This is a genomic window from Nocardiopsis sp. TSRI0078, assembly GCF_001905145.1.
Lineage (GTDB): Bacteria > Actinomycetota > Actinomycetes > Streptosporangiales > Streptosporangiaceae > Nocardiopsis.
This window is the reverse complement of the sequence record NZ_LWLB01000034.1, coordinates 1-56,567: the sequence shown is the minus strand read 5'-3', so window position 1 is coordinate 56,567 and position 56,567 is coordinate 1. Positions and strand designations below refer to the sequence as shown.

Genomic DNA, 56,567 nt, shown 5'->3' with positions numbered 1-56,567 from the left:
AAGGTGTGAGGAGGTGCAGGCGAAGTTCTGCGGGGAGCGGCCGGCCGCCTGCAGCGCTGCGGTCGACTGCTCGACGACCTCCGTGGCGGAAACCTGGCCGTCGCTCGCCACGGCGGTGGCGTTGTCGGCGGCCGCGGTCTCCTCGGCGGCGTCGTCCTGGGCCGCGCCGCCCTCTTCGGCGGCGGTGTCGTCCTCGGCGGCGGTGTCGCCGGCCGGGGTTTCGTCGACCTGGACGTCCCACTGGACGTTGTCACCGTCGACCGAGGTCGTCGTGACGGTCACGCCGAGGCTCTCACCGCCGTGGGTGAGCTCGCAGCGGACCTCGGCGCCCACCTCCGCGGGCAGGTCCTCGGGGCAGGTGAACTCGTCCGGGGCCTGGCCGATCTGCTCGGCCAGCATCTCGCTCGACCGCTGGGCGACCTGATCGGCGTCCACGGAGCCGGGGCCGCCGAAGCTGAACGAGCATCCGGTGGCCAGGACCAGGGGCAGCGCGCCCAGAGCCACTCCGATGGCGGGCTTACGTCTTACCTGCCGCATCGCGGCCTCCTGAGTGTGCGGTGACATACCACGTGGACAGACTTCGGAGACGGTGCGAAGGTTCCGTGACCGAGTGCTTCGATATGCGGTTGCGGCCTCGTGCCCGGTTCGTTCACCCGGTGTTCGCGGTGAGGCCGCCCGGGTCGGCCCACGGCTTGCCCGGCACCTGGTGACGCGCTCCCCACCGACATCCCGACGGCGCCCGTGGGCCCCGTGAGGCTCCGGGCCGACGGTACGGACCCGCCCCGTCGGCCCGTGGACAGCGGAAGGGCCCGCCCCGGATCCACCGGGGCGGGCCCGACCGCCGAACGGGCTGGTCCTTCGGCTAGTTCTCCAGCATCTCGGTGACCAGGGCGGCGATCGGCGACCGCTCGGACCGGGTCAGGGTGACGTGCGCGAACAGGGGATGCCCCTTGAGCTTCTCGATCACCGCGACCACGCCGTCGTGGCGGCCCACGCGCAGGTTGTCGCGCTGGGCGATGTCGTGGGTGAGCACCACCCGCGAGTTCTCGCCCAGGCGGGACAGCACCGTGAGCAGCACGTTGCGTTCCAGGGACTGGGCCTCGTCCACGATCACGAACGCGTCGTGCAGCGAGCGGCCCCGGATGTGCGTGAGCGGCAGGACCTCCAGCATCCCCCGGTCCATGATCTCCTCGATGACGTCCTCGCTGGTCACCGCGGACAGGGTGTCGTGCACCGCCTGGCCCCAGGGGGTCATCTTGTCGTTCTCGGTCCCGGGCAGGTAGCCCAGTTCCTGGCCGCCGACCGCGTACAGCGGCCGGAACACCATCACCTTGCGGTACTGGCGGCGCTCCAGGACGGCCTCCAGGCCGGCGCACAGGGCCAGGGCCGACTTGCCGGTGCCCGCGCGCCCGCCTAGGGACACGATGCCCACCTCGGGGTCGGTGAGCAGGTCCAGGGCGATGCGCTGCTCGGCGCTGCGGCCGTGCAGGCCGAACACGTCGCGGTCACCGCGCACCAGCTTCACCGACTTGTCGGGCTGGACGCGGCCCAGCGCCTTGCCGCGCTCGGACACCAGCACCAGGCCGGTGTGGCAGGGGAAATCGCGGGCCTCCTCGATGTCGCTCTCGCCGCTCGTGAACAGCTCTCCGATCTGGTGGGCGGGCACGTCCAGTTCCGCCATGCCCGTCCAGCCGTGCTCGATGGCCAGCTCGGCGCGGTACTCGTCGGCGGCCAGGCCGATCGAGGACGCCTTGATCCGCATCGGCAGATCCTTGCTCACCAGAACGACGTCCGCGCCCTCCTCCTGGAGGTTGCGGGCCACCGTGAGGATCCGGGTGTCGTTGTCGCCGAGCCGGAAGCCCGCCGGCAGGATCCCCGGATCGCTGTGGTTGAGCTCCACACGCAGCGTTCCGCCCTGGTCGTTCACCGGTACCGGGACGTCCAGGCGGCCGTGGACGGCACGGAGGTCGTCGAGGCGGCGCAGCGCGTTGCGTGCGAAGTATCCGAGCTCCGGGTGGTGACGCTTGCTCTCCAGCTCGGTGATCACCACCACGGGGATGACGACCTCGTGCTCGGCGAACCGGCTCATGGCCTGAGGGTCGGCGAGCAGGACGCTGGTGTCGAGCACGTGGACGCGCCCACCCTCTCCTACCTCCGTGCGGGGGTCGGCGGGGGACTGGGTGTCACGGTGATCGGTAGAGGAACTAGCCACTCGTTCTCCCCTTGGGCACCACTGGGGCGCCCTACTGTCACGGGATCATGGAGGACCGGGACCTGGCCCGCGAGGGCCGGGTCCGGCCCTCCTCGTTGACGTTCCGCGAGGGCGGAGGAGATCAATGAGCCGGGGCCTCCCGAACGGGTGGGCGAACGCCACCCGCTACGTCCGACGCTACGCGTCCATGCTCCCGTTTCCAAGGGACCTCCCCCTCCGCGCGGTGAACTCCGCGTTAAGGGAGCGGTCGTCGGAAGGACCCGGGGATCAGGATCCGTAGCGGCGGTTGCGCGCGCCGTACGAGCGCAGTGCGCGCAGGAAGTCCACTCTGCGGAAGGCAGGCCAGAAGACCTCGCAGAAGTAGAACTCCGAGTGCACGCTCTGCCACAGCATGAAACCGGACAGGCGCTGCTCCCCCGACGTGCGGATGAGCAGGTCGGGGTCGGGCTGACCGCGCGTGTAGAGATGCCGTGCGATGTCCTCGATGTCCAGGCGCTCGGCCAGCTCCTGGATACCGGTGCCCTTGGCCGCCTCCTCGTGGAGGAGGGACCGAACCGCATCAGCGATCTCACGTCTACCTCCATACCCGACGGCGACGTTGACAACCAGCCCGGGGTTGCCGGATGTGGCCGCCTCCGCCTCCTTGAGCTCGCGGGCGGTGGAGGCGGGCAGCACGTCGAGCGCTCCGACGGGGCGCGTGTTCCACCCCTCCTCACGCAGCCGGGCGATGGTCTGCTCGATGATGCGCACCAGCGGACCCAGCTCGGACTCGTCGCGGGTGAGGTTGTCGGTGGACAGCATCCAGAGGGTGACCACCTGCACCCCCACCTCGTCGCACCAGCGCAGCAGCTCGAAGATCTTGTTCGCACCGGCCTGGTGGCCCTGCTCTGCCGCCTGGAGGCCGCTGCTCTTGGCCCAGCGCCGGTTGCCGTCCATGGCCACTCCGACGTGGCGGGGGATCTCCTGGCTGGTCAGCCTGCGTTCAAGACGCCGCTCGTACAGCCAGTACAGGGGGTCACGAAGCCCCATGGGCGAAACCTCTCAGAGCTGGATCAGGGACGGCACACCGTTGGAAAGGGTGTGCCGGCGGGGATACCTCCAGCGTAGTTCGCCCGCTGGGGCTACGTCACAGCCAGGGACTTGCGCACATGCTTGCGCCCCTGGTGGATACGGGACTTGACGGTGCCCAGGGCCAGGTTGAGCTCGGAGGCGATCTCGTTGTAGTCCATCTGGCACAGGTCGCGCAGGACCAGCGGGGCCACCAGGTTGGGGCGGTCCTTCTCCAGCTGGTCCAGGGCCTCCAGCAGGTCGATGCGGGAGCCGGCGATGACGCTGGTGGTGCGGGGGTCGCTCTGGTGGGGCATGCGCTCGGCCTCGGTGGGGAACTCGGCCGAACGGCGCTTCATCGAGCGGTAGGTCTGCCGGGCGGAGTTGGACACCACCGTGTACAGCCAGGTGGTGAACAGGGAGTCGCCCTTGAAGCTGTCGATCTTGCGGGCCACGCGCAGCAGCGCGTCCTGGCACGCCTCCTCGGCGTCCTGGCGGTAGGGCAGGAAGCGCGAGCACCGGCGCAGCACCTCGGGCTGGATCCGCCGGAGCAGGGCGTCCAGGGCGGCGGCGTCGCCGGCCTTGGCCCGGCGCGCGAGCTCCTCCAGCTCCTCGTCGACGCTGCCGGCCACCCGGCGCCGGGGCGTGGGGGTCGTCTCCTCGTGGTCTGCGTGGTCACTACTGCGCATGGCTGGTCTCTCCCTGACTGACGGCAGACGTCCGGCCGTCCGCTTCGGACGCGTGTGCGCCCGTCTGTTTCGAGGGTCACACGTGTATGGGACGCCTACGGTCCCCGTCCGGCTCCGCCCTCACGAAAATCACATTTCCTCGCGACCGTTCACGCGGCGCGGAACACGTCGGGTCTTCTCCAGTCTCCACGGCCGAGGGCCTCGGCACCATCCGGTGAGGGGATCATATAGACGGTAGGCAATGTGAAGGTACAGATGGTGTATTAGTGGGCAACGACCGCGTACTCACTCCTGACAGACCGAGGCGGAAATGAGCCAACCGGAGGCCTTCGGACGTTACCGCGTCATTCGGCGCCTTGGGTCCGGCTCCTTCGCCACGGTCTGGCTGGCGCAGGACGACCTGCTCAACTATCCGGTGGCCATCAAGGTACTCGCCGAGAACTGGGCGCACCAGATGGACATCCAGCACCGCTTCCTGGAGGAGGCGCGCATCCTGCGCCAGACCGACTCCACCTGGCTGGTGGCGGTGCACGACGTGGACGTGCTGCCCGACGGGCGGCCCTACATGGTGATGACCTACGCCGACCAGGGAAGCGTCGCAGACCTCGTCCAACGAGGTCAACTGCCCCTGGACGAGGCGCTGCGGCTGCTGACCGAGATCGGCCAGGGCATCACCGTGCTGCACAACCACGGCACGATCCACCGTGACATCAAGCCGTCCAACGTACTGCTCCAGTCGTCACCGGTGGGTCAGCGGGTGCTGGTGGCGGACCTGGGGTTCGCCAAGTCGATCGACGAGGCCTCGGGGTTCACGGCGGCGGCCGGGACACCCGGCTACATGTCCCCGGAGCAGAGCATTCCCGGCGGTGATCTGGACGTTCGCTCCGACGTGTACTCGCTGGGCGCGGTCGCCTACGAACTCATCACCGGCCGCCCGCCGTCGCGCCCGCCGGTGAGGATTCCCCCTGGCCGGATCCGGCCAGGCCTGCCCCCGGAACTCGACGAACTCATTCTGTCGGCACTTTCGGTGGACCGGGAAAGCCGTCCAGCGGACGCCAAAACCTTCACCGACCGGGTCAGGACCATTCGTATGGCGCCCGATCTGCCCAAGGCGGTGCCGTGGTGGCAGCGGTACCGGATGCCGTGGCAGCGGACGGCGGCTCTGCTGGTCTCCCTCGCCGCGCTGGTGGTCACCGTCACGGCCTCGGCCGGCAGCCCGGGGCTGTCCCTGGTCCCGGTGCGCTACGACGCCGACCAGCAGATCCGCGTACAGGTGCCGTCGGTGTGGGCCCGCGAGTTCCACACCGGCCGGGAGGCGCATCCGGCGTCGGGCGGGACCGGGGACGGGCTGCTGGTGGCCACCGACGCCGACGGGTGGTACTCCGCCGACGCTCGGTCCTACGGGGTGTACGCGACGGTGGTGCCGGGCGACCGCGACCTGGGCAGGACCGGCGGCGATCCGTGCGGGACCGAGCCGGAAAAGCGCGAGGTGGACACCGGCGCCTGGGAGGGCACGGTGTGGGAATGGCCCGAGTGCGGCGGCCACGGGTCGTTCAGCAGCGCCGCCGTACACCGGCCGGGCGTTTCGGGGACCGTGTACCTGGAGGTCCGCCAGCCGGGGTACCGGCCCGACCTGGTGAACGAGATCATCGGCGGTACGGCCGTGGGCTGAGGAGGCCTCACGGTCACCGCCTCCCTCTTCTCCCTTCGTCCTCCTTTTCCCGGCGGGGCCGATGAGTTCGCGCTCCCGCCGGAGTCCGTTCGTGGTGAGGCCCCTGTTCTGAAGGGGCGCGCACGAGGAGGAACAGCGACCATGGCGAGCACGCACACCCTGGAGAGACCCGACGGAACGCTGTACTACGAGGTCCGTGGCCAGGGGCCCGTCCTCGTACTCACGGGCGCGCCCATGGGCGCGGGGGAGTTCGCCCCCGTGGCCGACCTGCTCGCGCGGGACCGCACCGTGCTCACCCACGATCCCCGGGGCATCTCCCGCAGCCCCCTGAACGACCCGGAACAGGACTCCACCCCCGAGTTGCGCGCCGACGACGTCGCCGCGCTCCTGGACGCACTCGGCGCGGGCTCCGCCGACGTACTGGGCTCCAGCGGCGGGGCGGTGACCGCGCTGGCGCTGGCCCAGCGCCACCCCGGCCGGGTCCGCACGGCCGTCGCGCACGAGCCGCCCCTGATGGAACTGCTGCCCGACGCCGCCGAACAGCGCGCGGCGACGGAGGACGTCATCGCGACCTACCACCGGGAGGGCGTGGCCGCGGCCTGGGCCAGGTTCATGGCCGACGCCGGGTTCCCGACGGAGGAGGGCGGGGACGCCCCGGCCGAGGAGCCCTCGAAGCAGATGCTCGCCGACAGTGCCCGCTTCTTCGGCCACGAACTGCGGCACACCACCGGGTACGTGCCCGACGCCGCAGCCCTCCGCGACGGTCCGGCCCGGATCGTGGTCGGCGTCGGCGCGGACTCCGGGCCCCTGACCACCTCCCGCGCCTCCGCGGCGCTGGCCGACCTGCTCGGCACCGCGCCGGTCACCTTCCCCGGCGGCCACGGCGGCTTCACCGACGACCCCGAGGGCTTCGCCGCCGTGCTGCGCGACGTCCTGGAGCCCCGGCGCTGAGACGGCGGGCCACGGCGGGGCGGCCGTACACGGCGGGTGCTCCGTGTACGGCCGCCTCCGGGGCCCGGACCCCGTCTTCGGCGGCCGCCGGATCCCACCGTCCGCGGGCGCCGGGCTCGGTCCCGGCACGGGCCCTCAGCCCAGCAGCTGCTCCCGCAGGTCCTCGGGCGAGGTGACCGGGAGCTTGCAGACGAAGCCCTCGCACACGTAGGCGGTCGGCCGCCCGTCGACCCGCACGCGGTCGCGCAGCAGCGGTACCCCGCCGTCGTCGCGGCCGTCGCCCCGGGACAGCACGGTGCCCAGCGGCGCCCAGGCCAGCGCGGTGCGCACCAGTTCACCGGTCCGGGGGTCCTCGGGGTCCCCCACCACCGCGACGGCGCGCGGACCGGTCAGGAGCGCCTCGCCGGTGGCCAGGCTCCATCCGGCGAACCGGGGGGCCTTCTCCGCCAGCAGCGCCACCGGCGACAAAGCCTCCTCCGCGGCGGCGCGGTGGCGCTCGGAGCCGGTCAGCGCGGCGTGGGCGAGCAGGGCGGACGCCGCCGCCGACCGCCCGGACGGCGTGACGTTGTCGGTGGGGTCCTGCGGGCGGTTGAACAGCTTCTCGGCGTCGTCTGCGGTGTCGTAGAACCCGCCGGCCCCGTCTCCGAAGTGCTCCAGGACGGCGTCCAGCAGGCGTCCGGCCTCGTGGGCGTACCGCGGCTCCCCGGTCGCCCCGTGCAGGACGAGCAGCCCCTCCGCGACGTCGGCGTAGTCCTCCAGCACCCCGGCGCTGGTGCCCGGCCGGCCGTCCCGCGAGGTGCGGGCCAGGCGCCCGTCCCGCAGGTGCACGCGAAGGAGCAGGTCCGCGGCCCCGCGGGCGGCCTCCACCAGGTCGGGGCGCTCCAGCAGGATCCCGGCCTCGGCCAGGGCCGCGACCGCCAGGCCGTTCCACGCGGCCACGACCTTGTCGTCGCGGGCGGGGGCGACCCGCTCCTGGCGGGCGTTGAACAGCGCCTCGCGGACCCGCTCGTGGCGCCAGGGGTCGGAGGGCGGTTCGGGCAACTGGAGCACCGAGGACCCGTGCTCGAAGGTGCCCTCCTCCGTGACACGGAACACCTCGGCCGCGAAGGCCGCGTCCTCCCTGTCGAGGACCTCCCGCAGCTGGTCGGGGGTCCACACGTAGTAGGTGCCCTCCGCGCCCTCGCTGTCGGCGTCCAGCGCCGAGGCGAAACCGCCCTCGGGCGTGCGCAGGTCGCGCAGCATCCAGTCCGCGGTCTCCCCGGCCACCCGGCGCAGCAGGGCGTGCGTGTCGCCCTCGGTGACGCCCGGGCCCGGGGGACGGCGGGCCATGCGCGTGTAGGCGCGCAGCAGCAGCGCGTTGTCGTAGAGCATCTTCTCGAAGTGGGGCACGACCCACTCCTGGTCCACCGAGTAGCGCGCGAACCCGCCGCCGAGCTGGTCGTAGATGCCGCCCCGGGCCATCGCCAGCGCGGTTCCGAAGGCCATCGCCCCGGCCGGGGTGGGCTCGTCGGCGGTCTGGTGGCCCCTGGTGCGCTCGTCCTGCGCGGTGAGAAAGGACAGCAGCATCGACGGCGGGAACTTGGGTGCCGTTCCGAAGCCGCCGTGGTCGCGGTCGTAGTCGCGCACCAGCGCCTGGACGGCCAGGTCGAGCTGTGCGGCGGAGGGCGGCGGCGCGGCGGCCAGGGTGCGCGGAGCGCTGAGCGCGTCCACCACCCTCTTTCCCTGGTCGAGCAGCTCGGTGCGCTGCTCCCGCCAGGCGTTGGCCACACCCTCCAGCAGGCGCTGGAAGTGGTCGCGCGGGAAGTAGGTACCGCAGTAGAACGGGGCGCCGTCGGGGGTGGCGAACACGGTCATGGGCCACCCGCCCTGGCCGGTCATGGCCTGGGTGGCCTCCATGTAGACCGCGTCGACGTCGGGACGCTCCTCGCGGTCCACCTTGACGTTGACGAACAGGTCGTTCATCCGGGCCGCGGTCGCCTCGTCCTCGAAGGACTCGTGGGCCATCACGTGGCACCAGTGGCAGGCCGAGTAGCCGATGGAGACGAGCACGGGCACGTCGCGCCGGCGCGCCTCGGCGAAGGCCTCCTCACCCCAGGGCCACCACTCCACGGGGTTGTCGGCGTGCTGCAACAGGTACGGGCTGGTCGCGTCGCTCAAGCGGTTGGACATGTTCCAACTCTGCCACCCGAAGGCGGGGAACGTCTGCCGTCCGGAGCGGGGAAACGGCCCGTTCCCGCTGGGTCAGGGCGGGAACGGTCGCTCAGGTCCGCGGGGCGGTGTCCTCGGAGGAGGCGTCCTCGGAGGCCTGCGCGGCGGAGGCCCCGTCGGCGGGGGCGCCGGCCCCCGCCGAGAAGTCGTCGTCCTTGGGCAGGGCGCGGAGCTTGCCCATGAGGCTGCGCATGAGGAAGTACAGCCCGACGCCGATCGCGAAGACGACGAGGAAGCCCAGCACACCGGGTGTCACGGTGTCGCTGTCGAGTTCGAAGTCGCTCGCCAGCACCGTCGCGGACGTGAGAAGGGTGTTCATACCGCTCATACTCTCACTGCTTCTCGGACACCCGCGAAGAGGTCCTTCTCAGGGACCTCGGTGTCCACCATCGAGCGCACCAGGTGGTAGTCCTCGGTCGGCCAGGCCTCCGCCACGACCTCGTTGGGCACCGCGAACCAGAACCCGTTGGGGTCCACCTGGGTGGCGTGCGCCTTGAGGGCCTCGTCGGCGACCTCGAGGTACTCGCTGCAGTGCACGCGCGTGGTGATCTCCCAGCGGGGGCGGTCGCGGTCCTTGAGCCGCGCCATCCACTCCTCGAAGGGGTTCTCCATGCCGCGCGAGGCCAGTATGTCGGCCAGGGCCTCGAACCGCTCCGGCGGGAAGGACACGAAGTAGTACAGCTTGAGCGGCTGCCAGGGCTCGCCCGCGTCCGGGTAGGCGTCGGGGTCGCCCGCGGTGTCGAAGGCGTGCACCGACACCTTGTGGGTCATGATGTGGTCCGGGTGGGGGTAGCCGCCGTTCTCGTCGTAGGTGAGGACGACGTGCGGGCGGAACCGGCGCATGGACGCCACGAGGGGTGCGGCGCCCTCCTCGACCGGCAGGGTGGCGAAGCTGCCCTCCGGCAGGGGCGGCAGCGGGTCGCCCTCGGGCAGGCCGGAGTCGACGAAACCGGCGAACTCCTGCTGGATGCCCAGGATCTCCCTCGCGCGGTCCATCTCCTCTCGGCGGACCTGGGCGATGTTCTCTCGGATCTCGGGACGCTCCATGGCGGGGTTGAGGATGTCGCCGCGTTCGCCGCCGGTCATGGTGACGACCAGCACGTCGACGCCCTCGTCCACGTAGCGCGCCATGGTGGCCGCGCCCTTGCTGGACTCGTCATCGGGGTGGGCATGAACGGCCATAAGCCGCAGGCGCTCGGACAACGAAGGGTTCTCCTTGACTAGTGGCCGGACGCGGGGGCGCGGCCGTCCGGCTCCCCGGTGCCCGGATCGGACGACTCACGCACGGGCCGCGTGGGGAGGCTGTCAGGTCGGGGATATCTTAGACAACACCGTCCCCTTGTTCGGAGATTCCCGATGCAGCCGACCCCGGAAGAAGACGCCGTGAACAGTGCCGACACCGCGGCCGACAGCGCGGCCGACTCCCCGGACCCCACCGCTCCCGCGCTGCGCAAGCGCCATGGCAACGGGCCGGTCTTCTTCGTCATCGCCGCCGTGTTCGCGGTGCTGAGCGCGGTCGGCTGGGGCTACTCCGTGATGAACTACAGCGGTCTGGGCGGCGGCGTGTACCACCAGGTGGTGTCGTATTCGGCACCCACGCCCGACGAGGCGACCATCGTGTACGAGGTGAACAGCAGGAACGGTGCCGAGTGCCTGATCGTGGCGTTGGACGAGAAGCTCGTCGAGGTGGGCCAGGCCGACAGCGACGTCGGGGCCGGGAACCGTACGGTCACCACGACCGTTGAGACGCTTCGTCAGGCTGCCACGGTAGAAGTGGCCTCGTGCAGGGAACAAGGTTCACAGGACTGATCCACCGAGCCCCTTCCGACCGGTCCCGACAGCACCGGCGAAACACGAGTATCCGTGTGCCACGACGCACGGTGATATTCTCGTAAGTTCAGCTCAGGCCGCCTGGTGGCCTCTGCTACTAGTACACAAGGAGTTCCCGTGACCCAGACCCGCGATGACAACGTCACCTGGCTCACCCAGGAGGCGTACAACCGGCTCAAGTCGGAGCTGGACCACCTGTCGGGGAGTGGGCGCATCGAGATCGCGGAGAAGATCGAGGCGGCCCGGGAGGAGGGCGACCTCAAGGAGAACGGCGGCTACCACGCCGCCAAGGAGGAACAGGGCAAGATGGAGGCCCGTATCCTCCAGCTCACCGAGATCCTGCGCACCGCGCGGGTCGGCGAGGCGCCCCGTACCGAGGGCGTGGTCGGCCCCGGCATGACCGTCACCGTCAAGTTCGACGGGGACGATGACGAGGTCACCTTCCTGCTCGCCTCCCGCGAGGAGAGCGGCGCTCCGATCGACGTGTACTCCCCGAAGTCGCCTCTGGGAGCCGCCATCAACGGCAGGCGCGTGGGGGAGAAGGTCAGCTACCAGCTCCCCAACAACAAGAGCCTGGGAGTCGAGATCATCGACGCCGTTCCCTACACCGGCATGTAGCACACCCAGCGGACCGGACCGGGGGCGGCGCCGCGCCGCCCCCGCCGCTTTGGGCGGTGTCCCCGCGCGGGACGCCCCGCCGCGGACGCGCCCACTCCCCGATCGAAGGCCTCCGAAGGGATCCCTTCGGAGGCCTTTCGCGTCGTAGTCCCCAAGCCCCCGCGTACCGGCTTCCGCAGGCCATCCCACCGACGAACCGAGGAACTCCGCCGCCATGTCCTCCCCCTACTGGAACCCCAAGGACCCCCACCCCGGCGCGTACCCGCCTCCGAACGGGGGATGGGGGCCCGCTCCGGGCCAGGGCACTCCCCCGCCCGGCCCCGGGTGGGGCCCGCCCGTCCCCGCCCCGCCGCCGCAGGGCTTTCCGGGACCGGGTACGCCGCCGGGGCAGGGCGTGCCCCCGCCCGCCGGTCCGGAGACGGCCGCCTTCGGCCGCCGCCTGGCCGCACGCGCCATCGACTACGTCCTCGTGGTCGTCGCCGCCGTGGCGTTCTTCGTCATCATGGCCTTCGTGACGGTGGCCCTGGTCGGCAACAGCGAGACCACCGACGCCGAGGGCACCCTGTGGGCCCTGCTGTTCGTGTTCGGCTGGGGCCTGCTGCTGTTCTTCTACGACTGGCTGTACCTGGTCACCTGGGGCCGCACGCTCGGCAAGATGATGGTCGGGATCAAGGTGGTCAGCGCCGCCGACGGGGGCAGGCTCAGCCAGGGTCAGGCGCTGGGCCGTTCCGCGTTCTTCGGGCTGCCCCAGTCGGTGCCGGGCCTGGGGCACGTCTTCACCCTGGCCGAGTCCATGGCGGCGCTCGGCGACCGGCGGGGCCGCTCCCTGCACGACCGGGTCGCCGGGACCGTGGTCGTCCGCACCTGAGGCCGCCCCTTCCCCGACGCCCCGCCCTAGGCGAAGGCCAGCAGGCAGGCGGTGAACCCGTGCACGTGGTTGACGCCGCTGACCGGCCCGATCTCCCCCGCCGCGAAGAAGCCGGCGACGGCGTCGACGCCGAGGGCGCGGTGGACCGCGAGGACGTCGTGGTCGGCGTGCGGGAAGAGGGAGGCGCCGCGGCCGTTGCAGGAGAAGAGCAGGCCGGCGCCGACGGAGTGCTGGGCGCCGAAGTCGGCGAGGCGCCGGGCGAAGTCCTCGTCGGCGGTACCGGCGTCGCGGACCTGGAAGCGGACGGTCTGGCCGACCTCGACCATGTCGCCGATGGTGAGGGCGCCGAGTTCGGGATCGGCCCCGGCGAGGGTGCGGACGAGGAAGTCGCCCTGCTCGTGGGCGTCGGCGTACTCGTCCATGGCGATACCGACGTGCAGCCCCTGCTCGGCGAGCGCGCGGTCCTCCTCGGAGAGGTCCTCGACGAGCTTCTCCAGCTTCTCGTAGGCGTTGGCGCCCGCGAGTTCGAGCAGGAGGTTGCCCTCGGCCTTGGTGACCGTCATGGGCGGGCCGACGGGGCGGCAGCCCTGGCTGACGACGGTGCCGAGCACGTTCTCGCCGCCGATGAGGACTCCGATCGCGCCGTTCTCGGCCACCTCGCCCTCGCAGAAGAGCCGCACGGACTCCTCGCCGCGCATGCCGTCGGCCATGCCGCCGACGAGGGGCAGCCCGCCGAGGGCCTCGGTGGACTCGCGGACGAAGGCCTGGGTGGGGAACTCGTAGGGATTGGTGAGCAGGATGGCGGCGCGGTCGCGCGGTCCCGGCTCACGCATGCCGACGACGGCCAGGTGGTCGTCCTCGATGATGGTGTCCAGGCGGAACGGGGTGATCTCGACGCCGGGAAGGCTGGCGCACCACACGCTGACCGCGCCCTGGCCCTCGACCCCCCGGCCGCCGCCGATGACACCGGTGGAACTGCACCCGAGGGTGGCGGCGTCCCCGGCCAGCTCCATGACGCGCGTGCCCGCGAGGGTGACCTCCTCCGGGTCGGCCCCGCAGACGAAGAAGCACACCAGGTCGGCCGGGCCGTCCACCTGTTCCAGAGCGCCCAGCACGGCGCGCTCGGCCGCGTTCACGAGGTCGGCCCCCGTCGTCAGTGCATCGCCGAACCGTGCCACCAACTGCCACCCCCGGTATCGCCGGCCCTTGCGGCCGGACACAGGACTCCACCGTCACGCCCCATTCTTCCACCCTGGTGCCAATCAGGGGATTTTCCGGCGAACGGACTCGGACACCTGCCCGGGACGGCGCCGGCGGGCGGGCCGTGCCGGCGCGGCGTCCGGAGAACGGGGAACCCCTTCGGCCCCGGGCGCGCTCCGGGATAGGTTCGGGGACGTGAGTGCCCTCCCTCCGTCCCCTCCGCCGACCCCGCCCTCCCTCCCGCGCACCCTCGCGGCGCTGCGCGGGTCCGGACATGTCCACCGGCCCGTCGCCGCCGAGGTGCGGGAGAACCTGCTCCGGCGGATGGGCGCCGGGGAGCCCCGCTTCCCGGGGGTGCACGGCTTCGACGCCACCGTGCTGCCGCAGGTGGAGCGTGCCCTGCTGGCTGGGCACGACATCGTGCTGCTGGGCGAACGCGGCCAGGGCAAGACCCGGCTCATCCGGACCCTGGCGGTCCTGCTGGACGAGTGGTCCCCGTCGGTGGCCGGGTGCCCGGTCAACGACCACCCCTACGCGCCGGTCTGCCCGGCGTGCACGCGCCGCTCGGCCCGGGAGGGCGGCGACCTCCCTGTGGTGTGGCGGCACCGCGGGGAGCGCTACGGCGAGAAACTGGCCACGCCCGACACCGGGGTCGGCGAACTGGTGGGCGACGTGGACCCGGCACGGCTGGCGGAGGGGCTCTCTCTGGGTGACCCGGAGACCATCCACTACGGTCTGGTCCCGCGTGCGAACCGGGGGGTGTTCTGCGTCAACGAGCTCCCCGACCTGCCCGCGCGGGCCCAGGTGGCCCTGTTCAACGTGCTGGAGGAGCGCGACCTCCAGGTGCGCGGCTACAGCCTGCGGCTGCCGCTGGACCTGGTGCTGGTGGCGAGCGCGAACCCGGAGGACTACACCAGCCGGGGGCGGATCGTCACCCCGCTCAGGGACCGCTTCGGCGCGCAGGTGCGCACCCACTACCCCCTGGCCCTGGCCGACGAGCTGGCGCTCATCCGGCAGGAGGCGGCGCTGCCCGAGGGCACGACGGTGCCCGCGCACCTGCTGGAGGCCGTGGCGCGCTTCACCCGGCTGGTACGAGCCTCCAAGAAGGTGGACGCGCGCTCGGGGGTGTCGGTGCGCTTCTCGGTGGCGGCGGCCGAGACCGTGGCGGCCTCGGCGCTGCGGCGGGCGGCCCTGTCGGGCGAGGAGCTCCCGGTGGCGCGGGTGTGCGACCTGCCCGCGGTGGTGGAGCCGCTGCTGGGGAAGGTCGAGTTCGAGATGGGTGCCGAGGGCCGCGAGGCCGAGATCCTGCACGCGCTGCTGCGCCGGGCGGTGGCGGAGGTGTTCCGCGAACGCCTGGACGAGGCGGACCTGTCGCCCCTCAGCGACCGCTTCTCCGGCGGCGGCACGGTGGAGACCGGCGACCTCGTGGGCGCCGCCGAGCTGCTGCGGCGGGTGGGCGCGGTGCCGGGGCTGGCGGCGCTGATCGAGCGCGTGGCCCCCGACGGCGAGGACGGGCCGCCCACGCCGGGGCTGGCCGCCGCGGTGGTGGAGTTCGCGCTGGAGGGGCTGTACCTGGAACGCCGACTGTCCAAGGACACGCTCCCCGACGGAGGGGTCTACCGCTTCTGAGGGGTCGGCCGGAGGCGTCGCGGCGGGTCCGCCCTCTCCTGCCGGGGAAGGTACCGGTGTGTGTACACGGAAGGCGGGTGCGTGTGAGGTTTCGGTACCGGGCGTACATGGGCGGGCCCGACCCCCTGGCCGACCCCGACCCGCCACCGGAGGAGGCCGTGGCCGCGGCGCGCGAACTCCTGGCTCTGGTGGCGGCCGCCTCCGAGGCCGGTCCCGGTCACGAGGCCGGTTCCGAGGCCGGCCCCTTCCCCGTCTCCGAGGAGGACCGGCTGGAACTGGCCGCACTGGAGGGGGCCCTGTCCCGGTACGCCGACGGCGACCGCGGCGCCCTCGACGGGGTGGACGCCGTCGCTCTGGGCCGCCTGCTGGACCGGTCGCTGGGCCGGGAGGCCGGACGGGCCCTGGCGCGCCTGGACGAGGCCGACCACGGCCTGAGTCCCCGCGAGCTGCGCCGTCTGGGCGAGGTGGCGCTGCGCGACGCCGAGTCCCCCCGCCGCGGGCACGGCGCCCGTGGCGGTGCCCACCGGGGCGGTACCGCGTCCGGCGGCGAGCCCACCGGCGCCTCCCTTCCCTTCGGTGAGGACGGTGACGGCCCCCTGGACGCGGTCGCGACCGCGCGCGAGGCCGCGCTGCGCCGGTCCCGTCCCGGCGAGCGGGACGTGGCGCTGCGCGCCGGGGACGTGCGGGTGGTGGAGACCGAGCCCTCGGAGGCCGCCGCCGTGTCGCTGCTGGTGGACCTGTCGCACTCGATGGTGGCCCGGTCCCTGCACGAGGCCGCCACCCGGACGGCGCTGGCCCTGCACGCCCTGGTGGCCACGCGCCGCCCGGAGGACCGGCTGCACCTGGTCGGCTTCGGGGAGCGGGCCCGGGAGCTGTCCCCGGGCGAGCTGGCGGCCCACGACTGGCGCAGGATCCCGGGCACGAACCTGCACCACGCGCTGCGGCTGGCCCGCGCCCACCTGCGGCGCCACAGGGACCTGCGCCCGCAGGTACTGGTGGTCACCGACGGCGAGCCCACCGCCCACCTGGGCGGGGACAGCGACGCCCGGTTCGCCTGGCCCCCGACCCCGCGCACGGTGGAGCTGACCGTCGCCGAACTGGACGCGGTGCTGCGCGAGGGCGCGGAGGTGACCTTCTTCCTGCTGGCGGACGATCCCCGGCTGCGCGCCTTCCAGGCCCTGGTGGAGCGGCGCCGCGGCGTGCGGGTGGTGCACGCCGGCGCCGAGGAGCTGGGTGCGCTGGTGGTGGGCCGCTACCTGGACCGCCCGCGTTAGGGCGTTTTCGGCGGACGGGTCCCAGCACCCGGTGCCGGGCCCCGCCACCCCGTCAGCGTTCGAAGACGTTGACGTCGGAGGCCAGGACCAGCAGCTCCTCGGGCGCCTCACCGCCGGAGTAGAGCAGCTGGTGCCGGTTGGCGGGCATGATCGTCTCGGTGAACCGCAGCGGGCGCTCGCCCTCGTAGACCACCCGCTCCTGGACCAGCAGGGGGATGCCCGGGCCCAGGCCGAAGGAGTCGGCCTCGCTCTGGGAGGGCATCCGGGCGCCGACGATGTCCCAGTTCCACTCCTCCCGGCAGCCCAGCGACCGCAGTACCGCGGTCACCCCCTCCTCCAGGGGTTCGGGGGACATGAGCGGAGTGCCGCCGGCGATGTCGTACGGAAAGTAGGTGACCTGGGACTGCCACAGGCCGCCCTCGACGAACCGGTCGGAGGAGCGGATGACGACCAGGTCCCCGCGCGCGGCCTCCCCCACCGACTCGTGGCGCAGCCGCTTGGCCACCTTGGGCCGCATGGTGTCCAGGCTGACCTTGACCTTCTCCTGGACCTGGTGGTAGCCGGCCTCGCGCAGGTGGGGCTGGTAACCCGCCTTGAAGCGCTCGGAGTCGCCGCCGCCCGTGACGGGGGTGGCCAGGTGGACGATGGGCCGGTGGTCGGCGACGAAGGCCCCCCGTCCGGCGCGGATGGCGATGCGCCCCTCGTCCTGGAGGATGCGCATCCCCAGGCGTGCGGTGGCGCGGGAGACGTCGAGCTGCTCGGCGAGCTCCTCCTCCCCCGGAAGCCGCTCACCCGGCCCGTACTCTCCCCTGGCCAGCGCCTCGCGCAGGTGGTCGGCGACGACCGTCTTCCTTGACGTGCTCATGCGTTCGCTCAGTCCCGGTGGTAGGCGTTCATGTTGCCGTGCTCGTACTGGTAGCGGATGCTGTGTCCCGCGTAGACGGTGTGCACCAGCCGGATCGGACGCTCCTCGGACAGGTCGGTCCGGTGGACGGTCAGCACCGGGACCCCGGGTGGGAGTTCGAGCTGGCCCGCCTCCTGCGGGCTGGGCATGCGGGCCTCCAGCTCGTCGACGAACCCGACCTGGCGCTGCCCGTGCTCCGCCAGCACCGCCAGGGCGCTCTCGACGTCCTCGGGCAGCATGAGCGGGGTGCCCTCGACGAGGTCCATGGGGTAGTAGGCGGAGCTGACGGACGCCGAGACCTCCCCGGAGAACCGGTACATGCGGCGGACGACCGTCATGTCGCCCTCGGTGACGCGCAGGCGGCTGGCGATGTCGGGGGTGGCGCTGAGGATCTGGAGCTCCTCCAGGGTCTGCCCGGCCATGCCCGACTCGTTGAGGCCGCCGGACCCGTCCCGGCTGCGGTTGGCGTGGAAGGTCTCGGGGACCACGTCCTGGACGAAGTGCCCGCGACCGGGACGGCTGACGATCAGCCCCTGGTTGCGCAGCATGCCCAGGGCCAGCCTGATCGTGTTGCGGGACGCCTCGAAGCGCTCCTCCAGCTGCTTCTCGGAAGGCAGCTGCCCGCCCCGGGGCAGGGTTCCCTCCTGCACCTCCCGCCTCAGGGTCCGAGCAATCTGTCGATATCTGCTTTCAGCCCGCATACATCAGTCCTCGCCGGGGTACTAGACCAACAACCTAGCTTGTACCAACAAGGTGATCGGTACACCAAAGGAACAAGTCCATCCGGTCAGCATGAACCCATCTTAGATGAAGGCCACCCTAAGTACACGCTTTCGCGGCCGGGAGAACACACGAGGAGGGAAGAACCGGCAGTCCCGCCCCTTCGACCCAGGCGCCCGACCCCCGCGCGACACACCGAACGGAAACCGCATCAGGTGAAACACCGCCCAACGCCCCCTCGCTCGGCCGGGGGGCACGCAGGACGCGGATAGGCACTTCCCCCAAGGAGAAAAGAATGATCCCCACCCTCATCGCGCTGGTCGGAGTCGTGCTCCTGGGCCTGGCCGCGGGGTTCTTCCTCGCCGTCTCCATCGGCATCCGCCGCCGGGACAACCGTGGCACCTACCGCTCGCTGCGCGACGACGAGGAGAGCACCCCCCTCTCCCGCACCGGAAGCCTCGTGGTGGGGCTGCGCTTCCGCGGCGGCGGGCCCTCCGCGCCCGCCCCGGGCCGCGCCTCCTCCGACCGCACGCCCACCGCGGTCTGAACCGCGGGGCGACGGCCCGGGAGCGGCGACCGGGCAACGGTGACACGGCGCCGCGCAGCACGGCGCGGCACAGGACGGGCGGTACCGGGAACAGGCCGCGACGGGTCCGGCAGCGCAGCCGGGAACCCGCGCGGCACACGACCATACGGGGCGCGTGCGCGGGAGCGCACCGCCGGCGCCCGGACGGGGCCCGGGCACCGGACGGGGTCAGTGCGGGACTTCTAGGCCTCCAGGGCCTGCAGCAGGTCGGCCACCAGGTCGTCGGCGGACTCGATGCCCACGGAGATCCGCACCAGGTCGGCCGGAACCTCCAGCGCGGAACCCGCGGTGGACGCGTGCGTCATCCGTCCGGGGTGCTCGATCAGGGACTCCACCCCGCCCAGGGACTCGCCGAGGGTGAAGACCTCGGTCCGCTCGCACAGGGCCAGCGCCGCCTTCTCCCCGTCGCGCAGGGCGAAGGAGACCATCCCGCCGAAGGACTTCATCTGCCGTTCGGCGGTCTTGTGCCCCGGGTGGCCCTCCAGACCGGGGTAGAACACCTTCCGCACCGCCGGGTGGTCCTCCAGCGCGGCCACGACCCGCTCGGCGTTGGCGCTGTGGCGGTCCATGCGCACGCCCAGGGTCTTCACGCCGCGCAGGGTCAGCCAGGAGTCGAACGGCCCCGGGATGGCGCCCATGGTGTTCTGGTGGAAGGCCAGGCGCTCGCCCAGCTCGGCGTCGGAGACCACCAGCGCTCCCCCGACCACGTCGGAGTGCCCGCCCAGGTACTTGGTGGTGGAGTGCACGACCACGTCCGCGCCCAGGGTCAGCGGCTGCTGGAGGTAGGACGAGGCGAAGGTGTTGTCGACCACGTGCAGTGCGCCGGCGTCGTGCGCGATCTGCGCGACGGCCTCGATGTCGGTGATGTTGAGCAGCGGGTTGGTGGGCGTCTCGGTCCACACGACCCTGGTCTCTGGCCGGACGGCCGCGCGCACCGCCTCGGGGTCGGACTGGTCGACGGCGTCCCACCGCACACCCCAGCGCTCGACCACCTTGGAGACCAGCCGGAAGGTGCCGCCGTAGGCGTCGCCGGGGATGATGATGTGGTCGCCGGGCGAGAGGACCGTGCGCAGCAGGGTGTCCTCGGCGGCCATGCCCGAGGCGAACGCCAGACCGCGCACCCCGGACTCCAGGGCGGCCAGGCACTCCTCCAGGGCCGCGCGCGTGGGATTGCCCGTGCGCGAGTACTCGTAGCCCTGGCGCAGACCGCCCACGCCGTCCTGGGCGTAGGTGCTGGTCTGGTAGATCGGCACCACCACGGACCCGGTGCCGGCGTCCGGCTCCTGTCCCGCGTGGATGGCCAGCGTTTCAAACCCGTCGAACTTCATGGGGCCACAATAGTGCCCTCCGACCTCGCCGTTCCCGCTTTCCAGCCGCACGGTGGCGCGGTGAGGGATCACTCCCGCACGCGCCACCGCTCCTCAGCGTGCGTCCGACCGGACCGGCGCTCAGGCGGCCGAACGCACCCGGAAGGACTGGCCGTCGGCACTCCCGCAGGGCTGCTGGGTCAGGCCGGCCCCGTCCGCCCCGCCGTCCAGGGTCAGGCACTTGCCGCTGTGCCGGGCCACGAACCGGTAGGTGCCGCCGGAGACCTCCTCCGGGCGCCACTGCTGGTTGGCGGCGCCGACGTAGCTCCACAGATGGACGCGGGCACCGTCGGCCGTGGCGCCCGGGCCGCCGTCCACGTCCCACACCGCGCCGGCGTGCTGGTTCAGGACCTGGTGGTGGCCGTCGCCGGTGGGCAGGAACCGCCAGGTCTGGTTCGCCTGGCCGGGCGTTCCGCACTCCCACTGCTGGAGGCCGGTGCCGTCACCGGTGCCCCAGTCGGCGGCGTCCAGGCACTTGCCGCTGTCGGCGCCGACCACCTGGTAGGGGGTGTCCGGAACGATGGTCTCTCCCTGCTCTCCCGGGTCGCCGCCGTCCCCGGCCGGGGACCAGGTGAAGGTGGCCACCGCCCCGGCGGGGAGGGTGTAGGAGAGCGAGTCGCCGCCCTCGGTGATCGAGAAGGTGCGGGGTCCGGAGGCGGCGTTGGTCACGTAGGCGGCCCGGCCGCCGCCGGGGTTCTCGAACACGACGTTCTGCACGCCGCCGGAGCCCTGGCTGGTGGAGCCGATCCGCCGTGCGCCCTCGTCCACGAACCGGGTCAGGTGGCCCAGCATGTAGTACTCGGCGTTGCGGGTGACCCGCGAACCGTCGATCTCCACGACGCCGTTGCACCTGTCCTCGCAGTGGCCCTGGTGGGGGCCTCCGTTCCCGTCCAGGGCGAGGTTCCAGGTGAGGACGGTCTCGCCGCCGCTGCGCATGTTGCGCACGACCAGGTTCTCGGAGTGCCAGCGCAGGGTGTCGGCGAAGGTCGAGGCGGGGTCGGCGCTGTCGGTTCCGGAGCACTCGGTGAAGAACACGCGCTTCCCGGCGTCCACGATCTGCTGCTGGGCCTCGGGCCGGCCGCCGTAGCAGTGGAACGCCGCCCCCTGGACCCGTTCGATCCCCCGGGTGGCCTCGAAGACCTCCAGCGGGTAGTCGGTCCGGTCCCAGTTGTGGTCGTAGGCGTACAACCGCGTGTCCAGCCCCGCGTCGGCCAGGGCCCCGTCCAGCACCCGGAAGAAGTCGGCCTGCTCCTGGGCGGACATGCTCGTGGACGGGTAGGAGGTGGCGAACAGGGGCTCGTTCTGCACCGTGAGGTCGGTGAGCTCGATCCCCTCCTCGCCGTACGCCTCGACGGCCGACACCAGGTAGTCGGCGTAGTCCCCGTAGTGGGCGGGGTCCAGGCTTCCGCCGTTGAGCGAGCCGCCGGTCTTCATCCACGCGGGCGGCGACCAGGGGCTGCCCATGAACCGGATGCCGGGGTTGGCCGCCAGGGCCTCCCGCAGGACCGGGATGATCTCCTGCCGGTCGCGGTCGATGCCGAACCGGCCGGGAGTGTCCTCGTAGGTGTAGAAGGACCCGGCGTTGAAGTCGGTGCCGCCCAGGGGCTGGCGGAGGTAGTTGAGCCCGATCCCGCCCCCGTCCCGGGAGAACAGCGACTCCATCAGGGCGTCCCGTTCCCCCTGGGGGAGCGAGCCGATCAGGTGGGCCGACGCCTCGGTCACCGAGGCGCCGGCGCCGGTGAAGCGCTGGAACCTCTGGCCGGGGTCGACCGCGATGTCGATCCCCTCCCTGCCGGAGGTGAAGGGGACCTCGCCCCTCGGTTCGAGGGTGCTGCCGCCGTCCGCCGTGGTGACCCAGACCCGGGCGGTGGGTGCGGCGGCCTGGGCGGGGGCGGCGGTGCCCAGGCCCAGGAGGGTGGATCCCAGTGCGAGCGCGCCGGCCGCGGCCAGCGCGCTGATGGCGGGTCGGGTGGTGGGGGGTGCCATCGTCTCTCCCGTACATCGATGCGGGCGGTGTGTCGTCGGAGTGATGGAGGTGCCGCCGCGGCCGCTCCCACGGCTGTGTGGCGGCGGTGTCACGGAGCGATGAAAGCACACTTACCAAGTGATCGGTAGGTACCTTCGCGCATTTATTGACCGACCACTTGGTAGGTAGACTTCCACGGGTGACGGCGAAGAGTGCGGGAGACAGGGCGAGGACGCGCGAGACGCGGGCCCCCAAGGAGGATCGCAGGACGGACATCCTGCGGACCGCGATGGAGGCCTTCGCCACCCGCGGTTACCACAACGCCTCCCTCGCGGAGATCTCCGCACGGGTCGGCCTCACCCAGGCCGGGGTCCTGCACCACTTCCCGTCCAAGGCGGACCTGCTCACCGGGGTCCTGGACCTGCGCGACGCCTCCGACCTGGAGGAGCTCGGGAAGGAGCGTCCCCGGGGCATGGCCTTCCTCCGCCATCTGGTGGACACCGTCCGGCGCAACACCACGCGCGAGGGGATCGTGCGCCTGTACGCGGTGCTCTCCGCCGAGAGCGTCACCGAGGGCCACCCCGCGCAGGAGTTCTTCCGGAGCCGCTACGACGGGCTGCGCACGATGCTGATCGAGGCCCTCGACGAGGCGCGCGACCTCGGCGAGGTCACCGCTGACCTGGACAGCGCCACCACCGCCACCAGCGTCATCGCCGTGATGGACGGCCTCCAGGTGCAGTGGCTGCTGTCACCGGACACCGTCGACATGGCCGCGGCCGCCGAACAGGCGATCAGCCGCATGGTCGGCGTCGACCTGGCCCCCCGCTCCCCCTCCGGGTCCGGCGCCTGACCCCGGCTCCGGGGCACAGGGAAGGGGCCGGCGGACAGTCGGCCGGACACGACCTCGAAGGGCCGCGCTCAGCCATGGGTGTCCAGGCCGTGGCGATCGAGTTCTGCTCGGATCCGGCTGAGCCACTCCCGGCCCAGCCGGCGCCCGTTCGGGAACTGGTCGCCCCGATCCCAGCGCCACGTGGTGATCATCGCCAGCACGAGGATCCGGCACGCGCGCAGCAGGTCCCGGTCGACACCCGGGTAGTGCTCGCTGACCTCCTCGGGCGCATGGGCGAGGTCGAATTCCACGGGCCCACGGCAACACGTCTCAAGGTCCACGAACAGCAGCCCGTTCTTCGTGGTGAGCACGTTGCCCGGGTGCGGCTCGCCGTGCAGCGGCTGCTCGGCGCCGCCGCGCCCGCCGATCAACCGTCCCAGGTTCCGTAGCGTGTCGCCGAGCAGCTCCCGGTCCGCGTCGGCGAGCGCCGGAGTGTGGTCGCGGTTCGCCACGAGTCGCCGGGCCTGCTCGACCCGGTCCGTGAACCGCGGCGTCGGGACGTCGAGCCCGCGCATGCCGGCGTGCAGCCGCTCAAGCGCATCGGCGTAGTCGGCTGGTGCGACCTCCCGGGGCGCGACGGGTTCGTGGTAGGTCCACAGCGTGACCGCGAAGCCGTCACGCTCATGGACGCGTGGCTCCACCCGGGGATCGAGAGCGGCCACAGGGCACCCGGCTTCGACGAGCCGCTGAGCGAGCTCGACCTCGAACTGTGCGACCTGGTGCGCCACAGGCGCCACCCGGGCCAGGACCTCACAGGGCAGCAGACGCGGGGTGAGCCTGTTCGAGTCATGGAGGACGATCGCGTCGTCGGCCGCCAGGCCGAGCGATGAGGCGGTCGACATGGCCGCGGCCACCGCACGCGCAACCTCTGACGCCTGCATCGTCGCCTGGCCCCTCCCCTTGAGCGCCGCCGTGGCTCTCCGAGCGGTACGGCCCGCGCACCATACCAAGTCGTCGGCCGGGGAGCCGCGGTGGCGCGACGGGGCGGGGCGCGGCCGAAGCGGCGGTCCGCCCCGCTGCTGCTCAACCGGCGGTCGGCGGACAACACACTAGGCGGGCGGGAAGCGGGTGGCCGAGCCGTGCCGGGGCGGCTCGGCGGGCGCCTCCGGGGGCAGGCCGGTGACCGGGGTGGGCACCCGGGTAGGGGTCCCGGTCTCGCGCAGCGGCGGCTCCCAGCCCAGCTCGGGGTCGTGGGTGCGCACGACCTTGCCGGGCACGCCCGCGATGACCGCGTGGTCGGGGTAGGTCCCCGGCCTCACCACGGTGCCCGCCGCCACGACCGAGTTGCGGCCCAGGTGGACGCCGGGCAGGATCACCGCGTTCGCGCCGATCCAGCTGCCGTCGCCGATGCTGACCGGGTCGTCCACCGGCCACTGGAGGCCGACGGGGACCTCGGTGTTGCCGTAGGCGTGGTTCTGGTCGGTGATGTAGACGTAGGGGCCGGTGTACACGTGGTCGCCGATGTCGACGGACTTGTGGGCGACGATGTGCGAACCCCGACCGATGGCGCAGCCGGAACCGATCCGCACGACCGTGCCCGGCCCCAGGTCGTAGTCGGGTCCCATACCTGCGGCGAGGGTCATGTCCCCGCCCAGGACGGTGTGCACGCCGATCTCGATCCAGGGCTCGCCGTAGAGGGTGGCCGTGGGGAAGGCGATCGCGGAGCCCGTGCCAAAGCGCGCGAACCTGCGCGCCGCCTTGGAGTCGGCCCGGATTTCGGCCTTGGTCCGGGCGTACGACCAGATGGAGCGGATGATCCAGGACAACAGCCGCGACACGCGTGCTCCCATTTATTACCTACCAGTAACTGTCGCGAACATTAGCAGTGTCCGAGTATGCGTCGACATGTACGGGTGGCATACGGCGGGGCCCGAACCACGCTCGGTTCGAGCGCGGTCCGGGCCCCGTCACGGGATCGCGGGCGGCCCGCCTCAGCCGGACAGGTGGGCGAGCAGGTCCTGGCGGGTGAGAATTCCCACCGGCTTGCCGTCGCGCAGCACCACCAGGGCGCCGGATCCGCGCAGCAGGCGGACGCAGTCGCTCACCGGGGTCCCGGTGCCGACGGTGGACAGGGGCTCGGCCATGTGGCTCTCCACCAGGTCGTCCAGCTCGGCCCGGCCGTCGAAGAGGGCGTCGAGGAGGTTGCGCTCGGCGATGGAGCCGACCACCTCGGCCGCCATGACCGGGGGCTCCTCCTTCATCACCGGCAGCTGGGAGACGCCGTACTCGCGCATGATGGCCACCGCGGTGCCGACGGTCTCGTCCGGGTGGGTGTGCACGAAGTCGGGCATCTCCCCGCCCTTGGCGGCCAGCACCTGGCCCGCGGTGGCCTCCTCGGTCTGCGCGGACAGGAAGCCGTAGTCGGCCATCCACTCGTCGTTGAAGATCTTGCCGAGGTAGCCGCGGCCGCCGTCGGGCAGCAGGACGACGATGACGTCGTCGGGGCCGGCGTCCTTGGCCACCCGCAGGGCGGCCTCGACGGCCAGGCCGCAGGAGCCGCCGACCAGCAGGGCCTCCTCGCGGGCCAGGCGGCGGGTCATGAGGAAGGAGTCCTTGTCGCTGACGGCCACGATGTCGTCGCACACGGAGGTGTCGTAGGTGCCGGGCCAGATGTCCTCGCCCACGCCCTCGACCAGGTAGGGACGGCCCGAGCCGCCCGAGTAGACCGAGCCCTCGGGGTCGGCGCCGATGATCCTCACCGCGCCGCCGGAGACCTCCTTGAGGTAGCGGCCGGTACCGCTGATGGTGCCGCCGGTGCCGATACCCGCCACGAAGTGGGTGATGCGGCCCTCGGTCTGCTCCCAGACCTCCGGGCCGGTGGCGTGGTAGTGCGACTCCGGGTTGTTCGTGTTCTCGTACTGGTTGGGCTTCCAGGCGCCGGGGATCTCGGCGGCCAGCCGGTCGGACACGGAGTAGTAGGACTCGGGGTGGTCGGGGGCGACGGTGGTCGGGCAGACCACGACCTCCGCACCGTAGGCGCGCAGAACCGAGAGCTTGTCCGGCCCGACCTTGTCCGGGCAGACGAAGACGCAGCGGTAGCCCTTCTCCTGGGCGACGATGGCCAGGCCGATACCGGTGTTGCCGGAGGTGGGCTCGACGATGGTGCCGCCCGGTTTGAGTTCGCCGTTCTTCTCCGCGGCCTCGACCATGCGCAGCGCGATGCGGTCCTTGACCGAACCGCCCGGGTTGAAGTACTCGACCTTGGCGAGAACGGTGGGAGCGTTCGGGCCGAGGACCTGGGTGACCTTGTTCAGACGGACGAGTGGCGTGTCCCCGACCAGGTCGATCAGTGAGTCGTATACCCGCACTTGTGCTCCCTCAGCATCGTGGCGACCGGGTTTCGGCCCGCCGTTTCCTCGCCCCGGCGGCGAGTCCGGGGCCCTGGGCCGGTCCGGCCCGTCTCAATCCGACTCTAGTGGTCTCCACCAGCGGGTTCCGCGCCCGCGGAGGGGAGGGGTCCCGTCAGGCGGCGACCACTCCCCCACTGGCCCGAAAGGCACGGGGTCCCTCACTCCGGGGCGCGAATTGTGTGCCGCGCAGGTACGTGATTCCGGGGTTGCCCACCGGTAACCTCACTCGTATCCGGCCCGCTCCAGGGCATGCGGGTCCGAGCCTCGGAGGTCTTTCCGATGCTGCGAGCCGCGCGTGCACGCCGGATCGCCGCCGCCACCGCGTTCGGCGGCGGCGGGCTCACGCTCGTGGGCGGCGGCACCATCGCGCTCCTCTACCTCCAGGCACGCCTGGCCCGCCGCGCGGTCGGCTCCCCCCGGTGGGACCGGCCCGTGGTCGACGGCGCCTACGGCGACGGCGGGGGCCCGCCGATCCGCATGCTGATGATGGGCGACTCCACCGCCGCCGGCTTCGCGGTCGAACTCGCCACCGAGACCCCGGGCGTCCTCCTGGCGACGGGACTGGCGGCCGCTTCGGAAAGACCCGTCCGGTTGCGCTGCACCGCCTCCCCCGGCGCCACCTCCGCCGACCTGGCCGCCCAGGTCGAACGGGCCCGCGCGTTGGAGGAGGGCGGCCGCTACGACCTGGCGGTCGTCTTCATCGGCGCCAACGACGTCATCCGCCGCGTGCGCCCGGGCGACGCCGTGGCCCGGCTGCGCGAGACCGTGGACCGCCTGGTCGGGCGGGGCACGGCCGTGGTCGTGGCCACCTGCCCCGACCTGGGCACCGTCCGCCCCCTCGGCTGGCCGCTGCGCTCGATGGCCCGCCGTGCCTCCCGCCAGCTCGCCGCCGCCCAGACCATCGCGGTCACCGAGGTCGGCGGGCGCACGGTCTCGATGAGCGACCTGCTGTCCGACGACTTTCGGTCGGACCCAGTTTCCATGTTTGGGCCTGACCGTTTTCATCCGTCAGCTCTCGGGTACTCGCAGGCCGCCTTCGCCGTTCTGCCCTCGGCCTGTGCCGCCCTGGGCCTGCTCCCCGAACTGGACGAAGCCGAGCGCACCAGCGGCATCCTGCCGGTGGACCGCGCGGCCGTGGTCGCGGCCGAGACCCCCGGCACGGAGGTCTCCCGTGCGAGCTCGCACGTCAGCGGGCACACTCCCGGTATGCGCGGACGCTGGGCCGCGCTCATCCGGGGCCCGTTCCGCCTCCGGGGAAGTCACGGCGACGCGGAGGAGACGGCCGGGGCGGGCCCGCCCCGGACCACCGACCGCTCCGGAGGCAGCGGATGAACGGTGCCCCCGAGTGGCGCGCGGGGACACCGGACGGGTTTACTGGTCGGTAACAAGCGATGCTGGAGGCCAGCGGCGCGCCGACCGCCGCACGGCTCCCAGCTCCACACGCAGCACCTCAACCGTTAGGGACGCAGCCATGCCCGAAGCAGTCATCGTCGCAACCGCCCGCTCCCCGATCGGCCGTGCCTTCAAGGGTTCGCTCAAGGACATCCGGCCGGACGACCTGACCACCCAGATCGTCCGCGCCGCGCTGGACAAGGTCCCCGCGCTGGACCCCCGGAACATCGACGACCTGATGCTCGGCTGCGGTCTGCCCGGCGGGGAGCAGGGCTTCAACATGGCCCGCATCGTGGCCGTGCAGCTGGGCCTGGACACCGTCCCCGGCACCACGATCACCCGCTACTGCTCCTCCTCCCTCCAGACCACCCGGATGGCCTACCACGCCATCAAGGCGGGCGAGGGCGACGTCTTCGTCTCCGCCGGCGTGGAGACCGTCAGCAGGTTCGTCAACGGCAACAGCGACGACGCCAACAACGAGAACCCGCTCTTCGACGAGGCCAAGGCCCGCACCGCCAAGCGCGCCGAGGGCGGTGCCGAGACCTGGACCGACCCGCGCGAGAACGGCAACCTCCCCGACGCCTACATCGCGATGGGCCAGACCGCCGAGAACGTCGCCCAGATCACCGGCCTCTCGCGCGAGCGCCAGGACGAGTTCGCGGTGCGCTCGCAGAACCTGGCCGAGAAGTCCCTGGACAACGGCTTCTGGGAGCGTGAGATCACCCCGGTGACCCTGCCCGACGGCACCGTGGTCAGCACCGACGACGGCATCCGCCGCGGCACCACCTACGAGAAGGTCTCCGGACTCAAGCCGGTGTTCCGCCCCGACGGCACCATCACCGCGGGCAACGCCTGCCCGCTCAACGACGGCGCCTCGGCCCTGGTCATCATGAGCGACACCAAGGCCGCCCAGCTGGGCATCACCCCGCTGGCCCGCATCGTGTCCACCGGCGTGACCGGCCTGAGCCCGGAGATCATGGGCCTGGGCCCGGTCGAGGCGTCCAAGCAGGCGCTGGCCCGCGCCAACATGGCCATCGGCGACATCGACCTGGTCGAGATCAACGAGGCCTTCGCCGCGCAGGTGCTGCCCTCCGCCGACAAGCTCGGGATCGACATCGACGGCCAACTCAACGTCAACGGCGGCGCCATCGCGCTCGGCCACCCCTTCGGCAGTACCGGCGCCCGCATCACCGGCACGCTGCTCAACGGCCTGCAGACCCACGACAAGACGTTCGGTCTGGAGACCATGTGCGTCGGTGGCGGCCAGGGTATGGCGGCCGTCTTCGAGCGCCTGAGCTAGGCCCTTCCCTCCCGCCCTCCGGGGCGCGGGACCGTGGACGGCGCGGGACCCGGAGCGACTCCGGGTCCTTCGCCGTGTCCGGGGTGTTCGGGGCCTTCGCCGTGATCGGCGCCCCCTGACCGCGGCGTGCGCGTTCGGGAGGTTTCGTCCCCCGAGCACCGGGCGCCCCCGGCGATGTCGGAACACGTGCGGCCTTCCCCGTGTCACACCCGCGTTCGGCTACGGAGCACGTCCAGGCAAACGTTCCCGCACCGGCAAGGTAAAAGCTGGTGACCGGGGCTTGTCCAAAACGTGATCCTGATGCAGGGTCGCAGGTAAGTGCCACACGCCAATGCGCTGCCGGAGGTGCCTATGTCGGTAACCCACTCGCCGGAGATCCACGCCAAGCTCATCGAACGCATCCCGGTCGTCACCGGCCGAGACCTCCACGAGTGGTTCGACGCCCTCGACAAGGGACCGGGCCTGGTCCGCTGCCAGGACCGGTCGAACTGGCTCGCCGACGAGTACGAGTTGCCCCAGTGGTACGCCCAGGCCCTCGTGACGGAGTACGACCGCCGCCGGAGGAACCGCTCCATCCCCGCTCCCCGTCGCGGGAGGGTCTGACCCGGCCACGGCCGCACCGGACACGACGAAGGGGCCACCTTCCGGTTCTCACCGGGAGGTGGCCCCTCGTGTACGGGCGGGTGGTCGGCGGCTCCACGCCGGTGCGGCCATCCGCCGACCGAGGCGGGCTACTCGGAGAACATCGTCTTGATGATCCAGAGCAGGCGCAGGATCTCGATGTAGAGCCAGACCAGGGAGACGGTCAGGCCGAAGGCGAACTGCCAGGCGAACTTGTTCGGGAGCCCGGCGCTGAGGCCCTCCTCGATACCGCGGAACTCCACGGCCAGGGTCAGGGCGGCCAGGACGACGAACACGATGCCCACGAGCAGGCCCAGCGGGCTGGGCTCGCGGAGGCCGAGGCCGCCCGAGACGAAGAAGCTCAGGACGAAGTTGACCAGCATCAGGGCGGCGGCGCCGAGCACCGCGTACGTGACGGCCTTGACGAAGCCGTCGGTCACCTTGATGATGCGGAACTTGTACAGGGCGAGCATCACGCCGAACACCGCGACGGTGCCGATCACCGCCTGGGTGACGAGCGCGCCGCCCGCGCCGGCGTCACCGGTGCTGATCTCCAGCGTGCGGGCGAGGAACGCGGACAGGCCGCCGACCAGCAGGCCCTCCAGGGCCGCGTAGGTCAGGATGGCCGCGGGGTTGGTGATCTGCTTGAAGGCGATCACCAGGCCCAGGACCAGACCGCCGAGAGCACCCACGATGGTGAGCAGCAGGGCCAGGCCCGGAGCAGCGGCGAACAGGAAGTAGTTGACGACGCCGAGGAGCGCGACGACACCGAGCGTCATACCGGTGCGCACGACCACGTCGTCGATGGTCATCGGCTGGCTGTCGGCGCTCTGCACCGGGCCGCCGGGGTAGCCCTGCTGAGGGTAGGGCTGGCCGTATCCCGGCTGGGGGTACGGCTGTCCGTAACCCGGCTGGCCGTAGCCCTGCTGCTGACCGTAGCCCGGCTGGCCGTAACCCTGCTGGGGGTACCCAGTCGGTCCGGCCTGCTGGAGCGCCCGCTTGAGAACGGGGTTGGAACTCCGCATCCGCATGTCTCGTCAAGGCCCTTTCAACGCGTGGTTCTCTGCCCACAAAGTAACGTACGGGCCCCGGCGCGGGTTCCGCGGACATGGTCACCGTTGGGCAACGGCGCTCACGGGGCCCGGCCTTCCGGTTTCCGTCACCGGCTCCCGGCCGCCGTGCGCACACGGCCAGGAGGCGGAGAGGGGCCCGTGCCCCGGCGGGAGAGAGTCCTCCCGGGGCACGGGCCCGCCCCCACCGGGCGTGTCCTGCTCGCCTAGCTGTGCGTGAGCAGCGAGCGGGCGAAGAACAGCATGTTCGCGGGGCGCTCGGCCAGACGGCGCATGTAGTACCCGTACCACTCGGTGCCGTAGGGGACGTAGACGCGCATGCGCTTGCCCTCGGCCGCTAGGCGGACCTGCTCGGCGTCGCGGATGCCGTAGAGCATCTGGTACTCGTAGTCGTCCGCGCCGCGGCCGCTGGCCGCGGCCAGCTCGCCGGCGATGGCGACCATGCGCGGGTCGTGCGAGGCCACCATCGGGTAGCCCTCGCCCTCCATGAGCACGCGCAGCGCGCGCACGTACGCCTTGTCCACCTCGGCCTTGTCGCGGAAGGCCACCGACTCGGGCTCGTCGTAGGCGCCCTTGCACAGGCGCACGCGCGAACCGGCGCCGCTCAGGTCGCGGCAGTCGGCCTCGGTGCGGTGCAGGTAGGCCTGGAGCACCGCCCCCACGAACGGGAAGTCCTGGCGCAGTTCGCGCAGGATGCCCAGCGTGGAGTCGACGGTGGTGTGGTCCTCCATGTCCAGGGTCACCGTGGTGCCGACGGCCCGGGCGGCCTCGGCGATCTGGCGGGCGTTCTCCAGGGCGATCTTCTCGCCGTCCCGGTCCAGGAACTGGCCCACGGCCGAGAGCTTGACCGACACCTCGGCGCGGTCGCCCAGGCCGGCCTCGCCCAGTGCTGCCAGCAGGTCCTGGTAGGCGGTCACCGTGGCCGCGGCCTGGACCGCGTCGGTGGTGTCCTCACCCAGGAAGTCCAGGGTGACGTGGCGGTCCCGGGTCAGCTCCCCGACCGCGGGGAGCGCCTCCTCCAGGGTGGAGCCCGCGACGAACCGCTTGACCATGGCCCGGGTGACGGGAGTGCGCTCGACGATCTTGCGGCAGGTCGCGGACCTGGCGGCGAGCAGCAGGGGCTTACGAAGCATGGTGACCTCGAAGAAGACGTGCGCGAGCCGGTCGGCTGGCGCGGGCGGGGCGCGCGGCCGGGGATGGCCCGGCCGCGCCGGTGGATTCGGGCGGGTTCCGGACCCCCTCAGGACGGAAGGGGGCCCGGAACCCGCTGTCAGCCCTGGTGGGCGAACGCCTGCTCCGACCCTGGGGGGTCGTTCGGGCGTCCGCGGGGTTCTGGAGGTGTCGGACGTGCGATCGCGAGGAACGAGCCATCGCACGGGAGACACCGAAGGTTCCCGCTCTTTGGGCGCCCGAACACGGGGCGAAGCGAAGCGGAGCCCCCAAGGGACGCTGTCACCCCTGGTGGGGGTAGGAGGAGACCGTCGGCGCGACGAACGTCTCCTTGATGGCGCGCGGGCTGGCCCAGCGGGACAGGTTCTGGGCCGAACCCGCCTTGTCGTTGGTGCCGGAGGCGCGGGCGCCGCCGAAGGGCTGCTGGCCCACGATGGAGCCGGTCGGCCGGTCGTTGACGTAGAAGTTGCCCGCGGCGAAGCGCAGCGCCTCGGTGGCCTTGGCGACCGCGGCGCGGTCCTTGGCCAGGACGGCGCCGGTCAGGGCGTAGGCCGAACCCTCGTCGACGACCTTGAGGATCTCGTCGAACTTCTCGTCCTCGTAGACGTGGACGGCGACGATCGGGCCGAAGTACTCGGTGCGGAACACGTCGTGGGACGGGTCCGAGCCCTCGATGATGGTCGGGCGCACGAAGTAGCCGACGGAGTCGTCGGCGGTGCCGCCCGCCACGATGTCCAGGGTCGGGTCGGACTTGGCGTCCTCCAGGACCTTGGCCAGCTTGTCGAAGGCGCGGCGGTCGATGACGGCGCCGATGAAGTTGGACAGGTCCGTGACGTCGCCCATGGGCAGGGCCTCGGTCTCGGCGACGAGGTCGTCGCGGACCTTCTCCCACACCGAGCGGGCGACGAAGGCGCGCGAGGCGGCCGAGCACTTCTGGCCCTGGTACTCGAAGGCGCCGCGCACGATCGCGGTGCGCAGGACATCGGGGTCGGCCGAGGAGTGGGCGACGATGAAGTCCTTGCCGCCGGTCTCGCCGACGATGCGCGGGTAGGAGCGGTAGGCGGAGATGTTCTCCCCGACGCTCTTCCACAGGTGCTGGAAGGTCTTGGTGGAACCGGTGAAGTGCACCCCGGCCAGGTCGGCGTCGTTGAGGGCGACGTCGGAGACGGCCAGGCCGTCACCGGTGACCATGTTGATGACGCCGGGGGGCATGCCCGCCTCCTCCAGCAGGCGCATGGTCAGCTCGGCGGCGAACTGCTGCGTCGGGGAGGGCTTCCACACGACCACGTTGCCCATCAGGGCCGGGGCCGTGGGCAGGTTGCCCGCGATGGCGGTGAAGTTGAAGGGGGTGATCGCGTAGACGAACCCCTCCAGCGGGCGCTGCTCCATGCGGTTCCACACGCCCTTGACGCTCAGCGGCTGCTGGGCGATGAGCTCGCGGGCGTAGGAGACGTTGAAGCGCCAGAAGTCGATCAGCTCGCACGCCGAGTCGATCTCCGCCTGCTGGACGGTCTTGGACTGGCCGAGCATGGTGGCGGCGTTGATGGTGGCGCGCCAGGGGCCGGAGAGCAGCTCGGCGGCGCGCAGGATGATGGCGGCGCGGTCGTCGAAGGACATCGCGCGCCAGGCGGGGGCCGCGGCTTTGGCTGCGGCGATGGCGTCGCGCGCGTCGTCGTGGGTGGCGTTGCGCATGGTGCCCAGGACGGCGGAGTGGCGGTGCGGCTGCACGACGTCGATGGGCTCGCCACCGCCCATGCGGCTCTCGCCGTTGATGCGCATCGGCAGGTCGATGCTCCGGCTGCCGAGCTCCTCCAGCTTGGCCACGAGCTCCTCGCGCTCGGCGCTGCCGGGCGCGTAGGACAGAACGGGTTCGTTCTGCGGCAGAGGGACGTTGGTCACGGCGTCCATGGGCACCTCCCCGGTGAAGAATGTCCCTGAAACAAGCAGGGTCTGGCTGATTCAACGCTCTCAGAACAGGGGCGTGCGAACCTTGTGGGGCAGGCCACTCTTTGCCCGCCTTCTTTGTTCATCAGGACAAAATGGGACACATATGAGTAATGACGCCCCACCCAACGGCACGTTTTCCACCGCTGGCGACAGCTCCCACGAGTCCGGCCCCGGATCCGGTGTCCCCCCTGCTCAGAGCGGATCCTCCTCCGAGGGTCCGACGGGCATCCCCCTGCGCAGACTGCTGCTGGCGCTCGGCGACCCCGTCCTGGACGTGGCCGCCGCACCGGGCGGGCTCGATGTCCAGGTGGACAATGTCGTCATCCTCGACCCGGAGGACCGCGCGGAGGTGCGCGAGGGCGACCTGGTGCTGCTGATCGGGGCCCGGGGGGCCTCGGCCCGGCGGCTGCTGCGGACGCTGGCCGGGCAGGGCGCCACGGCGGTCGCGGTCAAGGCCAGCGGGCACGCGCCCCAGGAGGAGGTGTTGCCGCCGCCCTCCGGGGCGCGGCCGCACCGGCCCCGGTCCGGCGCCGCCGACGAGTCCCGTGCGTTGCGCACCGAGGCGCAGGAGGCGGGGATCGCGCTGCTCTCGGTCCGCCCCGAGGTGCGCTGGGACCAGTTGCAGTCGGTGTGCCAGTCCATCGTGGACGACGCCCGGCTGACGGCCGCCGAGGACCTGAGCGAGGTCAGCGGCGACCTGTTCTCCATGGCACAGACGATCGCCCAGCTCACCGGAGGCCTGGTGAGCATCGAGGACGCCGCGAGCCGGGTGCTGGCCTACTCCAGCGGCGCGGAGGTGGACGAGCTGCGGCGGCTGTCCGTGCTGGGGCGGCGCGGCCCGGAGTCCTACCTGGCGCTGCTGCGCGAGTGGGGTGTCTTCGCCAAGCTGCGCGCCGGTGAGGAGGTGGTGCGCGTGGACGAGCACCCCGAGCTGGGCATCCGGCGCCGGTTGGCCGTGGGCATCCACGCCGGACGCCAGCCGTTGGGCGCGATCTGGGTACAGGAGGGGTCGCGGCCGCTGGCCGAGCACGCCGAGGAGGCCCTGCTGGGCGCGGCGCGCACCACAGCCCTGCAGATGATCCGGCAGCGCACCCAGGCCAGCGCGGGGCTGCGGCTGCGCGAGGACCTGCTGTCCAGCCTGCTGGAGGGCCGCATCGACGCGGGCGCGCTGGCCGACACGGTGGAGGTGCACGCCGACCGGGGCGCCCTGGTGGCCGCGTTCGCGACGGCCGGGGGCGCGGAGGGGGCGGGCGAGGAGCGGTCCGGGCGCCCCGACCGGCCCGAGCTGGAGCTGCGCCGCCGCCAGATGGTCGACCTGGTGTCGGTGCACACGGCGGCCTACCGGCGCAGCGCCCTGGTGACCGAGCTGGGCGGGCGGGTGTACGTGTTGCTGCCGGACCTGGCCCGCGGCCGCGAGGGGTGGCGCGGGGTGGAGCAGTCCGTGCTGGCGCTGACCCGCAGGACGGTGTCGGCCGCGCGCGCGGCCCTGGGACTGGAGGTGCAGGCGGCGGTGGGGTCGCTGGTGGAGCGGCTGGGCGACGTGCCGGACTCGCGGGCGGAGGCGGACCGGGTGCTGGACGCGATGGGCCGGGACCTGCACCGGGGCGTGGACTGGGAGGTGGCGACCATCTCCGACGTGCGCTCGCGGGTGCTGGTCGGCGAGACCCTGGCACGTTTGCGGGAGGACCCCTCGCTGCGCGATCCGAGGGTGAGCCGCCTGGTCGAGCACGACCGTGCGGGCGGCGCCGACCTGGTGCACTCGCTGCTGGCCTACCTGGAGGCGTTCGGCGACGCGCGGGCGGCGGCCGAGCGGCTGCACATCCACCCGAACACGCTGCGGTACCGGGTACGCAGGGCGGCGGCGGTGAGCGGGATCGACCTGGGCGACCCGGGCGAGCGCCTGTTCACCCAGCTCCAGCTGTTGATGGAGCAGCAGGGGCCCGAGCGCTGAACCCGGCACCCGGGCCCGGAGGGACCCGGCGGCCGGGGCCCGTGGGGCGTCGGCGGACGGCGAAGCGAAGCCAGAGAACAGGTACTGGTACCCCCGGTCGGACTCGAACCGACACTTGTGACCCTTTTAGGGGGCCTGCCTCTTCCATTGGGCTACGAGGGCGAGCCCCATCATACCGGCCGGGCTGATTGCCCACTTTGATTGAGGATGGCCGGATTGGGACACGAAAGGACCGGCTCCCCAGGGGAAACCGGTCCTTTCACGCTCCTGGCCGGACGGCCCCGCCGGCGGGTGCGGCGGGGTGTCCGGGCGGTGTCAGCTGACCCGGCGCAGGCGGCCGTCCTCGACCTGCGGCTGGCTGGCCTCCTCGAAGGCCTGGCGGGGCTCGGCCATCTCCGGGAGCGCGGCGAAGTCGCGACGCAGGAGGAAGGCGAGCGTCCAGTCCGAGAGCACGCGCATCTTGCGGTTGAAGGTCGGGACCGCGAACAGGTGGTAGGACCGGTGCGCGTACCAGGCCAGGCGGCCGGTCAGCTTGACCTTGCCGAACAGCTGGGCGGCGCCCTTGTGCAGGCCGAGCCCGGCGACCGCGCCGAGGTTCTTGTGGCGGTAGGCCTTGAGCCCGGTGCCGCGCAGGCTGGCGATCACGTTGTCGGCGAGCACCGGGGCCTGGCGGACCGCGTTCTGGGCGTTGGGCGGGTAGAAGCCGCCGTTGCCGTCGGGCACCTGGGCGTTGTCGCCGCCCGCGAAGACGTTCTCGGCGCCGTTGACGGTGAGGTACTCGCTGGTGTCCAGGTGGCCCTTGGGGCCGAGCGGCAGGTCACTGGCGGCCACGACCGGGCTGGGCTTGACGCCCGCGGTCCACACCAGGGTCCCCGCCTCGAACTCGGTGCCGTCACTGAGCTTGACGCGCTGGTCGACCGCCGACTCCAGGAAGGTCTTGAGCCGGACGTCGATGCCGCGGCGGCGCAGCTGGTTGAGGGCCTTGGTGCCGACCTCGGGGCCGACCTCGGGCAGGATCTTGTCGGCCGCCTCGATGAGGTAGAACTGCACGTCCTCCAGGTCGATGGAGGGGTGGAGGCGGACCGCGTCGCGCACCATGTCCTCCAGCTCGGCGATGGCCTCGGCACCGGCGAAGCCGCCGCCGACGAAGACGAAGTTCAGCGCCTTCCTGCGGGTGGCCTCGTCGTCGGTGGAGTCGGCCACGGCGAGCTGGTTGAGGACGTGGTTGCGCAGGTAGGCGGCTTCCTCGACCGTCTTGATCCCGATGCCCCACTCGGCCAGGCCGGGGATGGGCAGGGTGCGCGAGACGGCGCCGGCGGCCATGACCAGGTAGTCGTAGGCGATGGTCTCGGGCTCGCCCGCGTTGGGCTCGTAGCGGACCGTGCGGTCGGCCTGGTCGATACGCACGACCCGGCCGCCCAGGACGCGGGTCCTCTTGAAGACGTTGCGCAGCGGGACGACGACGTGGCGGGGCGAGATGCTGCCGGACGCGGTCTCGGGCAGGAAGGGCTGGTAGGTCATGTAGGAGTTCGGGTCGATGACGGTGATCCGCGCTTCACCGGCCCCGAGCTTCTTCTCCAGCCGCCTCGCGGTGTACATCCCGAGGTAACCGCCGCCGACGATGAGGATGTGCGGGATCTCCGCCTCGTCCCCTCCGCCGTGTACCAGCCGGTAGTTCCTGCTCTCGGTCATCGCATATCCGCCCTAACGGTTCCTTGAGTGTGGCGCCCCCTCTTCCCGGGGGCCGCGAGGTTGTCACGGTCTTCGGTCGCCCGCGCCGCGGTCGCGGTGGGGTGCCGCCCGGGCCGGAGCGGGTGCTTCGCCCCACTTCGGTGGGTGCTTGTGCATTCTTTCACAAGCATCTGCCGACAGAGAAGGTTCACACCAGCTCACCTTCTCACCACTTCCCGGCCCGCGCCGATCGCGTCTTCGCAGGTCACAAGGGTTGTGAAAGCATTCACAAGACCCTGAGGGGGTGACACGTCTCACCTGGACGAGCCCTGGCCGCCCTCCGGAGGAGCCCTAGACGAGGCTCCAGGCGACACCGTCGAGGATGTCGTGCTCACTCGCCGTGAAGAAGTCCGCGCCCGTGCGGGCGAGCACCCGGGACAGCACCAGCGCGCCCGCGCCGATGACGTCCACCCGGCCGGGGTGCATGACGCCGATCCGCGACCGCTCGGCGGAGGTGGCCCTGAGCAGTTCCCCGGTGATGCGCTCCAGGTCGGCGGCCCCCACGCGGGCGTGGTGGATGCGCTCGGAGTCGTACTCGGGCAGGTCCAGGGCGATCCCGGCGACGGTGGTCGCGGTTCCCGCGACGCACACGACCGAACCGGCCTCGCGCAGCGGGACCACGCGCTCGACCTCGTCCAGCGCGGCCTCGATGTCCGCGGTCGCCTCCTCGATCTCCTCGGCCGTGGGAGGGTCGCTCCGCAGGTGGCGCTCGGTCATGCGCACGCAGCCGATGTCCACGGACAGCGACGCGCGGACCAGTCCGCCGTCCTCCCCGTCGCCGGGGTCCCCGTCGGAGTCGCCGCCCAGGACGAACTCGGTGGAGCCGCCGCCGATGTCCACCACCAGGAACGGCGGGGACGGCCGGCTCCGCCCGCCCTCGGCCGCCTCGGCCTCGAACTCGGCGGTGGCGCCCACGAAGGACAGCTCCGCCTCGTCCAGGCCGGTGACCACCTCGGGCTCCACACCCAGGATCTCGCGGACGCCGTCGATGAACACCTGGCGGTTGCCGGCGTCGCGGGTGGCGCTGGTGGCGACCATGCGCACCGCCTCCGGGCCCAGCGGGATGCCGTGGGCCTCGATGGCCTCGGCGTAGCCCCGCAGCGCCTCGAAGGTGCGCTCCAGGGCCTGGGGCGCGAACACCCCGGTCCTGTCCACCCCCTCGCCCAGGCGCACGACCTCCATGCGCCGGTCGACGTCGACCACCTGCACCTCGTCGTCGCCCAGGTGGACGACGTCGGCGATCAGCAGGCGGACGGAGTTGGTTCCGCAGTCGATGGAGGCGACACCGCTCATGACCCGTTCCCTTCGACGCCCTCGGAGGCGTCCTCGTCGACACACACGCACGGGCCCCTGTCCCACCAGTGCGGCAGTTCCTCCAGCGCCTCGGTGCCGAAGGGGTTGGCCCCCGGCTCCGCGAGCTCGTGGGCGACCAGGGCGTGCAGGCACTTGACCCGGGTGGGCATGCCACCGGTGCTCTGCATCCCCTCGGGCAGCGGCTCGACACCGTCCAGCCGCGCCTGCTCGGAGCGCTCGGCGATGTAGGACTCGTGCGCCCTGGTGTAGGCGGCGCGGAGCTCGGGGTCGTGCCCCAGGCGCTCCTGCATCTGGCGCATGCGGCCCTCGTTCTCCATCCGGCCGATGGCCGAGGCCGCGCGCGGGCACGTCAGGTAGTACAACGTCGGGAAGGGCTCGCCGCTCTCCAGGCGGGGCGCGGTGCGCACCACGTCGGGCAGGCCGCACGGGCAGCGGTGCGCGACCCCGCGCACCCCGCGCGGTGCGCGGCCCAACTGGAGTTCGACGGCGGCGATGTCGCGCTCGGCGACCGGACCTGTGCGCCCGGCGGCGCCGGTGTGCCCGCCTGCGTCGACGGGTCCCGGAACGGGCTGATCTGCGGAAGTCATGGCGCACCCAGCATAGGGCCGGTACGAAGTAGCCTGGACTCGCGCGGGCGCACGGCGGTGCGCGGTGGTGGGGCCTGCCGCCGCCGACCGCGTCGGCCGACGGCCCCCCGCACGAGGCGGCCCCGCGTCCACCCGGCCGGGGCCACGGCTGAGGGCGTGTTCGGCGGGCACACGCCCCGCCGCACGGCGGCCCGCCCCCATCGGCCGCGGCCCCGCCCGCTTCGCCACCCTCAACGGACGCTTCGCGCGGTTCTTTCCACCGCACGGCTCTCACCGCGTTCTCATCAGTCGACAGGACCCCACCGGGAGGACCATGCCCACGAGCGAACACCCGGCGCCGTGTGGGGGCCGGGCACCGGGTACGGCGGCGATGGCCGGCGTCGCCGCCTGCGGCGGGGCCGCGGGCGCGGTGGCCCGTCACCTGGTGTCGGTGGCCTGGCCCGTCCCGGACCAGGGCCCGCCGCTGGCCACCATGGCCGTCAACCTCACCGGCGCCGTACTCATCGGCGTCCTGGTCACCGCGGTCACCGGGCCCGTGGCCGCGCCGCCGTGGGTCAGGCAGCTGCTCGGCACCGGCTTCCTCGGTGGGTTCACCACCTACTCGGCGCACACCCTGGACATCGGCCTGCTGCTGGCCTCCGGCCGCGTCCTCCCCGCCGTGGCCTACATGGCGCTGACCCTGGCCGGGTCCGTGGCCGGCGTCGCCCTGGGCGCGTGGGCCGCGGGACGCCTGGTCCGCGCACCGGTCGGCGGCGGGGGGCGCCCGTGAGCTGGGAACTGTGGGCCGTGGGCCTGGGCGGCGCCGCCGGCGCGGCCCTGCGCTACCTGGTGGACGGGGCCGTCCGCCGGATGGTCTCCGACCGGCTCCCCTGGGGCACGCTCACCGTCAACACCGCGGGCACCCTGCTCCTGGGCCTGGTGTTCGGCACCGCGTCCGCGACGACCGTGCCGCCGCAGGTGTGGGCCCTCGTGGCCGTCGGTCTGTGCGGTGCCCTGACCACGTACTCGACGTTCTCGCACGAGGTCCTCGCGCTGGCCCGGAGCGGGCGCCCGCTCACCGCGGCGGCCTACGCGGCCGCGACGGAGTGCTGCGCGCTCGCCGCGCTGGCCGCCGGGGTGCTCCTGGCCCGCGCTCTCCCCCTCTGAGGACGGCGGGAAGGCCCCTGCCGAGGACGGCGGGGAGGCCCTCAGAGCCCGCCGTCGAGCGACGGGCTGTCGGCCTCCTCCACCGAGCGCCACAGGGTGGTGAACCAGGGCTCGCTGGGACCGGTGTCGGTCTCGGCGTCGTCCTCGTCCTCGGGACGGGTGACGATGTAGGTGGTCTCGCCGGGGTACTGGTAGTGCAGCCGGACCCGGGCCTCGCGCTCCACGTAGGAGTCCTGGGAGAGCTCCTCCTCGCGCCGGCGCAGCTCCTGCACGCTCTCCTCCATACGCGCCTGCTCCTCCCGGAGCTGGGCGATGTGGGAGCGCTGGGCGACGTACTCGCGCAGCGGGTAGGCCAGGCTGAGCGCGATCACGCACACCACGAGCGCGAGGATGGCCGCGCGGCTGGTGAGCATGGGCCGCACCCCGGGGGTGCGGCCCGTGCCCGTGCCTGCTGGTCCCGTCCTCCGGGCAGAGCCGCGCCCGGGCCTGTCGGCTTTGGTCGCCTTCTTGGCCTTTGGGCGCTGCTGCTCGGATTCGCGGGACACTGGGGCAGACTAGCCGCGCTTGGCGAAGCGCGGGAAGGCCGACACGCCCGCGTACACGGCGGCGTCGTCGAGCTCCTCCTCGATACGCAGCAGCTGATTGTACTTGGCGACCCGCTCGCTGCGCGCCGGGGCGCCGGTCTTGATCTGTCCGGCGTTGGTGGCCACCGCGATGTCGGCGATGGTGGTGTCCTCCGTCTCCCCGGAGCGGTGGCTGATCATCGCCGTGTAACCGCTGCGCTGGGCGAGGGAGACCGCGTCCAGGGTCTCGGTGAGGGTGCCGATCTGGTTGACCTTCACCAGCAGCGAGTTGGCGGTGTCCTCCAGGATGCCGCGCTGGAGCCGCTCCGGGTTGGTGACGAACAGGTCGTCGCCCACGAGCTGGACCCGATCGCCGAGCTCGGCGGTGAGCTTCTTCCAGCCTCCCCAGTCCTCCTCGTCGAGGGGGTCCTCGATCGAGACGAGCGGGTAGGCCTCCACCAGCTCCGCGTAGTAGGCGGCCATCTCCTCCGACGAGCGCGTCTTGCCCTCGAAGGTGTACACGCCGTCGCTGCAGAACTCGGTGGCGGCCACGTCCAGGGCGAGCGCGATGTCGGTGCCGGGGGTGTAGCCCGCCTTCTCGATGGCCTCCACGATCAGGTCGAGGGCGGCGCGGTTGCTGTCCAGGTTGGGGGCGAAACCGCCCTCGTCGCCCACACCGGTGCCCAGTCCGTGGGACTTGAGGACCGACTTGAGGGCCTGGTAGACCTCGGCCCCCCAGCGCACGGCCTCGGCGAAGGTCGGGGCGCCGACCGGCGCGATCATGAACTCCTGGATGTCGACGTTGCTGTCGGCGTGCGCGCCTCCGTTGAGGATGTTCATCATCGGCACCGGCAGCACGTGCGCGTTGGGGCCGCCGATGTAGCGGAACAGGGGCAGCCCGGCCTCCGCGGCGGCGGCCCTGGCCACGGCCAGGGAGGCGCCCAGGATGGCGTTGGCGCCGATCCGGGACTTGTCCGGCGTGCCGTCCAGGTCCATGAGCGCGCGGTCGATGATGCGCTGCTCGTCGGGGGCGTGGCCGAGCAGCTCGTCGGCGATCTCGTCGTTGACGGCCGTGACGGCCTTGGTCACGCCCTTGCCGCCGTAGCGGTCGCCGCCGTCACGCAGTTCGACGGCCTCGAACTGGCCGGTGGAGGCGCCGCTGGGGACGCCCGCGCGTGCGATGGTTCCGTCGTCGAGCAGAACCTCGACCTCGACTGTCGGGTTTCCCCGGGAGTCGAGGATCTCCCGCGCCTGTACTGCCTCGATGGACGCCACAGTCTCTCTCCGTATCTTCGGGTTTCTCGGACCACTGGTTCAGGACCCGACACGAGACTAGCGACCCCGTTCCGGGAGAGGGGCGCGCACCCGGCGGAATTGGTCTAGTCCATACCGGACATGCCGGCTTCCAGCGCGGCCATCGCGATGTCCACGGCGCGTTCGCGGTGGGCCGCGGCCTCCTCCGGCGGGAACATGACCGAGACGTCCTGGATGCCGCCGAGGGCGATCACCGCGCCCATCCGGGCGGGAACGCCGCTCCCGGCCCCCACCAGCAGGGCGTCCAGGTCGCGGCGCCAGGAGATGACGGAGTCGACCAGGCCGGTCTCGGCCAGCGAGCCCAGGTCGTGCAGGACGGCGACCAGCAGGACGCTGTGGCGCACGCAGACGTCGAAGTAGGCGCCCAGGAGCGCGCGGGGATCGGAGGTCCCCCGGTCGCCGGCCTCCCCGTACCTGGCGAAGAGCGCCTCCATGTCCTCGCCCAGGGGCTCGACCAGCGATCTGAGCAGGTCGTTCTTGGACGGGAAGTGGTAGTACAGCGCGGCCTTGGTGATGTCGAGGCGCTCCGCGATCTCGCGCAGGCTCGTCTTGTCGAACCCCTGGCGCGCGAACAGTTCCAGGGCCACCGCCCGGATCTGCGCCTTGGTGTCGTTCCGTGCTCTGGGCACCCGCGTCACCTCCGTTTCCTCACCACCTGGTGCGACGAGTCTAGCGCCGACCTTCCGGCCGGTAACCTGCTTTCCGACCGGTAAGTTACTTGACGCACGGTAAGCAGCAGCCTAGCGTGATGGCGACGGCCTCCGAAGGAGCGAACGCCATGACCGCCGTACACAACGTCCTGATCTCCGGCGCCGGCATCGCCGGGCCCGCCCTCGCCCGCCGGCTCCACCACCACGGCATCGAGGCCACCGTGGTCGAGCGCGCCCCGGCGCCCCGGTCGGGCGGCTACGCCATCGACGTGCGCGGCGTGGCGCTCGACGCCGCCGAGCGCATGGGAGTACTCGACGGCATCATCGCCCACCGCACGCGGATAGCCACCGCGTCCCTCGTCGACACGCACGGGCGCCGGGTGACCGGGTTCTCCACCTCCCAGACCGCCCGGGAGGGCCGCTCCCACGAACTGCTGCGCGGCGACCTCGTCCGTCTCCTGCACGAACCCACCACGGAGTACACCGAGTACCTGTACGGGGACTCGATCACCGGAATGGAGCAGGGACCCGGCGGGGTCCGCGTCACCTTCGAGCGCGCCGAGCCGCGCGTGTTCGACCTGGTCGTGGGCGCCGACGGCCTGCACTCCAACACCAGGAGGCTCGCGTTCGGACCGGAGGGGCCCCACCGCCGCTTCCTGGAGAGCTACATCAGCATCTTCACCGTGCCCAACCACCTGGGACTGGACCGGGAGGTGCACCTGTACAACCTCCCCGGGCTCGGCATGGGGCTCTACCACACGCCCCGCGCCGAGGGCGCCAAGGCACTCCTCATGGTGCGCACGGACGAGGAGACCGGCATCGACCGCCGCACCGCCGAGGAGCAGCGGCGCTTCCTGCACGAGGCCTTCGACGGAAGGGGCTGGGAGAGCGCGCGCGTCCTGAGCGAGATGGACCGGGCGCCGGACTTCTACTTCGACTCCGTCACCCAGGTCCGCATGGACCGCTGGTCCACCGGGCGCATCACCCTGCTCGGCGACGCCGGGTACTGCCCCTCCCCCATGTCCGGCCAGGGCAGCAGCCTCGCCGTCGTCGGAGCCTACGTGCTGGCCGAGGAACTGGCCCGAAGCGAGGACCACACCACCGCGCTGGCCGCCTACGAGGCACGGATGCGACCGTTCGCGGACGCCAACCAGGCCGTCGCCGACGCCGGGTCGGGCTTCCTGGCCCCGCGCACCCGGCTGGGCATCGCGGCGCGCAATCTCGCGGTACGGGCCGCGCCGCTGCTGTCCCGGCTCGGCACCTTCGACACGAGGCTGGCCCGGGCGGCGGAGGCCCTGGACCTGGACGCTCCCGCGCCCGTGCCGCGCCGACGGACGGGGCCGGGGCGACTCGGCCGCCGGGGCGGGCACCGGGCGAGGTCTGGGGACGGACGGCGACACGCCACCGGACGGGCACCGCTCCGCCACCTATAGTGCAGGGGCGAACGTGCACTCCGGGCCGCGGTGCCCGGCCCGGGCGCTCCGGGCCCCACACGGACGGGCGGGACGACAGACGACATGGGCAGCCCCGAGACCGGGTCCGGCACCGCGGAGACCGCCGACGGGGCCCTACCGCCCAGACCCAGGCGCCGCGCCGAGCTCGTCCTCCTGGTGGCCGCCCTCCTGACCGCCGCCGCGACCCTGCTGTCGGCGTCGCTGTCCGTCACCGGGGGTCTGGAACCCGCTCCGCTGGTCTACCTGGGCGTGCTCTGCGCCGGGGCGGTCGGCCTGCACGTGCTACTGCGCTTCACCGCTCCCTACGCCGACCCGGTCGTCATGCCGGTGGCCACCGTCCTGAACGGGCTGGGCCTCGCCATGATCTGGGCCCTCCAGATGACCGGGTCCGACCCTGGGCACGGCGACGCCGACCGGCAGCTGCTGTGGACCGGGCTGGGCATGGCGCTGTGCGCGGCCACGGTGGTGCTGGTGCGCCGGCCGCAGCGTCTGGGCATGTACACGTACCTGATCGCGGCGGCCGCACTGCTGCTGCTCCTGCTGCCGCTGTCCCCGTTGGGGCACGAGGTGCTGGGCGCCCGGCGGTGGATCCGCCTCGGTCCGTTCACCATGCAGCCCTCGGAGTTCGCCAAGGTGCTGCTGGTGGTCTTCCTCGCCGCCTACCTGGGGCGGCGGCGCGAGGTGATGGCGCTGGTCACCCGCACGGTCAGGATCGGGCGCGTCAAGGTGTTCAGCGTGCCGCGCGCACGCGACCTCGCACCGATGGCGGTGGGCTGGGGCATGGCCATCCTGCTGCTGGTGGGCACCCGGGACCTGGGGGCCTCGCTGCTGCTGTTCGGCACGTTCCTCGCGGTGCTCTACGCCGCCACGGCGCGCAAGTCGTGGGTGCTCATCGGCCTGGCGGCCTTCGCGAGCGGGGCGTACGTGGCCTACCTGCTGTTCGCGCACGTGCGCAACCGGGTGGAGATCTGGCTCAACGCGTTCGACCCGGGCGTGTACGGGCGGCCGGGCGGCAGTTTCCAGATCGTGGAGGGCATGTTCGCACTGGCCGGGGGCGGCCTGACGGGCACCGGGTTCGGCGGCGGCTTCGTCCAGGAGGTGTTCGCCGCCGACAGCGACCTGGTCCTGGTGTCGGTGGGGGAGAAACTCGGGCTGACCGGGCTGATGGCGGTGCTGCTCCTGCTGTTCCTGCTGGCCGAGCGGGGCTTTCGGATCGCCCTGGCCGCCCGCGACTGGTTCCTGAAGCTGACCGCGCTGGGATACGCGTTCCTCACCGCGTTCGACGTGTTCATCGTGCTGGGCGGGGCGACGCTCATCATCCCGCTGACCGGTATGACCACGCCGTTCCTGTCGGCGGGCGGATCGGCGCTGACGGCCAACTGGATGATCGTGGGGCTGTGGCTGGTCATCGGCGAGACCGCGCGGCGGCCCCAGGAGGGGTTCGGTGCCGGGCCCGGTCCGGGCGATCCCTCCACCGAGGAGATCCCGCGTACGTGACCCGTCCGACGCGCCGCGGCGGCGCGGGGCGGGGCCGCGGGGCCCGGACCCGCCGCTGGGAGGACCGGCCGGAACGACGACCACGCACCCCGCCCGCCCGCGCGGTTCCTAGGAAGTGCTCTTCAGAAGGCCGTCGAAGGATGCGAGGAACACGGCCTAAGCCTCCCCCGCCTTGGCCCAGTAGGTCCGCCACTCCTCCTCGGACAGCTCGCGGGGCTCACGCCCGTCGGCCCGGGCCGCGTCCTCGGCAGCGCGCACGCGGGCGTCGAACCGGCGAGCCGCCGCCCGCAGGTCGATCTCGGCGTCCCGGCCCCGGTCGCGCTCGGCCGAGACCGCCGCGAACAGCTCGCCGCCCTCCGCGCCGTCGTCGCCCACCAGGTCGGCGGGGAACCCGTTGCGCACCGCCCTCTTCTGCAGCTCGTGGGCGAGCATCACGGCGGGCTGGGCGAACGGCACCCCGTCCAGCACGGAGGTCCGCCCGTCACCGCCTCCCGCCCTGGCCTTCTCCGCGCGCTCGGCGGCCTTGATGGCCTCCCAGTTGGACCGCACCTCGTCGGCGCCCGACACCTCCGCCCCGCCGAACACGTGCGGGTGGCGGCGGGTCATCTTGCCGACGATGGCGTCGGCGACGTCGTCCACCGTGAACCGCGCCGGATCGCCCTCGGGGCGCTCGGCGGCGATCGCCGCGTGGAAGACCACCTGCAGCAGCACGTCGCCCAGTTCCTCGCGCAGCAGCGCCAGGTCGCCGTCCTCGATGGTCTCCAGGGTCTCGTAGGCCTCCTGGATCAGGTACTTGGCCAGCGACTCGTGGGTCTGCGCCCTGTCCCACGGGCACTCCCTGCGCAGGGTGTCCATCACCTCGACCAGGCGCAGCATCCGGTGCCCGACCGGACGGGCGCCGTCCCGGCTCTCGTCCATCACTCGTCCTCCACAGCTCGCGCCGACCGGCCGTCGTGCTCGGGCAGCCATCCGCCCTCACGCAGGGCGGCCATCACCCGGGCCACGGAGTCGGCCGGGTCCATTCCCTCGGTGTCCACCACCAGGTCGGCGTCCTCCGGCTCCTCGTAGGGATCGGAGATCCCCGTGAACTCGGGGATCAGCCCCGCGCGCGCCTTGGCGTACAGGCCCTTGCGGTCACGGGCCTCGCACACCTCCAGGGGCGTGGCCACGTGCACCAGGAAGAAGTCGCCGAACTCCTCCACCATCGCGCGCACCTCGGCCCTGCCTCCGGCGTAGGGGGCGATCGGCGCGCACACCGTGATCCCGCCGTGCCGGGTGACCTCCGAGGCCACGTACCCGATCCGGCGGATGTTGAGCTCCCGGTGCTCCCGGGAGAAGGTCAGCTCGCTGGAGAGCATGCGCCGCACCACGTCGCCGTCCAGCAGGGTCACCGACCTGCCCGAGCGGCGGATGCCGTCGCACACCCCGCGGGCGATCGTGGACTTGCCCGAACCGGACAGGCCGGTGAACAGCACGGTCAGGCCCCTCCTGGTCCGGGCGGGGCGCAGCCGCGACAGCTCGGCGCCCACACGGGCCGGGGTGAACCAGGAGGGCAGCTCGCGCCCGTGCGCCAGCTCCGCCTCCACCTGCTCGTCGGTCAGTTCGGACCGGGCCTCGGCCGGGTCGACCCGGGTGAGCGGCAGCCACAGCCCCTCCGCGGAGGAGTAGCGCCACGGCTCGGGGTCCAGCACGGTCAGGGGCGGGCGCCGGGCCATGACCCGCTCGACGTCGGGGCCGTCCCCGCCGGTCACCGCGATCATGTGGGTGGCGCCGTAGGCGGCGGCCACGTGCGCGGCCAACGCCACCTGGCGCGGCCCCCACGCCCCGCCCAGCGCGCCCCGGGAGCGGTCGGCGCTCCGGGGCAGCGTGCACACCACGAAGGAGGTGCGCGCGGGCAGCAGGGGCTCGGCGGCCAGCACCGCCGTGGCCATGCCCTCGTCCTCCAGGCCGGTGTCGACGATCACCAGCACCTCGGCGCGGACGCCGTCGCCGTGCGTCCGCCCCAGGGCGTCGGCCTCGGCGCGGATCTGGTGCAGGGCCCGGTGGTGCAGCGGCCGGTCGGTGACCACGGCCAGCAGGGGGCGGCCGGAGGGTTCCAGTTCGCGCTGGGCCCGCATCTCGGGGGGCGAGGGCCGCAGTTCGCGCAGCACCCCGTACGTCGGCGGGCGCAGCAGGGTCACCACACCGGCCAGCCGGGGGCGCCCGTCGGCGCCCCGCCAGTGCTCGGTCACGGCGAGTCCGGCCAGCGGTGCGCCCTCGGGGTCGGTGAGGGTCAGGTGGTCGGCGCCGGACAGCTCCGCGGGGACCTCCAGGGTGACCGGAACCGGCCAGGGCCGTCCGTCGGGCAGGCGGCCCTCCCTCTCCACCGCCTCCGCCTCGTCCCGCGTCATGAAACCGGGCAGCGGGTAGGCGCCGTTGAGAATCAGCTCCAGGTGGGCGAGCCCGTCCGGACCTGGGGCGAAGACCGGGGCGTCCGGCCGCTCGACGCCGGGTTCCGGCGCACTCCCACGCCTGTTGGCACTCACCACGCGGTTCCTCTCCTACGGGGGTCCGGGCAACGCACCCAGCGTATGCCCGAAGCACCGGGTGCCCCCGGCCCGCACCTCCACGAACGGAATAGAAGCAGTTCGGGAGCGGTTTTACCCAGTGCGCGCCGCCGCCCGCATCCGGGCCGGGACGCGGACGGCCCGGGTCCGCCGTGTCGTCGGTTGTCCACACCCCACCCGCGCGGATCCGTCGGACTCGATAGTCTGAGAGGTGCCGGGCGTCCACCTTCCGCAGCCGCCTCTGTCACCGCGCGGGCCGCGACCACCACCGCCTGATCCGGACCACTTCCACTTTCTGGTGCTATGAGCCTCATTGGACTTCTCGCCGACGTCTCCAGGGACCCGGCGCTGCACACCGCGATCGAGGCCGCCCGGGGCGGCCGCGATCCCCACCTCGACCTCGTCGCCCCGGCGGCACTGCGCCCCTTCATGGTGGGGGCACTGGCCGCGGACGCGCCCGTGGGCGCGCAGCGGACCGTGCTCGCCGTCACCGCCACCGAGCGCGAGGCCGCCGACCTGACCGACGCGCTGGGCTCCCTGCTGCCCGAGGACTCGGTGGCGCTCTTCCCCGCGTGGGAGACCCTGCCGCACGAGCGGCTCTCCCCCCGCTCGGACACCGTCGGGCAGAGGCTGGCCGTGCTGCGCCGCCTCGCCCACCCCGACCCCTCCGATCCGCTGACCAGCCCGCTGCGGGTGGTCGTGGCCCCCGTGCGCAGCGTTCTGCAGCCGCTGGTGGCCGGCCTGGGCGACCTGGAGCCGGTGCGCATCCGCCCCGGCGACGAGACGCCCCTGGAGGACGTGGTCACCGCCCTGGCCAACACCGGCTACGCCCGTGTGGACCTGGTCGAAAAGCGCGGAGACATGGCCGTGCGCGGCGGCATCCTGGACGTGTTCCCGCCCACCGAGGAGCACCCGCTGCGGCTGGAGTTCTGGGGCGACACCGTCGAGGACATCCGCTACTTCCAGGTCGCCGACCAGCGCTCCATCGGCCCCGGCGAGGGTGGCGAGGGCGGCCCGCGCACCAGCGCGGCCTCCGGGCTGTTCGCACCGCCCTGCCGGGAGCTGCTGCTCACCGACACCGTGCGCGAGCGCGCGCGGGCGCTGGCCGAGGAGCACCCCTCCCTGGCCGAGACCCTGCACAAGATCGCCGACGGCGTGTCGGTGGAGGGCATGGAGGCGTTCGCGCCGGTGCTCGCCGAACGCATGGAGCCCTTCTTCACCTACCTGCCCGAGGGCGCGATGGTGGTGGGCTGCGACCCCGAGCGCATCCGCACCCGCGCCGTGGAGCTGGAGGCCACCAGCGCCGAGTTCCTCGACGCGTCCTGGATCAACGCCGCCTCCGGCGGTGAGGCGCCCATCGACCTGGGCGAGTCCGCCTACATGTCCATCTCCGAGCTGCGCTCCACCGCCTCCGAGATGGGCCTGCCCTGGTGGGGGCTGACCCCGTTCACCGCGGGCGGGGACGGCGGCGCCGGCGAGGAGGACGACTCCGTCGTCGTCGGCGCGGTGGCCGCCGACACCTACCGGGGCGACACCGAGCGGGCCCTGGCCGACATCAAGGGCTGGCTGCACGACAACTGGAGCGTCGTGCTGGTCACCCAGGGGCACGGACCCGCCGAGCGCCTGGTGGCGATGCTGCGCGACGCCGGGCTGGGCGCCACCCTGACCACCGACCTGGACGACCGGCCCAGGCCCGCGGTCGCCACGGTCACCACCGGACTGGTCGACCACGGGTTCCTGCTGCGCTCGGTGCACACGGTGGTGCTCACCGAGACCGACCTGGCCGGGCAGAAGTCCTCCACCCGCGACATGCGCCGGATGCCGAGCAGGCGGCGGGGCACGGTGGATCCGCTGCAGCTCAAGCCGGGCGACTACGTCGTGCACGAACAGCACGGCGTGGGCCGCTACCTGGAGATGGTCAGCCGCCAGGTGCAGGGCGCCACCCGTGAGTACCTGCTCATCGAGTACGCGCCCTCCAAACGCGGTCAGCCGGGAGACCGCCTGTTCGTGCCCACCGAGCAGCTGGGCGAGGTCACCCGGTACGTGGGCGGCGAGGCGCCCACGCTGTCCAAGATGGGCGGCGCCGAGTGGAGCAGGGCCAAGAGCCGCGCCCGCAAGGTGGTCCGGGAGATCGCGGGCGACCTCATCCGGCTGTACTCGGCCCGGCAGGCCTCCCCCGGCCACGCGTTCGGCCCCGACACCCCCTGGCAGCGCGAACTGGAGGACGCGTTCCCCTACGTGGAGACGCCCGACCAGCTCGCCGCCATCGAAGAGGTCAAGAAGGACATGTCCAAGTCGGTCCCGATGGACCGGCTGATCTGCGGTGACGTGGGCTACGGCAAGACCGAGGTGGCGGTGCGCGCCGCGTTCAAGGCGGTGCAGGACGGCAAGCAGGTCGCGGTGCTGGTGCCCACCACCCTGCTGGTGCAGCAGCACATGTCCACGTTCACCGAGCGGTACGCGTCGTTCCCGGTCACGGTCAGGCCCATGTCGCGGTTCCAGACCGACGGCGAGGTGGAGCTGACCCGGGAGGGCCTGCGCAGCGGCGAGGTGGACATCGTCATCGGCACGCACCGGCTGCTGTCGTCGGAGACCCGCTTCAAGGACCTGGGCCTGGTGATCGTCGACGAGGAGCAACGCTTCGGTGTGGAGCATAAGGAAGCGCTCAAGCGGCTGCGCACCCAGGTGGACGTGCTGGCGATGTCGGCCACGCCCATCCCGCGCACCCTGGAGATGGGTCTGACCGGCATCCGCGAGATGACCACGATCCTCACCCCGCCCGAGGAGCGCCACCCGGTGCTCACCTTCGTGGGGCCCTACGAGGACAAGCAGATCGCCGCCGCGATCCGCCGCGAGTTGATGCGCGAGGGACAGGTCTTCTTCGTGCACAACCGGGTGGCCTCCATCGACAAGGTGGCGGCGAGCATCAAGCGCCTGGTGCCCGAGGCGCGGGTGGCCTTCGCGCACGGCCAGATGAACGAGCAGCAGCTCGAGAAGGTGATGGTCGACTTCTGGGAGAAGAACTTCGACGTGCTGGTCTCCACGACCATCGTCGAGTCCGGCCTGGACGTGCCCAACGCCAACACCCTGATCATCGACCGCGCCGACACCTACGGCCTGTCGCAGCTGCACCAGCTGCGCGGCCGGGTGGGCCGCGGGCGCGAGCGCGCCTACGCCTACTTCCTGTACCCGCCGGAGAGGCCGCTCACCGAGACCGCCTACGAGCGGCTGGCCACCGTGGCCCAGCACACCGAGACGGGCGCGGGCATGTACGTGGCGATGAAGGACCTGGAGATCCGGGGCGCGGGCAACATCCTGGGCGCGGAGCAGTCCGGGACCATCGCGGGCGTGGGCTTCGACCTGTACGTGCGCATGGTGGGTGAGGCGGTGGCCGAGCTCAAGGGCGACCCGGACGCGGCCGAGGAGATCGAGACCAAGGTCGAGCTGCCCATCAACGCGCACATCCCGCACGACTACGTGCCGGGTGAGCGGCTGCGGCTGCAGTCCTACAAGCGCATCGCCAGCGTCACCAGCGAGGAGGACATCCTCGCCGCCTACGAGGAGCTCACCGACCGGTACGGCACGCCGCCCGAGCCGGTGGACAACCTCATGGCCGTGGCCCGGTTCCGGGTGCTGGCCAAGTCGGCGGGGCTCTCCGACGTGGTGATGCAGGGCAACCAGATCCGCTTCGCCCCCGTGGAGCTGCGCGAGTCGCAGGAGCTTCGGCTGCGGCGGCTGTACCCCAAGTCCATCCGCAAGGAGGCCGCGAAGACCCTGCTGGTCCCGGTCCCCAAGTCGGGCGGCCTCGGGGGCAAACCGCTGCGCGACCTGGAACTGCTCAAGTGGTGCACCGACCTGGTCAACGCCGTCTTCGAGCCCGCCAGGCGCAGGACCGCGCCCAAGGAGGGCTGACGGCACCGGGCACGTAAGGGCCGCCCCGGAATCCTTCGGGGCGGCCCTTACGCCTGTCAGGCCTCCAGCCGCGCTATGAGCCCGTCCAGGAGGTCGCAGGACTCTCCGTCACGTGCGGGGGCGTACACGTGACGGTCGTTCTCCACGACGGGCACCGCGGAACGCACCGCCCGCAGTAGCGCCAACAGGTCGGCTGCTGTTCCGTACCTTCGAGCTCCCGAACCGCCGTGCACAGCCACCGCCCCGTACCCCCGTCCCGCAACCGGCTCCGGACCGCCTCCTGCAGAAGCGCCCCTTCCGGTCCCGAGTCGCTCTGCGGCTCCCATCCCGGTCAGCTCCTGGGGGCGTCGGTTTCCTCGGGGGCGGCCTCGTAGGTGATCCCGTACAGCTCCTCGGAATCCTCGTCCTCGACGGGCCCGCGGCGCCACCAGCGGTCGCCGCCCTCGGCGCGTCGTGCCCTGCGCTCCTCGCGCTTTCGCTCCCGCAGTTCCCGGCGGGCCTGCCTGCGCGCCGCCCGCTCGGCGGACCGGTCCGTCCTCTCGGTGTCCTCCCGGCCGTCCTCGTCCGGAGAGGGCGAGGGCTCCCCGTCCTGGCGGCGGCGCAGCGGCGTCACCGTGGCCAGCCCCTCCCCGACCGGCACGTCCGGAGGAAGCTCCGCTTCCGGGCGGGGCTTCGGCTCCGGACGGGGCTTCGGCTCCGGACGGGGCTCGGGCCTCCTCTTGGGGGCTGGGCGCGGCCGTACCGGGCGCTGCCCGCGTGTGTGCCACCAGTGCGCCGCCCACGCGGCGACGGCGGCCGCCACGCCCACCTCCAGGGCGGCGACCAGGCCCACCTGCCATGCGGACGGACCCACCTCGCTCAGCCTCTCGCCGCCGAGCGGCCCCCCGGCCACCTCGGCCAGGGCCGCGCACAGTATCCCCGTGGTCACCCCGCACACGAAGCCCCACAGCGGAGCCGCCTCGCTGACCACGTCGGGCGCGCTGCGCTGGGTCAGCACACCGCCCGTCGCCCCCGCCACGAACGGCACCGCGAGCGCTACCAGGGACGCCGCCGGGGCGGCCCCGTTCTCGGGCAGCGCGGCCAGCATCGGCAGCATCGGCAGGGCACCCGTCGACACCCCCGTCGGCGCGACGACGGTCCCCGTCCCCACCGCGAACCCCGGGCCCAGCGCGTAGCACACCGAGAACACCACGGCGTTGGGCAGGTAGGCCAACTGGACGACCAGCAGCAGCGCGCCGCCCACCAGTCCCGGGCGCAGGGTCCGCGTCGTCTCGACCACCTCGGGCAGAGCGACCATCAGGGCCACGAGGAACAACAGCAGGCCGCCCAGCAGGAGCGTCCCCGTGGAGACGAGCGTCCCCACCAGCAGGGACCTCGGCCGGGCGGGCATCAGGTTCAGCAGGGCCCGGGCGGTCACCCCCTTGTCGAGCATCAGCTGGCGCAGCACCCCCAGACCACCGGACAGGAAGGCGATCACGAACCCCATGACCAGCGCGCGCGGCATGCTCGGTTCGACGGACTCGGTGCGCGCCAGCAGCGCCAGGGTGCCCGCTATCGCCGCGTACGGCCCGGCGATGGCCAGCGCCGCCCGGTACACGTACCGCAGGCGGGGGATCGAGCAGGAGCGCGCCAGCCAGCGCCCCGACCGGTACAGCAGCAGCCCCGGAAGCAGGACCAGGCCGAGCGGCAGCAGGGCGATCTGTCCGTCGGGTACCGAGAACGACACGTGGTGGCCCACCAGCCAGGCCAGGACCGCGCTCTGGAGGATGTCGGCGATCTCCTCGCCGAAGGCGTCGTGCGGCGCGGCCACCCATCCGATGATGGCCAGGGTGACGATCACCGCCAGCCCCAGACCCGCGGCCGTGGCCGCGGCGATCCCGCCGGTGGAGTAGAGGGGTCTGGGCATGTCGGCGGTGGCTCCGGGCACTCCGGCGCCGCGTGCCCGCGGGCGCTGGGACGGACGGCCGCGGTCGGGGGGAGATCCTGGCGTACTCACCCGACTTATGCTGCCAGGGACCGGAATGCTCCGCGGCATCCACGGCCGCGCGTGTCGTGCCGGTGCGCACCGGAAGCGGGGAACCGGACCCGTGCGGCCCCCGTCGTACCCTGTGAGTCCGGCACAGCCCCCCGCCCCGAATGGAACGATCCCGCATGGCAGGTCCCGAACCCGACCGCTACCGCGTCTCCGACGACGAGCGCGACCGTGCGCTGGAACAGCTGCGGACCGCGCTGGAGGAGGGCCGACTGGGCCTCGACGAGCACGAGGCCCGCTCGGCCGCTGCCCTGAAGGCCGTCACCAACCTGGACCTGGTCCCGCTCTTCGAGGACCTGCCGGCACGGCTGCGCCCGGACTTCGTCACCGGGACCGCCGGCACCGCGCCCGCCACCCGTGAACCCGCGCCAGTGGAGGGCGACGCCTCCAAGGGCGGTGAGGTGGACCGCAAGCACCGCGGCCCCCATCTGGGCGCCATGATCGGCTGGGGCGGCTTCCTGTTCTTCGTGTGGGGCGTGCCCACGATCATGTCCGGCAATGTCACCGCCATCGCCGTCTTCCTCGGGTTCTTCCTCCTGCTCGTGGGCCCCGGCCTCACCGCCGCCGTCGTGCGCAGGCGCCGAGACGACCCCGGGGAGCTCGGCAGCGGCTGAGCCCCTCGAAAGGGGGCCGCACGCACACAAGGCTCCGCCCCACCGCGATGCGGCGGGGCGGAGCCTTGTGGAACGCCTTGGGCGGGCTAGAACAGCTCGCGCGCCAGCTGGGCGGTTTCGCTGGGGGTCTTGCCGACCTTGACGCCGACGGCCTCCAACGCCTCCTTCTTCGCCGCGGCCGTACCCGAGGAACCCGACACGATGGCACCCGCGTGCCCCATCGTCTTGCCCTCCGGAGCGGTGAAGCCCGCCACGTACCCCACCACCGGCTTGGACACGTGCTCCCTGATGAAGTCCGCCGCACGCTCCTCGGCGTCACCACCGATCTCACCGATCATCACGATCACATCGGTGTCCGGATCGGCCTCGAACGCGGCCAGCGCGTCGATGTGCGTGGTCCCGATGATCGGATCCCCACCGATGCCCACCGCCGAGGAGAAACCGATGTCACGCAGCTCGTACATCATCTGGTACGTCAGCGTGCCCGACTTGGACACCAGACCGATCCGTCCCGGCTTGGTGATGTCGGCCGGGATGATGCCCGCGTTCGACTGGCCCGGCGTGATCAGCCCCGGGCAGTTCGGGCCGATGATGCGGGTCCTGTTGCCCGTGGCCTGGGCGTGGGCCCAGAACGCGGCCGTGTCGTGCACCGGGATGCCCTCGGTGATGACCACGGCCAGGCCGATGCCGGCGTCGACGGCCTCCAAGACCGCGTCCTTGCAGAACCTGGGCGGCACGAAGATCACGGTCACGTCGGCGCCGGTGGCCCGCATGCCCTCGGCCACCGAGCCGTAGACGGGCACCTGGGTGCCGTCGAAGTCCACGCTCTGGCCCGCCTTGCGCGGGTTGACCCCGCCCACGATCTGCGTGCCCGAGGCGAGCATGCGCCGGGTGTGCTTGGTGCCCTCAGAGCCGGTCATGCCCTGGACGAGTACCTTGCTGTCCTTGTTCAGGAAGATAGCCATGGTGTTGTGTTCCCTACTTCGCCGCGAGCTCGGCGGCCTGTGCGGCGGCGCCGTCCATCGTGTCGACCTGTCGCACGGCCGGGTGGGCGCGCTTGGTGAGGATCTCACGGCCCAGTTCGGCGTTGTTGCCGTCCAGACGGACGACCAGCGGCTTGCTGACGTCCTCGCCGCGGCTCTCCAGCAGTTCCAGGGCCTGGACGATGCCGTTGGCCACGGCGTCGCAGGCGGTGATGCCGCCGAAGACGTTGACGAACACGCTCCTGACCGCGGGGTCGCCCAGGATGATCTCCAGGCCGTTGGCCATCACCTCGGCCGAGGCACCGCCGCCGATGTCCAGGAAGTTGGCGGGCTTGGCGCCGCCGTGGCTCTCACCGGCGTAGGCGACCACGTCCAGGGTGGACATGACCAGGCCCGCGCCGTTGCCGATGACGCCGACCTCGCCGTCGAGCTTGACGTAGTTCAGGCCCTTGGCCTTGGCGGCGACCTCGAGCGGGTCGCCCTCCGCGGCGAAGGTGAGGCTCTCCAGGTCCTGGCGGAACTCGGCGTTCTCGTCCAGGGTGACCTTGCCGTCCAGGGCGACCACACGGCCGTCCGCGGTCAGGATCAGGGGGTTGACCTCGACCAGGGTCGCGTCCTTGCCGACGAAGGCGTCCCACAGCTTGGAGATGATCTCGGCCGCGCCTTGGGCTGCGGCCTCGGGCAGCTTGCCCTCCCTGACGATCTTCGCGGCGACGTCGGCGGGGGCGCCGGTCAGCGGGTCGATGGCGACCTTGGCGACCGCGTCGGGGTTGGTGGCGGCGACCTCCTCGAT

The 56,567-nt window shown here is 72.3% G+C and carries 48 protein-coding genes and 1 tRNA gene (1 of these 49 running past the window's edge); 19 read left to right on the top strand and 30 right to left on the bottom strand.

From position 1 onward, the window contains the following. The 4 genes from A6A08_RS21535 to A6A08_RS21520 all read right to left on the bottom strand — a co-directional run. Nucleotides 1-537 carry the 5' portion of a DUF4333 domain-containing protein gene (locus tag A6A08_RS21535; RefSeq protein ID WP_073704456.1) on the bottom strand. Its footprint begins 132 nt before the window's first position, so the window shows 537 of its 669 coding nt (coding positions 1-537); it begins with the start codon at nucleotides 535-537; the stop codon falls past the left edge of the window. A 325-nt stretch (nucleotides 538-862) separates the two neighbouring features. Then, nucleotides 863-2,212, bottom strand: a complete 1,350-nt coding sequence (locus tag A6A08_RS21530) for a PhoH family protein (protein WP_073704455.1) — start codon at nucleotides 2,210-2,212, stop codon at nucleotides 863-865. A gap of 267 nt (nucleotides 2,213-2,479) precedes the next feature. Continuing rightward, the gene (locus tag A6A08_RS21525) at nucleotides 2,480-3,241 is read right to left on the bottom strand and encodes an isoprenyl transferase (RefSeq protein ID WP_073704454.1); all 762 of its coding nucleotides are present in this window, start codon (nucleotides 3,239-3,241) and stop codon (nucleotides 2,480-2,482) included. A 92-nt stretch (nucleotides 3,242-3,333) separates the two neighbouring features. Continuing rightward, nucleotides 3,334-3,948: an RNA polymerase sigma factor gene (locus tag A6A08_RS21520; protein WP_073704453.1), complete on the bottom strand. Its 615-nt coding sequence runs from the start codon at nucleotides 3,946-3,948 to the stop codon at nucleotides 3,334-3,336. Between the two features lie 310 nt (nucleotides 3,949-4,258). On the opposite strand from A6A08_RS21520, the gene A6A08_RS21515 reads away from it, so the two are divergent. Both A6A08_RS21515 and A6A08_RS21510 read left to right on the top strand, forming a co-directional pair. After that, the gene (locus tag A6A08_RS21515) at nucleotides 4,259-5,620 is read left to right on the top strand and encodes a serine/threonine-protein kinase (protein WP_073704452.1); all 1,362 of its coding nucleotides are present in this window, start codon (nucleotides 4,259-4,261) and stop codon (nucleotides 5,618-5,620) included. A 141-nt stretch (nucleotides 5,621-5,761) separates the two neighbouring features. After that, on the top strand, nucleotides 5,762-6,571 hold the full coding sequence (locus tag A6A08_RS21510; RefSeq protein WP_073704451.1) for an alpha/beta fold hydrolase: 810 nt from the start codon (nucleotides 5,762-5,764) through the stop codon (nucleotides 6,569-6,571). 135 nt (nucleotides 6,572-6,706) lie between these two features. Here A6A08_RS21510 and A6A08_RS21505 read toward each other — a convergent pair whose 3' ends face one another. The 3 genes from A6A08_RS21505 to mca all read right to left on the bottom strand — a co-directional run bounded on the left by A6A08_RS21505 (nucleotide 6,707) and on the right by mca (nucleotide 9,982). Next, entirely contained in the window at nucleotides 6,707-8,740 is a 2,034-nt protein-coding gene (locus tag A6A08_RS21505) for a thioredoxin domain-containing protein (RefSeq protein ID WP_073704450.1), read from the bottom strand. Between the two features lie 91 nt (nucleotides 8,741-8,831). After that, nucleotides 8,832-9,098: a hypothetical protein gene (locus A6A08_RS21500; RefSeq protein ID WP_073704449.1), complete on the bottom strand. Its 267-nt coding sequence runs from the start codon at nucleotides 9,096-9,098 to the stop codon at nucleotides 8,832-8,834. A gap of 5 nt (nucleotides 9,099-9,103) precedes the next feature. Further along, entirely contained in the window at nucleotides 9,104-9,982 is an 879-nt protein-coding gene (gene mca / locus A6A08_RS21495) for a mycothiol conjugate amidase Mca (RefSeq protein ID WP_073704448.1), read from the bottom strand. Between the two features lie 153 nt (nucleotides 9,983-10,135). Between mca and A6A08_RS21490 the strand changes: the two genes are divergently transcribed. From A6A08_RS21490 to A6A08_RS21480, 3 genes are all read left to right on the top strand, one after another. Continuing rightward, entirely contained in the window at nucleotides 10,136-10,588 is a 453-nt protein-coding gene (locus tag A6A08_RS21490; protein ID WP_073704447.1) for a DUF4307 domain-containing protein, read from the top strand. Nucleotides 10,589-10,726: 138 nt separating this feature from the next. Next, nucleotides 10,727-11,227, top strand: a complete 501-nt coding sequence (gene greA, locus A6A08_RS21485; RefSeq protein ID WP_073704446.1) for a transcription elongation factor GreA — start codon at nucleotides 10,727-10,729, stop codon at nucleotides 11,225-11,227. 214 nt (nucleotides 11,228-11,441) lie between these two features. Then, nucleotides 11,442-12,095 carry an RDD family protein gene (locus A6A08_RS21480; RefSeq protein WP_073704445.1) on the top strand — a complete coding sequence of 218 codons (654 nt, stop codon included), beginning with the start codon at nucleotides 11,442-11,444 and terminating at the stop codon, nucleotides 12,093-12,095. 26 nt (nucleotides 12,096-12,121) lie between these two features. Here the strand turns inward: A6A08_RS21480 and A6A08_RS21475 are convergent, their stop codons facing one another. Next, entirely contained in the window at nucleotides 12,122-13,273 is a 1,152-nt protein-coding gene (locus A6A08_RS21475) for an FIST N-terminal domain-containing protein (protein WP_073704700.1), read from the bottom strand. 217 nt (nucleotides 13,274-13,490) lie between these two features. Here A6A08_RS21475 and A6A08_RS21470 point away from each other — a divergent pair, with 217 nt between their 5' ends. Beyond that, nucleotides 13,491-14,924 (top strand): sigma 54-interacting transcriptional regulator, encoded by a 1,434-nt coding sequence (locus A6A08_RS21470; protein ID WP_073704444.1) that lies wholly within the window; start codon nucleotides 13,491-13,493, stop codon nucleotides 14,922-14,924. A 107-nt stretch (nucleotides 14,925-15,031) separates the two neighbouring features. Further along, nucleotides 15,032-16,198 (top strand): VWA domain-containing protein, encoded by a 1,167-nt coding sequence (locus A6A08_RS21465; protein WP_073704443.1) that lies wholly within the window; start codon nucleotides 15,032-15,034, stop codon nucleotides 16,196-16,198. 52 nt (nucleotides 16,199-16,250) lie between these two features. Here A6A08_RS21465 and A6A08_RS21460 read toward each other — a convergent pair whose 3' ends face one another. Next, nucleotides 16,251-17,063 (bottom strand): GntR family transcriptional regulator, encoded by an 813-nt coding sequence (locus tag A6A08_RS21460; protein WP_073704442.1) that lies wholly within the window; start codon nucleotides 17,061-17,063, stop codon nucleotides 16,251-16,253. Between the two features lie 8 nt (nucleotides 17,064-17,071). Then, a complete protein-coding gene (locus tag A6A08_RS21455) occupies nucleotides 17,072-17,803 on the bottom strand; it encodes a GntR family transcriptional regulator (protein ID WP_073704441.1) in 732 nt (243 codons plus the stop codon). A gap of 314 nt (nucleotides 17,804-18,117) precedes the next feature. On the opposite strand from A6A08_RS21455, the gene A6A08_RS21450 reads away from it, so the two are divergent. After that, entirely contained in the window at nucleotides 18,118-18,369 is a 252-nt protein-coding gene (locus tag A6A08_RS21450; RefSeq protein WP_073704440.1) for a hypothetical protein, read from the top strand. Nucleotides 18,370-18,590: 221 nt separating this feature from the next. Here A6A08_RS21450 and A6A08_RS21445 read toward each other — a convergent pair whose 3' ends face one another. Both A6A08_RS21445 and A6A08_RS21440 read right to left on the bottom strand, forming a co-directional pair. Beyond that, the gene (locus A6A08_RS21445) at nucleotides 18,591-19,736 is read right to left on the bottom strand and encodes a cystathionine gamma-synthase (protein WP_073704439.1); all 1,146 of its coding nucleotides are present in this window, start codon (nucleotides 19,734-19,736) and stop codon (nucleotides 18,591-18,593) included. Between the two features lie 120 nt (nucleotides 19,737-19,856). Next, nucleotides 19,857-21,761: an RICIN domain-containing protein gene (locus tag A6A08_RS21440; RefSeq protein WP_073704438.1), complete on the bottom strand. Its 1,905-nt coding sequence runs from the start codon at nucleotides 21,759-21,761 to the stop codon at nucleotides 19,857-19,859. A 179-nt stretch (nucleotides 21,762-21,940) separates the two neighbouring features. On the opposite strand from A6A08_RS21440, the gene A6A08_RS21435 reads away from it, so the two are divergent. Beyond that, on the top strand, nucleotides 21,941-22,591 hold the full coding sequence (locus A6A08_RS21435) for a TetR family transcriptional regulator (RefSeq protein ID WP_242422788.1): 651 nt from the start codon (nucleotides 21,941-21,943) through the stop codon (nucleotides 22,589-22,591). A gap of 68 nt (nucleotides 22,592-22,659) precedes the next feature. Here A6A08_RS21435 and A6A08_RS21430 read toward each other — a convergent pair whose 3' ends face one another. From A6A08_RS21430 to A6A08_RS21420, 3 genes are all read right to left on the bottom strand, one after another. Continuing rightward, entirely contained in the window at nucleotides 22,660-23,511 is an 852-nt protein-coding gene (locus tag A6A08_RS21430) for a phosphotransferase enzyme family protein (protein ID WP_073704436.1), read from the bottom strand. A 168-nt stretch (nucleotides 23,512-23,679) separates the two neighbouring features. Beyond that, nucleotides 23,680-24,420, bottom strand: a complete 741-nt coding sequence (locus A6A08_RS21425) for an acyltransferase (RefSeq protein ID WP_073704435.1) — start codon at nucleotides 24,418-24,420, stop codon at nucleotides 23,680-23,682. Nucleotides 24,421-24,561: 141 nt separating this feature from the next. Beyond that, nucleotides 24,562-25,938, bottom strand: coding sequence for a cystathionine beta-synthase (locus A6A08_RS21420; protein ID WP_073704434.1), 1,377 nt, complete (start codon nucleotides 25,936-25,938; stop codon nucleotides 24,562-24,564). 321 nt (nucleotides 25,939-26,259) lie between these two features. Between A6A08_RS21420 and A6A08_RS21415 the strand changes: the two genes are divergently transcribed. From A6A08_RS21415 to A6A08_RS21405, 3 genes are all read left to right on the top strand, one after another. After that, complete coding sequence (locus A6A08_RS21415) at nucleotides 26,260-27,312, top strand: SGNH/GDSL hydrolase family protein (protein WP_073704433.1); 1,053 nt, start codon at nucleotides 26,260-26,262, stop codon at nucleotides 27,310-27,312. A gap of 139 nt (nucleotides 27,313-27,451) precedes the next feature. Then, complete coding sequence (locus A6A08_RS21410) at nucleotides 27,452-28,672, top strand: acetyl-CoA C-acetyltransferase (RefSeq protein ID WP_073704432.1); 1,221 nt, start codon at nucleotides 27,452-27,454, stop codon at nucleotides 28,670-28,672. Between the two features lie 351 nt (nucleotides 28,673-29,023). Continuing rightward, nucleotides 29,024-29,275, top strand: coding sequence for a DUF4287 domain-containing protein (locus tag A6A08_RS21405; protein WP_073704431.1), 252 nt, complete (start codon nucleotides 29,024-29,026; stop codon nucleotides 29,273-29,275). Nucleotides 29,276-29,403: 128 nt separating this feature from the next. On the opposite strand, the gene A6A08_RS21400 is transcribed toward A6A08_RS21405, so the two are convergent. The 3 genes from A6A08_RS21400 to pruA all read right to left on the bottom strand — a co-directional run bounded on the left by A6A08_RS21400 (nucleotide 29,404) and on the right by pruA (nucleotide 33,441). Beyond that, entirely contained in the window at nucleotides 29,404-30,324 is a 921-nt protein-coding gene (locus A6A08_RS21400; RefSeq protein ID WP_073704430.1) for a Bax inhibitor-1/YccA family protein, read from the bottom strand. Between the two features lie 245 nt (nucleotides 30,325-30,569). Further along, nucleotides 30,570-31,496 (bottom strand): proline dehydrogenase family protein, encoded by a 927-nt coding sequence (locus A6A08_RS21395; RefSeq protein ID WP_073704429.1) that lies wholly within the window; start codon nucleotides 31,494-31,496, stop codon nucleotides 30,570-30,572. A 319-nt stretch (nucleotides 31,497-31,815) separates the two neighbouring features. Then, nucleotides 31,816-33,441 (bottom strand): L-glutamate gamma-semialdehyde dehydrogenase, encoded by a 1,626-nt coding sequence (gene pruA, locus A6A08_RS21390; protein ID WP_073704428.1) that lies wholly within the window; start codon nucleotides 33,439-33,441, stop codon nucleotides 31,816-31,818. 142 nt (nucleotides 33,442-33,583) lie between these two features. Between pruA and A6A08_RS21385 the strand changes: the two genes are divergently transcribed. Next, nucleotides 33,584-35,431, top strand: coding sequence for a CdaR family transcriptional regulator (locus A6A08_RS21385; RefSeq protein WP_083609215.1), 1,848 nt, complete (start codon nucleotides 33,584-33,586; stop codon nucleotides 35,429-35,431). 85 nt (nucleotides 35,432-35,516) lie between these two features. On the opposite strand, the gene A6A08_RS21380 is transcribed toward A6A08_RS21385, so the two are convergent. The 4 genes from A6A08_RS21380 to A6A08_RS21365 form a co-directional block, all read right to left on the bottom strand. Next, nucleotides 35,517-35,593, bottom strand: a tRNA-Leu gene (locus A6A08_RS21380). Nucleotides 35,594-35,746: 153 nt separating this feature from the next. Continuing rightward, on the bottom strand, nucleotides 35,747-37,123 hold the full coding sequence (locus A6A08_RS21375; RefSeq protein ID WP_073704427.1) for an NAD(P)/FAD-dependent oxidoreductase: 1,377 nt from the start codon (nucleotides 37,121-37,123) through the stop codon (nucleotides 35,747-35,749). Nucleotides 37,124-37,453: 330 nt separating this feature from the next. Then, a complete protein-coding gene (locus A6A08_RS21370; protein ID WP_073704426.1) occupies nucleotides 37,454-38,455 on the bottom strand; it encodes an exopolyphosphatase in 1,002 nt (333 codons plus the stop codon). Next, nucleotides 38,452-39,063: a DUF501 domain-containing protein gene (locus A6A08_RS21365; protein ID WP_073704425.1), complete on the bottom strand. Its 612-nt coding sequence runs from the start codon at nucleotides 39,061-39,063 to the stop codon at nucleotides 38,452-38,454. Before A6A08_RS21365 ends, A6A08_RS21370 begins: the two co-directional genes overlap by 4 nt. 313 nt (nucleotides 39,064-39,376) lie before the next feature. On the opposite strand from A6A08_RS21365, the gene crcB (A6A08_RS21360) reads away from it, so the two are divergent. Beyond that, complete coding sequence (gene crcB / locus A6A08_RS21360) at nucleotides 39,377-39,832, top strand: fluoride efflux transporter CrcB (protein ID WP_073704424.1); 456 nt, start codon at nucleotides 39,377-39,379, stop codon at nucleotides 39,830-39,832. Then, nucleotides 39,829-40,209, top strand: coding sequence for a fluoride efflux transporter CrcB (crcB, locus tag A6A08_RS21355; RefSeq protein WP_073704423.1), 381 nt, complete (start codon nucleotides 39,829-39,831; stop codon nucleotides 40,207-40,209). Before crcB (A6A08_RS21360) ends, crcB (A6A08_RS21355) begins: the two co-directional genes overlap by 4 nt. Before the next feature lie 41 nt (nucleotides 40,210-40,250). On the opposite strand, the gene A6A08_RS21350 is transcribed toward crcB (A6A08_RS21355), so the two are convergent. The 3 genes from A6A08_RS21350 to A6A08_RS21340 form a co-directional block, all read right to left on the bottom strand. Continuing rightward, entirely contained in the window at nucleotides 40,251-40,622 is a 372-nt protein-coding gene (locus A6A08_RS21350; RefSeq protein WP_073704422.1) for a septum formation initiator family protein, read from the bottom strand. Between the two features lie 141 nt (nucleotides 40,623-40,763). Next, nucleotides 40,764-42,047, bottom strand: a complete 1,284-nt coding sequence (gene eno, locus A6A08_RS21345; RefSeq protein WP_073704421.1) for a phosphopyruvate hydratase — start codon at nucleotides 42,045-42,047, stop codon at nucleotides 40,764-40,766. A gap of 104 nt (nucleotides 42,048-42,151) precedes the next feature. Beyond that, nucleotides 42,152-42,715 (bottom strand): TetR/AcrR family transcriptional regulator, encoded by a 564-nt coding sequence (locus A6A08_RS21340; RefSeq protein WP_073704698.1) that lies wholly within the window; start codon nucleotides 42,713-42,715, stop codon nucleotides 42,152-42,154. Between the two features lie 149 nt (nucleotides 42,716-42,864). On the opposite strand from A6A08_RS21340, the gene A6A08_RS21335 reads away from it, so the two are divergent. After that, the gene (locus A6A08_RS21335) at nucleotides 42,865-44,169 is read left to right on the top strand and encodes an FAD-dependent monooxygenase (RefSeq protein ID WP_083609214.1); all 1,305 of its coding nucleotides are present in this window, start codon (nucleotides 42,865-42,867) and stop codon (nucleotides 44,167-44,169) included. An 84-nt stretch (nucleotides 44,170-44,253) separates the two neighbouring features. Beyond that, nucleotides 44,254-45,687, top strand: a complete 1,434-nt coding sequence (locus A6A08_RS21330; RefSeq protein WP_073704420.1) for an FtsW/RodA/SpoVE family cell cycle protein — start codon at nucleotides 44,254-44,256, stop codon at nucleotides 45,685-45,687. Between the two features lie 156 nt (nucleotides 45,688-45,843). On the opposite strand, the gene A6A08_RS21325 is transcribed toward A6A08_RS21330, so the two are convergent. After that, nucleotides 45,844-46,605 (bottom strand): MazG family protein, encoded by a 762-nt coding sequence (locus A6A08_RS21325; RefSeq protein ID WP_073704419.1) that lies wholly within the window; start codon nucleotides 46,603-46,605, stop codon nucleotides 45,844-45,846. After that, nucleotides 46,605-48,215, bottom strand: coding sequence for an adenylyl-sulfate kinase (gene cysC, locus A6A08_RS21320; RefSeq protein ID WP_073704418.1), 1,611 nt, complete (start codon nucleotides 48,213-48,215; stop codon nucleotides 46,605-46,607). Before cysC ends, A6A08_RS21325 begins: the two co-directional genes overlap by 1 nt. A gap of 321 nt (nucleotides 48,216-48,536) precedes the next feature. Between cysC and mfd the strand changes: the two genes are divergently transcribed. Continuing rightward, nucleotides 48,537-52,145, top strand: a complete 3,609-nt coding sequence (mfd, locus tag A6A08_RS21315; protein WP_073704417.1) for a transcription-repair coupling factor — start codon at nucleotides 48,537-48,539, stop codon at nucleotides 52,143-52,145. Nucleotides 52,146-52,476: 331 nt separating this feature from the next. On the opposite strand, the gene A6A08_RS21310 is transcribed toward mfd, so the two are convergent. Further along, nucleotides 52,477-54,051 (bottom strand): DUF6350 family protein, encoded by a 1,575-nt coding sequence (locus A6A08_RS21310; RefSeq protein ID WP_073704416.1) that lies wholly within the window; start codon nucleotides 54,049-54,051, stop codon nucleotides 52,477-52,479. Nucleotides 54,052-54,296: 245 nt separating this feature from the next. Here A6A08_RS21310 and A6A08_RS21305 point away from each other — a divergent pair, with 245 nt between their 5' ends. After that, nucleotides 54,297-54,791 (top strand): DUF1707 domain-containing protein, encoded by a 495-nt coding sequence (locus tag A6A08_RS21305; RefSeq protein ID WP_073704415.1) that lies wholly within the window; start codon nucleotides 54,297-54,299, stop codon nucleotides 54,789-54,791. An 86-nt stretch (nucleotides 54,792-54,877) separates the two neighbouring features. Here A6A08_RS21305 and sucD read toward each other — a convergent pair whose 3' ends face one another. Beyond that, nucleotides 54,878-55,756, bottom strand: a complete 879-nt coding sequence (gene sucD / locus A6A08_RS21300) for a succinate--CoA ligase subunit alpha (protein ID WP_073704414.1) — start codon at nucleotides 55,754-55,756, stop codon at nucleotides 54,878-54,880. A gap of 13 nt (nucleotides 55,757-55,769) precedes the next feature. Next, a partial coding sequence (locus A6A08_RS21295) for an ATP-grasp domain-containing protein (RefSeq protein ID WP_073704413.1) occupies nucleotides 55,770-56,567 on the bottom strand: 798 nt, incomplete at its 5' end.

Bases quoted from the DNA above. Each gene is read 5' to 3' on its own strand.
- A6A08_RS21525 (WP_073704454.1), bottom strand. From the start codon at position 3,241: ATGGGGCTTCGTGACCCCCTGTACTGGCTGTACGAGCGGCGTCTTGAA.
- A6A08_RS21520 (WP_073704453.1), bottom strand. From the start codon at position 3,948: ATGCGCAGTAGTGACCACGCAGACCACGAGGAGACGACCCCCACGCCC.
- A6A08_RS21515 (WP_073704452.1), top strand. From the start codon at position 4,259: ATGAGCCAACCGGAGGCCTTCGGACGTTACCGCGTCATTCGGCGCCTT.
- A6A08_RS21510 (WP_073704451.1), top strand. From the start codon at position 5,762: ATGGCGAGCACGCACACCCTGGAGAGACCCGACGGAACGCTGTACTAC.
- A6A08_RS21505 (WP_073704450.1), bottom strand. From the start codon at position 8,740: ATGTCCAACCGCTTGAGCGACGCGACCAGCCCGTACCTGTTGCAGCAC.
- A6A08_RS21500 (WP_073704449.1), bottom strand. From the start codon at position 9,098: ATGAACACCCTTCTCACGTCCGCGACGGTGCTGGCGAGCGACTTCGAA.
- A6A08_RS21490 (WP_073704447.1), top strand. From the start codon at position 10,136: ATGCAGCCGACCCCGGAAGAAGACGCCGTGAACAGTGCCGACACCGCG.
- A6A08_RS21480 (WP_073704445.1), top strand. From the start codon at position 11,442: ATGTCCTCCCCCTACTGGAACCCCAAGGACCCCCACCCCGGCGCGTAC.
- A6A08_RS21465 (WP_073704443.1), top strand. From the start codon at position 15,032: ATGGGCGGGCCCGACCCCCTGGCCGACCCCGACCCGCCACCGGAGGAG.
- A6A08_RS21460 (WP_073704442.1), bottom strand. From the start codon at position 17,063: ATGAGCACGTCAAGGAAGACGGTCGTCGCCGACCACCTGCGCGAGGCG.
- A6A08_RS21455 (WP_073704441.1), bottom strand. From the start codon at position 17,803: ATGCGGGCTGAAAGCAGATATCGACAGATTGCTCGGACCCTGAGGCGG.
- A6A08_RS21450 (WP_073704440.1), top strand. From the start codon at position 18,118: ATGATCCCCACCCTCATCGCGCTGGTCGGAGTCGTGCTCCTGGGCCTG.
- A6A08_RS21445 (WP_073704439.1), bottom strand. From the start codon at position 19,736: ATGAAGTTCGACGGGTTTGAAACGCTGGCCATCCACGCGGGACAGGAG.
- A6A08_RS21440 (WP_073704438.1), bottom strand. From the start codon at position 21,761: ATGGCACCCCCCACCACCCGACCCGCCATCAGCGCGCTGGCCGCGGCC.
- A6A08_RS21430 (WP_073704436.1), bottom strand. From the start codon at position 23,511: ATGCAGGCGTCAGAGGTTGCGCGTGCGGTGGCCGCGGCCATGTCGACC.
- A6A08_RS21425 (WP_073704435.1), bottom strand. From the start codon at position 24,420: ATGGGAGCACGCGTGTCGCGGCTGTTGTCCTGGATCATCCGCTCCATC.
- A6A08_RS21415 (WP_073704433.1), top strand. From the start codon at position 26,260: ATGCTGCGAGCCGCGCGTGCACGCCGGATCGCCGCCGCCACCGCGTTC.
- A6A08_RS21410 (WP_073704432.1), top strand. From the start codon at position 27,452: ATGCCCGAAGCAGTCATCGTCGCAACCGCCCGCTCCCCGATCGGCCGT.
- A6A08_RS21405 (WP_073704431.1), top strand. From the start codon at position 29,024: ATGTCGGTAACCCACTCGCCGGAGATCCACGCCAAGCTCATCGAACGC.
- A6A08_RS21400 (WP_073704430.1), bottom strand. From the start codon at position 30,324: ATGCGGATGCGGAGTTCCAACCCCGTTCTCAAGCGGGCGCTCCAGCAG.
- A6A08_RS21395 (WP_073704429.1), bottom strand. From the start codon at position 31,496: ATGCTTCGTAAGCCCCTGCTGCTCGCCGCCAGGTCCGCGACCTGCCGC.
- pruA (WP_073704428.1), bottom strand. From the start codon at position 33,441: ATGGACGCCGTGACCAACGTCCCTCTGCCGCAGAACGAACCCGTTCTG.
- A6A08_RS21385 (WP_083609215.1), top strand. From the start codon at position 33,584: ATGAGTAATGACGCCCCACCCAACGGCACGTTTTCCACCGCTGGCGAC.
- A6A08_RS21375 (WP_073704427.1), bottom strand. From the start codon at position 37,123: ATGACCGAGAGCAGGAACTACCGGCTGGTACACGGCGGAGGGGACGAG.
- A6A08_RS21370 (WP_073704426.1), bottom strand. From the start codon at position 38,455: ATGAGCGGTGTCGCCTCCATCGACTGCGGAACCAACTCCGTCCGCCTG.
- A6A08_RS21365 (WP_073704425.1), bottom strand. From the start codon at position 39,063: ATGACTTCCGCAGATCAGCCCGTTCCGGGACCCGTCGACGCAGGCGGG.
- crcB (WP_073704424.1), top strand. From the start codon at position 39,377: ATGCCCACGAGCGAACACCCGGCGCCGTGTGGGGGCCGGGCACCGGGT.
- A6A08_RS21350 (WP_073704422.1), bottom strand. From the start codon at position 40,622: ATGCTCACCAGCCGCGCGGCCATCCTCGCGCTCGTGGTGTGCGTGATC.
- A6A08_RS21335 (WP_083609214.1), top strand. From the start codon at position 42,865: ATGACCGCCGTACACAACGTCCTGATCTCCGGCGCCGGCATCGCCGGG.
- A6A08_RS21330 (WP_073704420.1), top strand. From the start codon at position 44,254: ATGGGCAGCCCCGAGACCGGGTCCGGCACCGCGGAGACCGCCGACGGG.
- A6A08_RS21325 (WP_073704419.1), bottom strand. From the start codon at position 46,605: ATGGACGAGAGCCGGGACGGCGCCCGTCCGGTCGGGCACCGGATGCTG.
- mfd (WP_073704417.1), top strand. From the start codon at position 48,537: ATGAGCCTCATTGGACTTCTCGCCGACGTCTCCAGGGACCCGGCGCTG.
- A6A08_RS21310 (WP_073704416.1), bottom strand. From the start codon at position 54,051: ATGCCCAGACCCCTCTACTCCACCGGCGGGATCGCCGCGGCCACGGCC.
- A6A08_RS21305 (WP_073704415.1), top strand. From the start codon at position 54,297: ATGGCAGGTCCCGAACCCGACCGCTACCGCGTCTCCGACGACGAGCGC.
- sucD (WP_073704414.1), bottom strand. From the start codon at position 55,756: ATGGCTATCTTCCTGAACAAGGACAGCAAGGTACTCGTCCAGGGCATG.